This window comes from Aeromonas sp. QDB17, from assembly GCF_027705305.1.
Lineage (GTDB): Bacteria > Pseudomonadota > Gammaproteobacteria > Enterobacterales > Aeromonadaceae > Aeromonas > Aeromonas caviae.
This window is the reverse complement of sequence record NZ_JAPDBP010000005.1, coordinates 94,031-150,576: the sequence shown is the minus strand read 5'-3', so window position 1 is coordinate 150,576 and position 56,546 is coordinate 94,031. Positions and strand designations below refer to the sequence as shown.

Sequence of the window (56,546 nt, the reverse complement as noted above, 5' to 3'; positions counted from 1 at the left end):
CGTCTTATCTCCTTGTTTCGTAGTGTTTGTCGGCCTGAGCGGGTGAGTGATGACTCGCATTTTTGTCGCGCCTGATTGATTGGCGACAGTTTGAGCGCTTGCCCATTGGGGTGGGCATTGGTAAAGTTAGCCGGTTTTCTGCACCTCCAAATTCTTAGGATTTCCCGTAGCCATGTTCAAAAAGCTCAGAGGCGTCTTTTCCAACGATCTGTCGATCGACTTGGGAACTGCCAACACCCTGATCTATGTAAAAGATCAAGGGATCGTCCTTAACGAACCCTCAGTTGTCGCCATTCGCCAAGAGCGCGGGAACGCCAAATCGGTCGCTGCTGTCGGTCATGCCGCCAAGCAGATGCTGGGTCGTACCCCGGGTAACATCTCCGCCATTCGCCCGATGAAAGACGGCGTGATCGCCGATTTCTACGTGACCGAGAAGATGCTGCAGCACTTCATCAAACAGGTTCACGACAACAACTATTTCCGCCCCAGCCCGCGCGTGCTGGTGTGCGTGCCCTGCGGCTCCACCCAGGTGGAACGTCGCGCCATCAAGGAATCCGCTCTGGGCGCCGGCGCCCGCGAGGTTTACCTGATCGATGAACCCATGGCTGCCGCCATCGGTGCCGGCCTGCCGGTCTCCGAAGCGACCGGTTCCATGGTGGTGGACATCGGTGGCGGTACCACCGAAGTGGCCATCATCTCCCTGAACGGCGTGGTCTACTCCCAGTCCGTCCGTATCGGTGGCGACAAGTTCGACGAAGCCATCATCAGCTACGTCCGTCGCAACTACGGCAGCCTGATCGGGGAAGCCACCGCCGAGCGCATCAAGCACGAGATCGGCTCCGCCTATCCGGGCGAAGAGGTGCGCGAGATCGAAGTGCGCGGTCGCAACCTGGCCGAGGGTGTGCCCCGCAGCTTCACCCTGAACTCCAACGAGATCCTGGAAGCGCTGCAAGAGCCGCTCTCCGGCATCGTCTCCGCCGTCATGGTGGCCCTGGAGCAATCCCCGCCCGAGCTGGCGTCCGATATCTCCGAGCGCGGCATGGTGCTGACCGGTGGTGGTGCTCTGCTCAAAGACATCGACCGTCTGCTGATGGAAGAGACCGGCATCCCGGTCGTCGTGGCTGAAGATCCCCTCACCTGTGTCGCCCGTGGCGGTGGCAAGGCGCTGGAGCTGATCGATATGCACGGTGGCGATCTGTTCCACTACGAATAAGACCCAAAGCCGGCCGAGCGCCGGCTCTTTTTTGACGACTCATGAAACCCATCTTCGGTAGAGGCCCTTCGCTTCAGTTACGGTTGTTTCTCGCCGTCATCATCTCCGTCGCTGCCATCGTCGCGGATTCCCGCTTCGGTGTGTTCAGCCATGTCCGCGTTTATCTGAGCTCCCTGGTGAGCCCGCTGCAATACATCGCCAACGCCCCCGGCACCCTGCTCGACACCATGTCGACCCAGGTGCAGACCCGCGCCGATCTCATCGAGCAGACCAAGCAGCAGGAGCAGCAACTGTTCACCCTGCGCTCGCGTCTGCTCAAGATGGATCAGCTGGAGCACGAGAACCAGCGTCTGCGCGAGCTGCTGGGGTCGCCGGTACACAAGGAGTCCCGCAAGATGGTGGCCGAGCTGCTGTCGGTGGATTCCGACCCCTTCAGCCATCAGGTGCTGATCAACAAGGGGGCGCTGGATGGCGTCTACAACGGCCAGCCGGTGATCAACGATCAGGGGGTGGTCGGTCAGGTGCTCCACGTGGGCTCCACCACCAGTCGCGTCCTGCTCATCACCGACTCTAGCCACGGTATCCCGGTGCGGGTGCTGCGCAACGACTTGCGCGCCATCGCCTCCGGCAGCGGCGAGCTGGACAAGCTGGAGCTGCGCAACCTGCCCCGCAACACCGACGTCCAGGTCGGCGATCTGCTGGTCACCTCGGGCCTGGGCGGCCGCTTCCCGGAAGGTTATCCGGTGGCGACCGTGACCCGCTCCGACTACGTGGAGGGCAAGCCCTTCGCCCAGATCGAGGCCAAGCCGCTGGTGGCGCTGGACCGTCTGCGCTACCTGCTGCTGCTGTGGACCGACAAGAAACCGGAAGTACACGACAAGGATGCCCTTGAGCCTGCGGCGAGCGCCTCGGCGGCCACGGCAACCTCGGCGGCGGGGGCGACGCGCTGATGCTGCAACCCGCCAGCGGCAGGATCTGGATCTGGTGTTCGATCCTGCTGGCCCTGTGCCTCTCCATCCTGCCGCTTCCCTTTCAATTCGAACCCTTCCGTCCGGACTGGCTCGCCATGGTGCTCATCTACTGGGCGCTGGCGCTGCCGCACCGGACCAACGTCGGCACCGCCTGGGTGGCGGGCCTGCTGCTGGACGTGCTGCTCGGCAGCACCCTCGGCGTGCGGGCCATGGCCATGGCCATCACCACCTACCTGGCGGCCTTCCAGTTCCAGAAGATCCGCAACTTCTCCCTCTGGCAGCAGGCGCTGATCATCGGTCTGCTCTCCCTGGTGGGGAAGATCACCGTGTTCTGGGCGGAGCATCTGTTCAGCCGGGCCAGCCTCAACTTCGCCTACTTTTGGTCGACGTTGACGACGATGTTAATATGGCCCTGGATTTTTATGGTCTTGCGCAAGGTGCGGCGTCGCTTCAATATCAAGTGAATGTGAATAAAAACAACGCATTGTAACTGCGCATCGTCTCATTGAGTGAAGTATGAACAAGCACAACGAACTGCAACTCTATCTCGCCTCGGGCTCCCCCCGCCGGCACGAGCTTCTGACCCGCCTGGGCTACCGTTTCGAGGTCCTCAAGCTGGATGTGCCGGAGCTGCGCAACGACGGTGAGAAGCCCCAGGATTACGTCTGCCGGCTGGCCCGCGACAAGGCCATGGCCGGTGTGGCCGCGGCGCCCACGGCGCTGCCTGTGCTGGGGGCCGACACCATAGTGGTGCTGGGGGAGCGGGTGCTGGAGAAACCCTCCGACCTGCTGGACGCCAAGGACATGCTGGAAGCCCTCTCCGGGCGGGTACACCAGGTGATGACGGCGGTGGCCCTGGCCACCCCGGAGCGGTGCGATGTGCGACTGGTCACCACCAACGTGGCGTTTCGCAAGCTGGACGAGGCCGAGATCGAAGCCTACTGGCGCACCGGCGAGCCGTGCGACAAGGCGGGCGCCTATGCCATCCAGGGCATTGCCGGCAAATTCGTCAGCCGCCTCGAGGGGAGCTACAGTGCCGTGGTCGGCCTGCCCCTGCTGGAGACGGACCTGTTGATCAAGCAGCACCTCGAGCAGACCCGGTAATCCTCTCGTCAGCAGTGCGCTGCTGAGTTACCCGTTGTTCGTCGTGCCAGAATTCAAAACTAGAAAGGCAAGGTAACTTATGTCGGTAGAACTGCTGGTAAACGTCACCCCCTCCGAAACCCGGGTCGCCCTGGTCGAGAACGGTCTGCTGCAGGAAGTGCATGTGGAGCGTCAGGCCAAGCGCGGCATCGTGGGCAACATCTACAAGGGCAAGATCAGCCGCGTGCTGCCCGGCATGCAGGCCGCCTTCGTCGACATCGGCATGGACAAGGCCGCCTTCCTGCACGCCTCCGACATCGTCCCCCATACCGAGTGCGTGGCGATCAAGGAGAAGGAGCAGTTCCAGGCCGGCAACATCGCCGAACTGGTGCGCCAGGGGCAGGACATCATGGTACAGGTGGTCAAAGACCCGCTCGGTACCAAGGGGGCTCGCCTCACCACCGACATCACCCTGCCATCCCGTTATCTGGTCTTCATGCCGGGCAGTGCCCACGTGGGGGTCTCCCAGCGCATCGAATCCGAGGCGGAGCGCGAGCGCCTCAAGCGCACCGTGGCCGGCTATGTGGACGAACTGGGCGGCTACATCATCCGCACCGCCGCCGAAGGGGTGGGGGAGCAGGAGCTGGAGCAGGACGCCGCCTTCTTGAAGCGCCTGTGGCGCAAGATCCTCGAGCGCAAGCAGAAGTATCCCCCCTGCAAGATCCTCTACGAGGATCCCAGCTTGGCGTTCAGGGTGGTGCGTGACTTCGTCGGTGCCGAGCTCGACAAGATCCGGGTCGACTCGCGCCAGAGCTTCGATCAGCTCAAGCGCTTCACCGAGGAGTACGTGCCCGAGCTGGCCAACAAGCTGGAGTACTACACCGGCGAGTCGCCGATCTTCGATCTCTACGACGTGGAGAACGAGATCCAGCGGGCGCTGGAGCGCAAGGTGGAGCTGAAATCCGGCGGCTACCTCATCATCGACCAGACCGAAGCCATGACCACGGTGGACATCAACACCGGGGCCTTCGTCGGCCATCGCAATCTGGAAGAGACCATCTTCAACACCAACGTCGAGGCCACTGCCGCCATCGCCCGTCACCTGCGGCTGCGCAACCTCGGCGGCATCATCATCATCGACTTCATCGACATGCAGTCCGAGGATCACCGTCGCCGGGTGCTGCACAGCCTGGAGCTGGCGCTGGCCAAAGACAGGGCCAAGACCAATGTCAACGGTTTCTCCCAGCTCGGGCTGGTGGAGATGACCCGCAAGCGCACCCGGGAGAGCCTGGAGCACGTGCTCTGCGCCGAGTGCCCCGAGTGCAAGGGGCGCGGCCGGGTCAAGACGGTGGAGTCGGTCTGCTTCGAGATCCTGCGGGAGATCATCCGGGTCAACCGCGCCTACGACGCGGATCAGTTCACCGTCTATGCGGCCCCCTCGGTGGCCGATTACCTGCGGGGGGAAGAGTCCCACAGTCTGGCGGAGCTGGAAGTCTTCATCGGCAAGCAGGTCAGGGTGGTCTCCGAGCCGCTCTGTGGGCAGGAACAGTTCGATGTGGTGATGATGTAATTGGTCTATCGCTGGCTGAGTCGGGGCTGGTTGGCCCTCGGAGTCTTCTTCGTGCTGCTGGCCGTTCTGGTCAGCGTGGTACGACTGGGCGGCCCTTTGCTCAACCAGCACCGGGCGGCCGTGATAGGGACCCTGCTCGGGGAGAGTCAGCTCGAGGTGAGCGTGGATCACGTCGGGCTGGAGTGGACTCCCCGCGGCCCGGCCATCGGGCTGGAAGGACTGGCCATCGCCCCCGATTCGGGGCGTTTCTCCCTGCGCCTTGGCAAGGTGTGGGCCCACCTCGACTTCTGGCGCTCCCTCAACGAACTCAGACCGGTGTTTGGCCAGTTGATCCTGAGCGACGGCAACATCGCGCTGGACATGACCCAGCCCGCCACCCCCGTCAGCGGGAAGAGCGCGAACCAGCAGGAGGCCCTGCTGCGCTTCCTGCTGACCCAGCTCTCCACCTTCGACATTCACGACACACGCCTGAGCCTCACCACGGCACTGGGGGAGGTGCGCGCCCTCGACATCGCCCAGTTGCGCTGGCAGAACCGCGGCAAGCGGCATCAGGGGGTCGGCAAGGCCTATCTCATCAACGGGGTGGGGGAGAGCACCCTGGACCTCATCATCGATGTGGATGCCCCCGAAGTGCGGCTCGACCGCCTCAAGGGCCAGCTCTATCTGGGGGCCAGCGAGCTGGACATCAGCCCCATGCTGGCCCGGATCCACGCCGGCGCGCCGCCGGTGAGCGGCCAGCTCGACTTCCAGCTCTGGAGCGAGTTCGAGAAGGGCAGGCTCGGCAACTCCCTGCTGGCCTTTGGCAACAACCACCTGATCTGGAAGGACGAGATCAAGGGGGAGTCGCATCGCCTCGACCTGCAGGGGGGCAAGATCCAGCTGCGTCGGGACGGCGAGGCGTGGCAACTCGCCAGCCACGACGTCATCTTCAAGCTCGATGGCGCCACCTGGCTGCACAGCCGCCTGCAGCTCGAGCGCATCGGCTCGCGCATCCAGGGCTATGTGCCCGCCATCGATCTCGACCAGATTGCCAACCTGAGCCAGCTGGTCTCCGGCCTCTATCCCGAGCTGACCGAGACCCTCAAGCGCACCCGGCCAAGGGGCCAGTTGCAGGAGCTGGTCCTGCAGGCCGACGGGGATTGGCAGGGGCTCTCTTTGCAGGGGCAACTGCGCGGCTTCGAGACCCGGGCCTGGCACGATGTGCCCGGTCTGCAAAAGCTGGACGGCGACTTCTGGCTGACCCCGAACGGGGGACGCGCCCGCCTGACCCTGGGCAAAGGCAAGGTGGATCCGGCCCGCCACTTCAAGGAACCCATCCCGGTGGACAGCCTGAGTGCGGCCCTCGACTGGTGGCGGGCGCCGCAAGGCTGGGTGCTCTATGGTCAGGACATTGCCCTGGACAACCCGGATCTGCGCCTCGCCAGCCGGTTTCGCCTCGAGCTGTTCGAGCACCCCTTCCTCGCCCTGACCGGGCGCATCGACGTCAAGAACGCGGCCCATGCGGATCGCTACTACCCCCTGGCGGTGATGGATGAGGGGCTGGTGAGCTACCTGAGCGGCGCCATCAAGGGGGGCAAGGCCAAGGGGGCCGACCTGCTCTGGTACGGCGAATTCCGTGACTTCCCCTACGACAACGGCAAGGGCGTCTTCCAGGTGGCGGTGCCGCTGCAACAGGCCACCTACGAGTTTTTCCCGGGCTGGCAGCCGCTGACCGACCTGCAGATCGATCTGCTGTTCCAGAACGCCAGCCTCGACATGAACAGCCGCGCCACCCAGCTCGGCAAGGCCAGCTCCGACTCGGTGCACGCCTGGATCCCGGACCTCTATCCGGGGGCTCACCTCTACGTGGATGCCAAGGTTGAGGGCGAGGGCAAGGCCATCAGCGACTATTTGCAGGACTCACCGCTGGGGGGATCCGTCGGTCAGGCGCTGCGGGAGGTGGAGATCCGCGGCCCCATGAAGGGCACGGTGAAGCTTGACATACCGCTGGATGGCGAGGGGGAGGTCAAGGCCAGCGGGGAAGCCAGCTTCAAGGACAACAAGGTGAGGATCGCCTCCCTGGATCTGCCCCTCGACGGGGTCGCAGGGACGCTCGAGTATGACAACGAGCAGACTCGCATTCACAACCTCAAGGCCAGCCTGTGGAACCAGCCGCTGACCCTGGATTATCAGGGGCGGCAACTGCCCCACGGCTATCAGGCCGACCTCAAGTTCCAGGGGCAGTGGGACAGCCGCCGCCAGCGCCGGGACATACCGGCCCTCGAGATGCTCCAGGGGCGCAGCAACTGGTCCGGTACCCTGGGGCTGACCCTGCCCGAGAACAAGGCGTTCAGCTTCCAGCTGGCGCTGGACTCCAACCTGCAGGGCATGGGGCTGGATCTGCCCGTGCCCCTGACCAAGGCGGCGGGTACCCGGCTACCCCTCAAGGTGACGGCCCGTGGGCGGGATGGCAGCGCCGACATCCGCGCCGTGCTGGGGGCGGACATCGACATGCAGAGCCGCCTGGTGTACGGCGACGGCGTGCCCTATCTCAGCCGGGTGCGGGTCAATATCGGCCAGCCCGGGGCGCGGGTGATGCAGGACAAGCCCATGCTGCTCGCCATCAACCAGCAGCAGGCGGACGTAGCCGGCTGGCTGGCACGTCTCAAGCAGTGGCTGCCTGCTGGCACGGCGCCGAGTGACAATGCGGTGGTGGGTCCCGCTTTCTTGCCCCAGGAGTGGTGGGTAGATGGCCAACTGGCCCGTGCCGACATCGGCAGCGCCAGCCTCAAGGCGGTGCACTTCACCCTGGGGCCGGTGAACCAGGCCACCGAGGTGATGATCGACAGCCCCGACGTGATGGGGGTGGTGCGGGTGCCGGTGGCCGACGGACGCCCCATCGATGCCAAGTTTGCCCGCATCTACTGGTCCGGCAAGGGGACCGATCTCAGCCCGGATCCCGATGAGCGCCAGGACAGGGCCATCATGAATGCCATTCCCTGGCTCACCTTCAGCTGCGTGGATTGCCGCTTCGGCGAGCTGCCCCTGGGTGAGGTGAAAGGGGAACTGCTGCCCGGGGCCAACCGGCTGGATCTCAAGGGACTGGAGATGCGCCTGGCGGGCAGCACCCTGCGCGGCAGCGCCGAGTGGCTGACCCGTGGCAGCCAGATGCAGACCCGTGCCAGGGTGAACCTCGAGACCCGCAACAGCGAGCTGCTGCTCAAGCGGCTCGGCTACACCTCACCCATCGGGGATGCCCCGGGCAAGCTGGCGCTGGATCTGAACTGGCGTGACGTGCCCTACCGCCTGAGCCTGCCGACTCTGGCGGGCAGCGCCGACTACCAGTTGGAGGGAGGCACCCTGCGGGAGGTCAACGACAAGGGGGCCCGGCTGCTCTCCCTGCTGAGCCTCGACTCCCTGATGCGCAAGCTGCGCCTCGATTTTCGCGATGTATTCGACAAGGGCTTCTATTTCGAGTCCATGTCCGCCTCCGCCAAGGTCAATCAGGGGGTGGTGGAGAACAACGACTTCTACATGAAAGGGGCGGCGGGCAACCTGCGGGGCAAGGGCATCGCGGATCTGGTGCGCTGGCGGCTCGACTTTGATCTGAGCTTCTCCCCCAACCTGGGGGGCACCCTGCCCGTGGTGGCGGCCTTCTCCCTGACCCCCATCACCGGGCTCTATGTGCTGGCCCTCTCCAAGCTGCTGGAGCCCGTGGTGGACGTGGTGACCCGCATCGATTTTCGGGTCTCCGGCCCGCTGGACGCCCCCAGGCTGGTGGAGGCGGGGCGGGATCGCGCCCGCATCAAGCTCAACCAGCACCAGAAGGAGGCGGTGGATGCGGTGGCGCCCGGCCTGCCCGCCAAGGAGGTCACCCCCTTCCTGCTCAATCCCAAGCATCAGGGCTCGGGTCAGCGCTGAGGGCCAGCGCCGGGCTGGGGGACTTTCCCCCGGCCGCCAAACCCCTCATAGTGCAGATATTGCCCCGCGAGCCGAGAAGGCCTTCTGTCACCGGTCACCGGCTTGCCCAACAGAAGAGTGCGGATATTGCCCTGCGAGCCGAGGAGGCCTTCTGCCACCAGCTCGCCCAACAGAAGAGTGCGGATATTGCCCTGCGAGCCGAGAAGGCCTTGTGCCACCGGCTCGCCCAACAGAAGGAGCGCGTCATGTGGCTAGCCGCCATGCAGTTGATTTCGGGTCGTACCTGGCAGGATAACCGGGAGCGGATCGCCGCCGAGCTGGCGAGTCTGCCCGGGGAGCGCCCCTTGCTGGTGCTGCTGCCGGAAAACTTCGCCCTCTTTGGCGAGCGGCAGGGGTATCTGGACGGGGCAGAGCCATTGGGAAATGGCCCAATCCAGCAGCAACTCTCTGATTGGGCCAAATCCCACGGCATCTGGCTGGTGGCCGGGGCCATGCCCACCGCCATCGCCGGTGCCGACCACATCCACACCAGCACCCTGGTGTTCAATCCCGACGGCGAGCTCAAGGGGCATTACCACAAGATCCACCTGTTCGACGTGGACGTGGCGGACAATCACGGCCGCTACCGGGAGTCGGAGACCTTCAGCCCGGGTGATCAGCCTGTGCTGGTGGACTCCCCCTTTGGTCCCCTCGGCCTCTCTATCTGTTATGATCTGCGCTTTCCCGAGCTGTACCGCCAGTTGGCCCGGGCCGGTGCCCGGGTGCTGCTGGTGCCTGCCGCCTTCACCGCCGTCACCGGCGAGGCGCACTGGGAGCCCCTGCTGCGGGCCCGTGCCATCGAGAACCAGTGCTACGTGGTGGCCGCCAACCAGGGGGGCACCCACGAGACGGGGCGCCAGACCTGGGGCCACAGCATGGTGATAGACCCCTGGGGCCGGTTGCTGGCCTGTCGGGCGTCGGGGCAGGGCACTGTGCTGGCGCCGCTGGATGGGGCCCTGATCGATGAATTGAAACGCACCATGCCGGTGCTGCAACACGCCCGCCTGCTGTGAGCCCGCGGCCGTGGATTTAACCGTTACGACATCTCGCATGAGAGTGGAGAGAAAGATTTGAGTCTATTGAGCCAGGTTAGTGCCTCCCTGTTGGCCCCGAACGATCTCGACGAAGGGCGGCTGCAACAGCTGCTCGGCAGCCTGATGAGCCATCAGGTGGAGTTCGGCGACCTCTATTTCCAGCGCAGCTGGCACGAGTCCTGGATGCTGGAGGACGGCATCGTCAAGGATGGCAGCTACAACATCGATCAGGGGGTGGGGGTGCGCGCCGTCAGCGGCGAGAAGACCGGTTTCGCCTACTCGGACGAGCTGAGCCTGCTGGCGCTGCAACAGTCGGTGACTGCCGCTCGCGGCATCGCCGCCGCCGGTGCGCAGGGCAAGGTGAAGGCGTGGGCTCGCACCGAAGCAAACCTGCTCTACCCGGCGCTGGATCCCCTGCAGACCCTCGACAAGCAGCAGAAAATTGCCCTGCTGGAGCAGATGGACAAGTTCGCCAGAAGCCTGGATCCCGCCATCAATCAGGTGATGGCCTCCATCAGCGGGGTCTATGAAGAGATCCTGGTGGCCGCCACCGATGGCACCCTGGCCGCCGACGTGCGTCCGCTGGTGCGCCTCTCGGTGACCGTCATCGCCGAGAAGGGGGATCGCCGTGAGCGCGGCAGCGCGGGGGGCGGTGGCCGCTTCGGTTACGACCATTTCCTCGAGCTGGACGGGCTCGAGAGCCGGGCGTTTGGCTATGTGCGCGAAGCGGTACGCCAGGCCCTGGTCAACCTGGAGGCCATCGACGCCCCGGCCGGCACCATGCCGGTGGTGCTCGGTGCCGGCTGGCCCGGTGTGCTGCTGCACGAGGCGGTGGGTCACGGTCTGGAGGGGGACTTCAACCGCAAGGGCTCATCCGCCTTTGCCGGGCGCATCGGCGAGCAGGTGGCTTCCAAACACTGCACCATCGTCGATGACGGCACCCTGCCGGGTCGGCGCGGCTCCGTCTCCATCGACGACGAGGGGACGCCGGGGGGTTACAACGTGCTGATCGAGAACGGCATTCTCAAGGGTTACCTGCAGGACAAGCAGAACGCCCGTCTGATGGGGGTGTCGCTCACCGGCAATGGCCGCCGCGAATCCTACGCCGCCCTGCCGATGCCGCGCATGACCAACACCTACATGCTGGCGGGTCAGTACGATCCGGCGGAGATCATCGCCTCGGTGCAGAAGGGGATCTATGCCCCCAACTTCGGCGGCGGCCAGGTGGACATCACCTCCGGCAAGTTCGTCTTCTCCGCCTCCGAGGCCTACCTCATCGAGGATGGCAGGATCACCGCGCCCATCAAGGGAGCGACCCTGATCGGCAACGGCCCCGAGGCGATGAGCCAGGTTTCCATGGTGGGCCGTGATCTCGCGCTGGATCGCGGGGTCGGGGTCTGCGGCAAGGAGGGGCAGAGCGTGCCGGTCGGTGTCGGCCAGCCCACCCTCAAGCTGGATCAGCTCACCGTGGGCGGTACCCAGTAAGGGGCCGCAGAACAAGCAGCAGAGAGAATCCATGCTTACCCTGTCAAAAATTTCCAATATCCGCAGTCAGCTCTCCCCCAGCGAGCTCAAGATCGCCGATTACATCCTGGCGTGCCCGGAGCAGGTGACCCACTTCTCCTCCCAGGAGCTGGCCCAGCAGGCTGATGTCAGCCAGTCGAGCATCGTGAAGTTCACCCAGAAGATCGGGTTCAAGGGCTTCACCGCCTTCAAGCTGGCGGTGAGCGAGGATCTGGGGCGCAAGCACGCCATCAAGACCGACAACGTGGGGGATCTCTACAACGGCATCGGCCGGGACGACGATCTGGAGACCATGGCCAAGAAGCTGGCTCAGGAGAAGATCAACTCCATCGTAGAGACCACCCAGGCCCTCGACAACGCCACCCTGGCGCAGGTGCTGGATGCCATCAACCAGGCTGGCCGGGTCCAGCTGGTGGGGATCGGCGGCTCGGCGCTGACCGCCAAGGATCTCTGGTACAAGCTGCTCAAGATCGGGGTCACCACCCTGTTCGCCCAGGACAGCCACGTACAGATCTCTATCGCCCAGACTCTGGGGCCGGGGGATGTCCAGCTGGTGGTCTCCTATTCCGGCGCCAGCCGGGATGTGCTGGCGGCGGCCGAGCTGGCCAAGCGCAACGGCGCCACCCTGATCGCGGTCACCTCGTTTCGCAACACCCCTCTGCGGCAGATGGCCGACATGGTGCTGGACACGGTGGCCGACGAGAACGAGCTGCGCATCTCCTCCATCTCGTCGCGTACCGCCCAGAACACCATCACCGACATCCTGTTCCTCGGTCTGGTGCAGCGCCGTGACGAGCAGGCCTGGGCCCTCATCGATGGCACGCGGGACGCCATCGACCGTCTCAACAAGGAGTGACGCGGGCCCGGCTGCAACAGACGCCGAGACTTGCCGAAAGAGAAAACCACCCGCCTGCGGGTGGTTTTTTTATGGGCCAGTGCCGGCTCAGAGGGCGAGAGCCCAGCGCAGGAAGGCCTTGCGCTGGGCCTCGTCGGCGGCGAGGTAGCGCCGTTGCAGTTCAGGGTCGACGGGCACGGCGCCCGGGGTGGCTGCGGGCTGGGTGAGGGTGGCGGGCGGCGGAGTGATGGCCGCGCGAGCCGGTGCGTCGTAGCGGGCCAGCAGCGCCTGATAATCCGTCATCAGACTGTCCTGGTTGCGGGGGAGGGTGGTTGCCGACAGGGGGTGGCTACCCTCGGGGGTCTCAAGCCGCAGGCTGGGGTGGGTGGCAAAGTGGCGAATGGCCCGGGAGTCGGCCAGCGGCGGAGTGGTCAGTTTCAGGGTGCCGCTGGCGGGCAGGGTCAGGGTCAGCAGCAGCGGGGCGGAGCGGACGCGCCCCTGGCTCTCGTTGGTGGAGCCGGGGTCGAGGGGGCTGTCGAAACGTACCAGCAGCCGGGTGTCGCCAGCGGGCAGGGTGAGCGCTCGCTCGAAGGGGGAGACCTGGCCCCGGGATGAGGCCAGCAGGACGAGGGTGTCTGCCAGCTCCAGCCGGGCGGCCTGGACCGACAGGGTCATGGGCAGCAGCAGGATGAAGAGGAACAGGAGGCGGATCATGGGGAGCTCCAGCAGAAAGAAAATGCCGGCCAGAGGCCGGCAGGGGATCAGAACTCGTAGCGCAGGCCGAGGTGGTAGAAGCTCTCGCTGTTGCTGCTGCCGCCAAAGCTGGTGACGGTGTTGTCAGCCAGGCCATCCTCGCCATCACGGAACACGTAGGCGCTGTAGAGGGAGGATCGCGGGGTGAGCTTGTACTGCAGCTCCAGGGTGGTATCCCGCAGACTCATGCCGTCCCCCCCGTCGTTGTCGAGGTGACGATAGCCTGCGCGGGCTGCCCACTTCTGGCTGATGTCGTAGACAGCGGTCAGTTCCCATACCTTGTCCTCACTTTCTGCCCGGCCGTTGCGATAGCTCACCTGATCCTTCGCGTAGAGGGCGCCCAGCATCAGCGAACCCAGGGTGTAGCGGGCGCCGATGCCGCTGAAGCGGTACTGGTCGGCGTCGGGATCCACCTTGCTGGCATCGGTCTGGGCCGCCTTGCTCTGCTGGTAGGCGATGACCGGTGCCAGCTTGCCCGCCGCGCCGAGGTCGAAGGTGTAACGCAGGGCGCCGTTGTAGCCGTAGTCGAGATCCGAGGTGCCGTTGCCGAGGATGTAGGCTAGCGATACATCCAGATTGCCGAGAGTGTTCTGGTATTGCAGGGTACCGTCCTGGCGGAACACCTGGACCGCAGTGGAGTCCACTTTGCTGGCCTGGCGCGCCATGGAGACATCGGAGGCGGCAAACACGTCGCCGATGTCGGTGAACATGATGAGGCCGGAAGAGACCCGGCCACCGGTCACCTTGCCCCACTCGCCGCCATCGATCCCGGCCCAGACGTAACGGGCGGTGAGGTCGCTGCTGTTCTTCTGCACGTTGTTGGCGTATTCGGCGGCATTGACCTGGTACTGGGCCATGCCGATCACGGCCACCTGGTCGTTGACAGTCTGGCGGGCGGTAAAGCCGATGCGACCGTCGAAGTCCCCCTGGCTGTTGCCGTTCTTCTTGTCCGAGACGTTGAAGCCGAGGCGACCGTAGAGATCGACGTTGGAGCCGTCATCGGCCTGGTAGATGACGGCGGCCTGCGCCGCACCGACGGCAAACAGGGCAGGAATGGCCAGGGCAAGCATGGACTGTTTCATTGTTGTCTTTCCTGTGTGGGCTCTTGTGCCAGAGCCGGGGTGAGTGAAGCCGTGACCCCGATTGCTCGGGGCCAGATAGCCAGCTGGATAGAGGAGAGAGGGTTAGCTCAGATCGACGTTCTTGCAGCCGAAGAGCAGGGTGAAGAGGTAACCGCCGAAGTAGGCAACCGCCAGACCGAGGCCATAGACCATCATGCCGGGGAAGATCCCCTGGGCCGAGGTCATCAGCGGCAGCGCGACGATGCCGGAGGGGCCGAACACGGTGTTGAGACCGACCGGCAGGCCCATCCAGGAGATGAGACCGACCACGAACCCCCCCAGCGATCCGCCGCAGCAGGCGGTGATGAAGGGTTTGACCCTCGGCAGGGTGACGCCGTAGATGAGCGGCTCACCGACCCCGAGCAGGCCGGGGATGATGGTGCCCTTGACCTGGGTGCGCAGCAGGGAGTCCTTGGCTGCGCGACTGTAAAGCGCCAGGGCGGCGCCGACCTGGCCGGCCCCTGCCAGCGCGAGGATGGGGAACAGGGAGTTGAAGCCCTGGGCATCCATCAGTGCGAAGTAAACGGGCACGAACCCCTGGTGAATGCCGAACATCACCGAGATGAGGAACAGACCGGCCAGGATGGCGGTACCGAACGGGTTGCCGTTGAGGTGGATGAAGAGCCAGGACATGCCGTTGTAGAGCTGCACCCCCAGGGGCATGATCAGGACGAAGGTGACGGCCCCCATGATCAGCAGGGTGATGCAGGAGGTCAGTATCATGTCGAGGCTGTCCGGCATGAAGCGACGCACCTGGCGTTCCACCGAGGCGCCGATGATGCAGGCGATCAGCACCCCGATGATGTTGCCACGGGGATCAATGTGGTGGCCGAAGAAATCGGTGATACCTGAGTAGATGCCGCTGGTGGCTTGGGGGTCATAGCCCATCACAAACAGGGAGGCCAGAATGGCACCGTTAACCCCGGAGCCGCCGAACGCTTTCTGGGCGTTGTAGCCGATGAGAATGCTGAGGAAGCTGAACAATCCCTTGCTGAACAGTTTCATGTAGCCGACCAGCTCCACCAGCTTACCGCCGGTGGCTGCGCCGTCCTGCAGCAGGGTCTGTTCGATCAGGGTGGCAAAGCCGAGCAGCAGCCCCGCGGCGATAAAGCCGGGGATCAGTGGTGTAAAAATGGTGGCAAACTTGGCCAGAAAGCGGTGGGCCGCACTGCTCTGTTTCTGCTTGAGTGCCTGCTTGTTGGCGGCGGCGATGTCGCCAAGCTCGGTGGGGGCCGCAGCCGGAGCCTCCAGCGCCCCCAGTCCTGCGCTCAGCATGCCGTTCATCAGCTCGCAGGCGGTCTGAGCCTTGCCCGGCCCCAGCACGATCTGGAACTGGTTGTCGCTCTCAATCACCCCCATGACGCCGGCGATGCCCTTGATGGTATCCCGGTCGGCATGCAGGCTGTCCGCCAGGCTCAGTCGCAATCGGGTCATGCAGTGGCCGCAGTGGGTGATGTTGTCCCGGCCGCCGATGGCCTGGATGATCTGGCCGATCATGGTGTCAGTTATTTTTGCCATAAAGAACCCAGTCAGTCTGTGGTGTCAGCAGGGTGCCTGGCACCCCGTTCTCGTTATGTGATGGCCATCCCTGGCCTGGCCAATGTGCGGTTGGCCGATCAGTGGGTGCACTGGCTGATGAAGCCGTTGCTGCTTTGCAGGCGGTGGCGGGCTTCGTCGGCCGTGAGTCCAGCCAGGATCATCACGATGGCGGTCTTGCAGTGGTTGTCCGCCTGCGCCAGCGCCCGCTCCGCCACGGCGCGCTCGCAGTCGGTGGCCTCCATCACGATGCGTTTTTGCCGCTCCACCAGCTTGGCGTTGGTGGCTTCCACGTCCACCATCAGGTTGCCGTAGACCTTGCCGGTGCGGATCATGGCGCCGGTGGAGAGCATGTTGAGGATGAGCTTCTGCGCCGTGCCCGCCTTCATGCGGGAGGAGCCGGTGACGATCTCGGGGCCGACCACCGCCACCATGCTGATGTCGGCGGCCCGGGCCAGCGGGCTGCCGGGGTTGCAGCTGATGCTGCAGACCGTGGCACCCACCGCGCTGGCGTGGGCCATGGCGCCCAGTACGTAGGGGGTTCTGCCGCTGGCGGCGATGCCCACCAGCACATCGTTGGCGCAGAACTGGATGTTCTTCAGATCCTGGGCTCCGAGCTCTGCGTCATCCTCGGCGTTCTCGACCGCCTGCAAGATGGCCTTGTGGCCGCCAGCAATCAGGCCTATCACTTGCTCGGCAGAGACGCCATAGGTGGGCGGGCATTCGCTGGCATCCAGGATGCCGAGCCGGCCCGAGGTGCCGGCGCCGATATAGACCAGGCGCCCACCCTTGCCAAAGGCTGCCGCGATGGCATCGACCGCCCGGGCGATTTCGGGCAGCAGTTGGCCCACCGCCAGCGCCACCTGCTGATCCTCCTGGTTGATGACGCGCAGCATCTCCAGGGTCGACAGCTGGTCGATTTCGACGCTGGCCGGGTTGCGGGTCTCGGTAATCATGCTTGATAGGTCAATGGTCATCGTTTCCTCTGCTTAAGGTCATCGCCACTCCCGGCGTAAAACATCCCTCTCGATGATGAACATGATCATCGATTTTTGATTTCGATGATGAGATCAATGTCGCATAATTAATTATTCCATTTATTTCTGATTATAAGTTCTGATAATTCCTGCACGGAGAGGGTTGGGTGGGATCGGGGTGATGCCGATGGCACTAGAGGGGGAAGAGGTTGAAGGAGAGCCAATAAAAAGCCCCGGCAGGCGCCGGGGCTGGGAAAGGGGTCGGGTCAGTTGACCGAAATGGCGCGGGCGTCGATGAAGAAGCGGGCGTGGCCGTGGTCATCCACCCTTATCTGGGCGAGCAGGCGATCCTTTCGCTTGAACTCCCATCCTGTCTTGATCCGGGTCAGCGCGGGGCTGGCGGCACCGACCACGTTCAGATACTCATGAAACAGGCTGTAGCTTCCAATCTCGGTCAGCATCTTTTCCATTTGCATATCTCCTCAAGTGATGGGGTCAGCACATGCCACGCTAGCGGCAACCTTCTGAACCCTGCCTGTACAAAAACCAGACTACCCCATCAAGATGAAGGCAATACGATCAGGCGCAAGATCAGGAGGGATTTGCACGAAAAATGATACCGTTTTCAATCAGGGCTGGCGCGGCACGGCGAGATGTTCGAAGGCGGTGGATCCGGCATGGGACGGCAAGGCGGCAGCGGGTTGTTCCATCACCTGGCCATGGAAGACGGGATCCTGCGCCACCTCCTTGACGCCGTTGATGCAGAACTGCATACCCATGCACACCAGCAGGAAACCCATGATGCGGGTCATGGCGTCGATGCCGGTGGCCCCCAGGATCTTGCACACGGGATCTGCCAGCTTGAGCACACCCCAGCTGATCAGGCTCATCAGGGCGAAGGCGGTGACCATGGCGGCATAGATGACGACGCGATCGGCCTCGGCCGGTAGCTCGGCGATCTGGGCCGCGCCGCTGATCACCAGCGCCATGGTGCCGGGTCCGCACATGCTGGGCATGGTGAGGGGCACGAAGGCGATATTCTGGTTGGCCTCGACCCCGGCAGACTGGTTTGGCGAGGGGAACAGCATGCGAAAGCCGATGAAGGCGATGATGAGGCCACCGGCCAGGCGCAGGCCGGGAATGGAGATCCCGAACAGATCCAGGATGGAGGATCCGATGAAGAAGCTGACGCACAGGGTGGCGAACAGATAGAGGGCGGCCATGTTGATCTGGCGGCGAATGTGCTCGCGGGACATGCCCTTGCTCAGTCCCAGCAGCAGGGTGGCCGTGGTGGGCGGGTTGACCATGGGCAGCAGGGCCAGCAAGGCGAGAAAGACGACCTGGAAGAACATAGTGGACCTCGGGCAGGTGGACGGATTGGGGTGAGCTGGCGGGTCCGCAGCGGACCGCCACCCGGTCGATGATATCCGCAAAGAAGAAGCCCCGACAGTGCGGGGCTTGCTTGGGAAGGATCAGGCGGCCTGCGGGGTGGCCTGGCGTTGGCCGCGCTGGCGCAGCCAGAGCCAGATGCCGAGCACGAAACCGAGGGCGGCCAGGCTGACCACATAGTGGGAGGGGGCCAGCACGTCCTCCTTCATCCAGAGGGTGACCAGCATGGGGGTGAGGCCACCGAAAATGGCGTAGGCCACGTTGTAGGAGAACGACAGCCCGGAGAAGCGCACCACCGGCGGGAAGGCATTGACCATGACGTAGGGCACGGCGCCGACGATCCCCACCGCAAAGCCCGCCAGCATGTAGAGGGGCACCAGCTGATCCGTGCCCGCCGCCAGGCTGTGGTAGAAGGTATAAGTCGCGCCGGCCAGCAGCAGGGAGCCCAGGATGAAGGTAGGGCCGCTGCCGATGGCATCGATCAGGCGGCCATAGACGATGCAGCCCAGGGTGAGGGCGACGATGGCCAGGGAGTTGGCGGTCAGGGCATCGGCCGGACTGATGCCGTGGACCTTCTGCAGATAGGTCGGGGTCATCAGGATCACCACCACGATGCCGGCGGAGAGCAGCCAGGTCAGCAGCATGGAGACGACGACGCTGCCCTTGTGCTCACGCAGCACCGTCTTGAGGGGCAGCTCCTCGGCCAGGGACTTGTTGGCCTGCATCTCTGCGAAGACCGGAGTCTCGTGCAGCCAGCGGCGCAGGTACATGGCGACGATGCCGAACACGCCGCCGAGCACGAAGGCCAGACGCCAGCCCCAGTCGCTCACATCGCCCGGGCTCATGCCACGGTTGATGGCGGTGGCCACCAGGGAGCCGAGCAGGATGCCGGCGGTCAGCCCTGCGGTGAGGGTACCGCAGGCGACACCGACCCGGCGGGCGGGCACGTGTTCGGCCACGAAGACCCAGGCTCCGGGGACTTCCCCGCCGATGGCGGCCCCTTGCAGGATCCGCAGCAGCAGCAACAGCAGGGGGGCGGCGATGCCGAGCACGGCGTAGGTGGGCAGCAGGCCGATCAGCAGGGTCGGCAAGGCCATCAGGATGATGCTGAGGGTGAACATCCGCTTGCGGCCGATGAGATCGCCAAAGTGGGCCATGATGATGCCCCCCAGGGGGCGGGCCAGGTAGCCGGCGGCGAAGATGCCGAAGGTCTGGAACTGGCGCAGCCACTCGGGAATGTCGGCCGGGAAGAAGAGCTCGCCGATGACCACGGCGAAGAAGACGAAGATGATGAAGTCGTAGAATTCGAGGGCGCCGCCCAGCGCCGCCAGGCTCAGGGTCTTGTAATCCTGTCGACTGAGGGGGCGACCGTGGTCGTGCGATGTGCTGACTTTACTCATATCCTTATGTTTCCCATCGTTTTTTTAGTTATTCTCCCCGGTGTGCTGCGGGGATACGCTCACCCACGAGGGTATGCTTTTGTGTCCCGCAATGTAAATCGCACAATTCGCAACACTGTCTTGCAGCACGGTGCGGCAAGTAGCTGGAGAGGTCATGACGAAGAAAAAAGTACTGCTCTCCTGGAGCAGCGGAAAAGACAGCGCCTGGGCCTTGCATCGCCTGCGCCAGGATCCGGCCATCGAGGTGGTGGGGCTGTTCACCACCCTCAACCAGGCGTTCGAGCGGGTGGCCATGCACGGGGTGCGCAAGCAGTTGTTGTTGGCACAGGCTGAGTGCGTGGGCTTGCCGCTGATCACCATCGACCTGCCCTGGCCCTGCTGCAACGAGGAGTATGGGCGCATCATGACGGGCTTCATCGCCGATGTGCAGGCCAAGGACATTCACCACATGGCGTTCGGGGATCTCTTTCTTGAGGATGTGCGTGCCTATCGGGAGCGACAACTGGCGGGGACCGGCATCACGCCGCTTTTCCCGCTCTGGGGCAGCGACACGACCGAGCTGGCGCAGGCGATGATCGACGCCGGGCTCAAGGCCAGGGTCTGCACCCTGGATCCGGGCAAGCTGGACGCCGGGTTAGGTGGTCATGAGTTCGGTCCGGCCTTGCTGGCTGCCCTGCCCGCCGGGGTAGATCCCTGCGGCGAGAATGGGGAGTTTCATACCCTGGCCTGGGACGGCCCCATGTTCCTGCATCCCCTGCCCATCCGGGTGGGGGAAACGGTGCTGCGGGACGGCTTCGTCTTCACCGATCTGCTGGCGGAGGATCCCGAATGAGGGAAGACCCCCTCGGGTGAGAAAGGAAAGGGGCCGGCTCCGTGAGGAATCGGCCCCTTTGCGTTTGCCCCCTTCAGCGGGCGGCGAAGGTGTCGCAACTGGCGGGCTTGCCGCTGTCAAAACCGCGTTTGAACCAGGTGAGGCGCTGGGCCGAGGTGCCGTGGGTGAAGCTGTCGGGAACGACCCGGCCCTGACCCTGCTGCTGCAACCTGTCGTCGCCGATGGCCTGGGCGGCGTTGAGCGCCTCTTCCAGATCGCCGCGCTCCAGCACCTGCTCTTTTTCCATGTAGTGGCCCCAGACCCCGGCGAAGCAGTCCGCCTGGAGTTCGAGCTTGATCGACAACCGGTTCTGGGCGACCTGGCTCAGCCCCTGTTGCTGCTGGCGCACCTTGGTGGAGATGCCGAGCAGGTTCTGCACGTGGTGGCCCACCTCGTGGGCGATCACATAGCCCTGGGCGAAGTCGCCGTCGGCCCCCAGCTTGTCGCGCATGTCCTGATAGAAGGAGAGATCGATGTAGACGGTGCTGTCGGCCGGACAGTAGAAGGGCCCCATCACCGACTGCCCCTGGCCGCAGCCGGTGCGGGTCGCACCGCGATAGAGCACCAGCCTGGGAGCCTGATAGTGGTTGCCGCTTTGCTGGAACATCTCGCCCCAGGCGTCCTCCGTGGAGGCGAGCATCACCGAGGTGAAGCGGGGGAGGGGATCGTTGGCAGCCTGGGACGAGTTCTGACGCTGGGGCTGGCTCTGCGGGGCCGGATCCTGCAGCAGGGGGCCGAGGTCCACGCCGTAGTACCCCGCCACCATGACCACCAGCAGCAGGATAAGGCGCCCCTTGCCACCGATGGGCAGGCCGCCGCCCCCGTTGCCGCCGCCTTGCTGGCGCCGGTCTTCCACATTGTTGCTCTCACGGCGATCTTGCCAGCGCATATCCCCATACTCCCGTCATTGGTGGTGGCAGTAATGATAATGGCTGGCGCCGGGGCTTGCCTAATCGGCCCGGGTCATTCGGCCCAGGGCATCTCGGGCAGGCTGTCGAGAAACTCGCCGTAACGGACGAGGTTGAAGGGGCCCTGTTCGGCTTCCATGGCCATGAGTTCTGCGCCCAGGGCGCAGGCGATGTATTGCAGCGCCTCTTCCCGCGGGGTGCCCTTCATCACCAGGCGCATCAGGGTGGCTTTCACCTGGAGGGGGTGGCCCTCGGCGAGCTGGTTCTCCACCATCTCCAGCAGTGTCTCTTCATCAAAAAATTCGGGGGTATCGGTCATGGCCGTTCTCCTGCCTGTTCCATGGGGTGGGCAGTATAGCGGGGACGCGGCTCCCGGGGCGAAAATATCCTCCGGGTCTTGCCAAGGAAGCGGGGCGGGAGCAGTCTTGGACACTCTCTACTGCCGAACGAGCCCATGTCATGATCCTCTCCGAGCGCCTGGAACTGCGCGAACTGACCATTGTCGATGCCCCCTTCATTCTCGAACTGCTCAACGATGGTGATTTTCACCGCTACATCGGCGATCGCGGGGTGCGTACCCTGGCGGATGCCGAAAACTACATCCAGCAGGGGCCTGCGGTCAGTTATGCCCGCCACGGTCACGGACTCTATCTGGTGGTGCGGCGGGAAGACGGGGCCAGGCTCGGCATCTGTGGTCTGATCAAGCGCGATACCCAGCCCTGTGAAGACATCGGCTATGCCTTCCTGCCCGCCTGGCGCGGCCAGGGCTATGCCATCGAGGCCGCGCGGGCGGCCATGGCAGATGGCCGTGAACGGCTCGGCATCGAGCGGGTGGTCGCCATCGTCACCCCGGGCAATGAGCGCTCGGTCCGGCTACTCGCCAAGCTGGGGCTGAGTCAGGGCAAACGGGTCAGGCTGGGAGCCGGCGAGGAGGAGTGCCTGCTGCTGGAGGCGCCGGACAAGGAGACTTGCGGGGTCTAGCCACCGCTCTGGGAGCGGGGCCATGCAGACTATGACGTCAGGCAAGGAGGCCGCCGTGAGTTGCGGCCTGTCTGCATCGGGCGCTGCCGGTGGGCAGGCAAAGTCAGTTGAGCTCTTCGATGGAGAACTCGCCGGCGATACCATCACAGGAGATGGCGAAGCCGCCGCTGAAGCGGGTGCTGAACTGGATCAGGAACGCATCGTCGTCGTGCTCTTGCACGGGCAGGTTGATGGGTTTGCTGCGACGCAGGGGTTTGCGGATCTGTACGTGTTTCATCATGGTATTTCTCTATATAAATTAAGTGTTTGCTCCTTGTATTGGCAAATGTCAGGTCAATGGGCGCGGTCAGCACGATGGCGGACGAGCGCGCAGGAATACCCAGCCCGGTTCAGGGGCGTCTGCACTTTCAAGGAAGGCGCCAAGGACCATGCGGATGCATGATGCTACTTGGGAGTGGGCAGATCGGGTCTGCACCGTGAGAGCCGGGCAACGCAGGCAGACAGCCTGAACGGTTCTCAAGGCGAGTAAATCAGAAGAAGGTTATGCGGGTACTGGCAGGATTCATCGTGAGGTGAAGCATTGCGAACATAATCAGGGCTGATTAACTAGCCGGCGCGCATTCTCTCCTCGAAATGTGTAAAAAGCAAACACTAATTGTGCGTTCACCCAGTCATTCCCTGTTTTTCACGGCCACGGGGACGGCAAAAGGGCTCCCGAGGGAGCCCTTTTCATTGCCGGTCAGGGACGGGCTCAGGCGTCGCCGCAGGCCTTCTTGGCGGCGGTGATCATGGGGGTAATGGTCATGCCCTGTACCACGATGGAGAACATCACCACCGAGTAGGTCATCACCAGGATCACCTGGCGAAGATCGACGTTGTGCTCCGGGATCATCATGACACCGGATGGCAGTGCCAGGGCCATGGCCATGGCCAGACCGCCACGCAGGCCGCCCCAGGTGAGGATGCGCACCGAGAAGGTGTTGTAGCTGCGGAACTTGCGGAACGTCACATAGGGCAGGGAGACGCTGATGAAGCGGGCAGCCAGGCAGAGCGGCACCGCGATGACCAGCAGGATCCAGTCGCGCCAGTCGAGGTCCAGCAGCACCAGTGCCAGACCGATCAGCAGGAACAGCAGGGCGTTGAGGAACTGATCCATCAACTCCCAGAAGTGATCCAGGTGGTGCTGGCTCTGCTCGGAGAAGCCGGAATGACGGGTCCAGTTGCCGATCATGATGCCGGTCACCACCATGGCCAGGGCGCCGGAGACGCCGATCATGTTGGCGAAGGCGAAGCCCGCGGTCGGGATGCAGAGGGTCAGCAGCAGCTCCAGGGAGCCGTCGTCGGTGGCGCTGATCATCACGTGGGCGATGAGACCCAGCACGGCCCCGAACAGGATGCCGCCGAGAGCCTCATGCAGGAACAGACCGGCCACGCTGCCGAAGGTGGGCTCCACGCCGCCAAAGGCCACGGCAAACACGGTGGCGAAGATGACCAGACCGACACCGTCGTTGAACAGGGATTCCCCCTCGATCTGGATGGCGATCTGGGGTGGCGCCTTCATCTTCTTGACGATGGCCAGTACGGCGATGGGGTCGGTGGGGGAGATCAGGGCACCGAACAACATGCAGTAGACCAGCGGCACATCCCAGCCCAGCAGCTTGGCGATGAACCAGAAGCCGTAGCCGATGAGGAAGGTGGAGAGCAGGGTGGCGGCTATGGCCAGAATGGTGATTTCCCACTTCTGGCTACGCAACGCCTTGAGGTTGATGCCAAGGCCGCCGGCGAACAGCAGGAAGCCCAGGATCCCCTTCAACAGGAAGTTCTGGAAGTCGATGCTCTCCATGGTCTTGATGGCGAGAGGCTCCAGATTGAACCAACCCAGTTTGCCAAACAGCACCAGCAGCGCGGAGATCAGCATGGAGCCCGCAGTGATGGCGATGGTGGTCTGGATCTTCACAACATACTGGTTGGCAAAGGCGATGAAGATCGCCAACGCTGCCAGGAAGCAGAGTGTGTAGTAGACGCTCATAGTTATTTTTCTCTTTGGTAAACAGCAAGCACGTATCCCTCTTGAGGACGGGCATAGGGTACTCCCGGGTTAGATCATGCTCATTACCTATTTATGGTTATATTTAATCGCTGTCATGGACAGATAGACGGCTAGATTTCCATTTAATTTGATTGCTGCTAGGATGGGCATCACGCAGTTGCATGGATGTAAGGGGTACGAGCGGTGTCGAGCAGAGAGTCGAACAAGAAAGCGGATGTCACAACCAGGCTGGAAGCCTGTCTCAAGGAGCGGATCCTGATCATCGACGGGGCCATGGGCACCATGATCCAGGGTTACAAACTCGGTGAGGCGGACTATCGGGGGGAGCGGTTTGCCGACTGGCATACCGACATCAAGGGCAACAACGACCTGCTGGTGTTGAGCCGTCCCGCCGTCATTCGCGAGATCCACGACCAGTATTGTGCCGCCGGGGCCGACATCCTCGAGACCAACACCTTCAACGCCACCCGCATCGCCATGGCGGACTACGAGATGGAAGCGCTCTCGGCCGAGATAAACCGGGAGGCGGCCCGCCTGGCACGCGCCGTGGCGGACGAGTGGACCGCCAAGGACCCGACGAAACCGCGCTTTGTGGCAGGGGTACTGGGCCCCACCAACCGTACCGCCTCCATCTCGCCAGACGTGAACGATCCGGGCAAGCGCAACGTCACCTATGACGAGCTGGTGGCCGCCTACACCGAATCGACCCACGCCCTGATCGAGGGCGGTGCCGACATCATCCTGATCGAGACCATCTTCGACACCCTCAACGCCAAGGCGGCCGCCTTCGCGGTGGACCTGGTGTTCGAGGAGCTGGGTTACAGCCTGCCGGTGATGATCTCCGGCACCATCACGGACGCCTCCGGTCGTACCCTCTCGGGCCAGACCACCGAGGCCTTCTATCACTCCCTTCGCCACGTCAAACCGGTCTCCTTCGGCCTCAACTGTGCGCTGGGGCCGGACGAGCTGCGCCAGTACGTGGAGGAGCTCTCCCGCATCAGCGAGACCCATGTCAGCGCCCACCCCAATGCCGGTCTACCCAATGCGTTTGGCGAGTACGATCTGGACGCGGTCGAGATGGCGGAGCATATCCGCGAGTGGGCCCAAAGCGGCTTCCTCAACCTGGTGGGCGGCTGCTGCGGCACCACCCCGACCCACATCCGCGCCATGGCGGACGCCGTGGCGGGCATCAAGCCCCGCGCCCTGCCGGATCTGCCGGTAGCCTGCCGGTTGTCGGGCCTGGAGCCTCTCATCATCACGGCGGACTCCATGTTCGTGAACGTGGGTGAGCGGACCAACGTCACCGGCTCGGCCAAGTTCAAGCGCTTGATAAAAGAGGGGCTCTACGACGAGGCCCTGGATGTGGCCAAGCAGCAGGTGGAAAACGGCGCCCAGATCATCGACATCAACATGGATGAGGGGATGCTGGATGCCGAGGCGGCCATGGTGCGCTTCCTGAACCTCATCGCCGGGGAACCGGACATCGCCCGGGTGCCGGTGATGATCGACTCCTCCAAGTGGGAGGTGCTGGAGGCGGGCCTCAAGTGCGTGCAGGGCAAGCCGGTGGTCAACTCCATCTCCATGAAGGAGGGGGAGGACAAATTCATCGAGCAGGCGAAACTGCTGCGCCGCTACGGCGCCGCCGTCATCGTCATGGCGTTTGACGAGGTGGGCCAGGCCGATACCCGGGCCCGCAAGTTCGAGATCTGCCAGCGCGCCTACCGCATTCTGGTGGACCGCGTCGGCTTCCCGCCGGAAGACATCATCTTCGACCCCAACATCTTCGCGGTGGCGACCGGCATCGACGAGCACAACAACTACGCGGTGGACTTCATCGAAGCGGTGAAGGACATCAAAACGCACCTGCCCCACGCCATGATCTCCGGCGGCGTCTCCAACGTCTCCTTCTCCTTCCGTGGCAACGAGCCGGTGCGCGAAGCCATCCACGCTGTCTTCCTCTACCACGCCATCAGGAACGGCATGGACATGGGGATCGTCAACGCGGGCCAGCTTGCCATCTACGAAGACATCCCGAGCGATCTGAAAGAGAAGGTCGAGGCGGTAGTGCTGAACCTCAACGACAACGCCACCGAGGCGCTGCTGGCCATCGCCGAGAAGTATCGCGGCGCGGGTGCCCAGGCGGAGGATCCGCGGGATCAGGAGTGGCGCAGCTGGCCGGTGGGCAAGCGGCTCGAACACGCCCTGGTCAAGGGGATCACCGACTTTATCGAGGAGGACACCGAGGAGGCGCGCGCCCAGGCCGAGAAGCCGCTGCACGTCATCGAGGGGCCGCTGATGGATGGCATGAACGTGGTGGGCGATCTGTTCGGCGCCGGCAAGATGTTCCTGCCCCAGGTGGTGAAGTCGGCCCGGGTGATGAAGCGGGCGGTGGCCTACCTGCAACCCTACATCGAGGCGGAGAAGTCCGGCGGCTCCAGCAACGGCAAAATCGTGCTGGCCACCGTCAAGGGCGACGTGCACGACATCGGCAAGAACATCGTCGGGGTGGTGCTCCAGTGCAACAACTTCGAGATCGTGGATCTCGGGGTCATGGTCTCCTGCGAGACCATCCTCAAGACGGCCCGGGAAGTGAACGCCGACATCATCGGCCTGTCGGGCCTCATCACTCCGTCCCTGGACGAGATGGTGCACGTAGCAAAAGAGATGGAGCGTCAGGGGTTCAAGCTGCCGCTGCTCATCGGCGGTGCCACCACTTCCAAGGCCCACACCGCGGTGAAGATAGAGCAGAACTACTCCGAGCCCGTTGTCTATGTCTCCAACGCCTCCCGCGCCGTGGGGGTGGCCCAGAGCCTGCTGAGCCCGGAGCTCAAGCCCGCCTTCGTGGCCCGCATCGACAAGGAGTACGAGATTGCCCGGGATCAGCACGCCCGCAAGCAGCCGCGCTCCAAGCCGGTTTCCCTGGCCCATGCCCGGGCCAACCGCCATCAGCTGGACTGGGTGGGCTATGAGCCCCCGGCGCCCCGGGAGCCCGGCGTGCAGACCTTCGAAAACGTGCCCATCTCTGTGCTGCGCCCCTATATCGACTGGACGCCGTTTTTCCTGAGCTGGGAGCTGGCGGGCAAGTTCCCCCGCATTCTGGAGGATGAAGTCGTGGGGGAGGAGGCGACGCGCCTCTACGCCGACGCCAACGCCATGCTGGATCAGCTGGAGAAGGATCAGAGCGTGCGTTGCGCCGGTATCATAGGCCTGTTCCCCGCCAACGCCGTGGGGGACAGCATCGAGGTTTACACCGACGAGACCCGCACCCAGGTGCGCAAGGTGCTGCACCACCTACGCCAGCAGAGCGAGAAGCAGGGCTTCCCCAACTACTGTCTGGCGGACTATGTGGCGCCGAAAGAGAGCGGCAAGCCCGACTGGATCGGCGCCTTCGCGGTGACCGGCGGCATCGGCGAGGAGGCCATCGCCAAGGCCTACAAGGCGGACCACGACGACTACAACGCCATCCTCATCCAGGCGGTGTGCGATCGCCTCGCCGAGGCCTTTGCCGAATACCTCCACGAGCAGGTGCGCAAAGTGCACTGGGGCTATGCCCCGGACGAGGCGCTCAGCAACGAGGAACTGATTCGCGAAAATTACCAGGGGATACGTCCGGCGCCGGGCTACCCGGCCTGCCCGGAGCACACCGAGAAGGGGAGCATCTGGGAGCTGCTGGACGTGGAGCAGGCCATCGGCATGCAGCTTACCGAGTCCTACGCCATGTGGCCGGGGGCGGCGGTATCCGGCTGGTACTTCTCCCACCCCGAGAGCAAATACTTCGCCGTGGCCCAGATCCAGCAGGATCAGGTGGAAGACTACGCCCAGCGCAAGGGGATGACCCTGGCAGAGGCCGAACGCTGGCTGGGACCCAACCTGCATTGATCCCCGTCTGCCCCGCTTCACGCGGTGCGGGGCAGGCGCCGGGTACGCACGCCATATCGAGGTTGCCATGAAGATTGGATTTGTCGGTCTGGGGGCCGTGGTGCAGACAGCCTATCTGCCTGCACTTGCCGCACTGGCGGAAAATACCGAGATATGGGGTTTTGATCCCGCCATCACCCTGCCCGGCGTCATGTCCGCCCCGACCCTGGAAGCCCTGCTGGCCGAACCCCTGGATCGGCTGGTGATCGCCACCCCTTCCCTGCTGCATCTGCCCGTGCTGGAACAGGCACTGGCCAGCGCCATTCCCCTCATCCTGGTGGAGAAACCCGTGGTGGCCACCCTGGCCCAGCACGATCGCCTGCGCGCCCTGCTGGCGGACCCCGAGGTCGCAGCCAGGGTGCTGGCGCTGGATCACTGGATGGCCCGCAATGCCGTCCAGCAGTTGCTGCTGAGCGGCAAACTGGATGAAGGTTGGCAGCCTCGGGAATCTGACGGCGCCGGGGGCGGGCTGGCCACCCTTGCCGATATCAGCGCGGTGGAGGGCTTTTTGCTGGAACCCTGCGGCCTGGACGAGGCGGGGGAGCCCTATGCCCTCAACTTCGCCACCGGGGAGCCGGATCGGCGGGTCCTGCGCCATCCAGACGGGGTGATCCTCGACATTGGTACCCATCTGCTGGCGATGATCCGGGAACTGCTGGTGGCCCTGGGTGGGGACGACCGCCTGCACCTGATCGCGGAGGGCGTCTGCGACCGGCTGGGGCAGCCCATCCGGCGCGGGGATCTGGAGACCGCCGAGGGGCGGGCCTGCCTGCGCGGCGAGGCGGCAGGGGTGCCCCTGACCCTCTGGCTCGACAAGTATGCCGGTCCCGGGGTGGAGAAGAAGGGGCTTTGCCTGCACTTCAAAGACGGGCGGCGCATCGAGCTGCTTCGCCGCGGCAACCTGGAGTGGCTGCACCATCACGACGTCGACGGGATGCGGGGCTGGCAACATGAGGGGCCCCTCTATCGCCACTGCATCGCCCAGACCCTGCTGGCCCCCGTGCCTTTGGGAGGCTGGGCCGGCACCACGGCGCGCCGTTTGCAGGAGGTCGCCCTGCTGCTTGAGTTGCAACAAGGGCTGCGCGGCCCCCATTGACGTCGTTGGCGTCATCGGGCATGAGGGCTGGTGGCTGGCGCCGTCTTGCAGAACGGTCCCTGGCTTTGGTCCGTTCTTGAGTGCGGCACTCTCGGTTTTTGCCTGTTCTTGCAGAACCGCGCATGGTGAGGGGAAAGGATTGGCGTTGCCAGTCGTTCATGGCACCTTATACTCTCCAGTCCGATTATCAGGTCTGCCATTTCCATGAATATTGCCATTTTATCCCGTGAGCCCAACAACTACTCCACCCGCCGTCTGGTCGAGGTGGCCCGGGCCCGTGGGCATCAGGTCGAGGTGCTCGACACCCTGCGCTGCTACATGAACATCGCCTCCCACAGCCCCTCCATCCATTACGAAGGACGGGAGCTGGAGAGCTATGACGCCGTGATCCCGCGCATCGGTGCCAGCATCACCTTCTATGGCACCGCCGTGCTGCGCCAGTTCGAGATGATGAGCACCATGGCTCTCAACAGCTCGGTGGCCATCTCCCGCTCCCGGGACAAGCTGCGCGCCATGCAGCTGCTCTCCCGTCACGGCATCGGCCTGCCGGTGACCGGCTATGCCCACAGCACCCACGACGTACCGGATCTCATCACCATGGTGGGGGGCGCCCCCCTGGTGGTGAAACTGCTGGAGGGCACCCAGGGGATTGGCGTGGTGCTGTGCGAAACCCAGAAGGCCGCGGAGAGCGTCATCGAGGCCTTTATCCAGACCAACAACAACATCCTGGTGCAGGAGTACATCCGCGAGGCTAACGGCGCCGATATCCGCTGCCTGGTGGTCAACGGCAAGGTGGTGGCCGCCATGCGCCGCCAGGCCCAGCCGGGGGAGTTTCGCTCCAACCTGCACCGGGGCGGCACCGCCGAAGCCATCAAGATCACGCCGGAAGAGCGTGCCACCGCCGTGCAGGCCGCCAAGATCATGGGGCTGGACGTGGCCGGGGTGGATATTCTGCGTAGCGCCCGCGGCCCGCTGGTGCTGGAGGTGAATTCCTCCCCCGGTCTGCAGGGGGTGGAGGCCGCCTCCGGCAAGGACGTGGCGGGCAAGATCATCGAGTTCCTCGAGCTCAAGGCGAGCCGCAAGCACAAGCCGGCGGAATGAGCCCCAAACGAGTGTCAGACAGGTAAACACAGGGCGCCCTCGGGCGCCTTGTTGCTATCTGGCGGGTGGGCTGGAAGGCAGCGGGCTTGCCGGGAAGTGTCTCCCTTCTCCCGCTGTGTTGAACAGCCGGGGAGAAGGGCCGGGGATGAGGGGGTTATACCGCCCCGGGGGCGCCGGGGATCATCACCAGCCGGGCGCTGAAGACCCCATCCACCAGGTGGGTCTCAATCTGCCAGCCCAGCTTCTCGCAGATGCGCTGGATGATGGTGAGACCGCAGCCGTAGCCGAGGATCTGATCCGGCGCGGCGGCGGTGGGGTTGCTGATGGTGAGCACCTGCTCGTGCAGGGTGATCTCGATGTGCCCCTCGGCGTAGCTCAGGGCGTTTTTCAAGAGGTTGCCGAGGGCGATGGCGAGCAGGGAGAGGGGGGCCTGCACCTCGCTCTCCTCGTCCAGTTGCAGGCGAATGTCCAGCGTCTCCCGTTGCAGCAGGGGAGCGAGGCGGGTCAGCTCCCGGCGAATGAGCGGCGCCACCTGCTGGGGCGGGCGCTCCACGGCCTCCTTGCGTCCCAGCAGCAGGAAGGTTTCGGTGAGCAGGGCCATCTCGTCGGCGGCGGCGCGGATGCGGCTGACGGCGCGGGCTGCCGGGGCGGGCAGGTCATTCACCTTGCCGAGCAGGGCCGCGGATCCCTGGATCACCATGTTGGGGGTGCGCAGCTCGTGGCTGGCAAAGCGGCTGAACTCCTGTTCACGGGCAAACACGGCGGCTACCTCGTGCTTGCCCGCCAGCAGCGCCTGCTCTATCTCTCGCAGCTCCTGCCAGGGGGCATCGGGCACGAAGTCCCCCTGATCCGGGGTGAGGTGGGCGACCCGCTGGCGCAGCCGCTCCAGCGGCCTGGTGATGTGACGCACCAGCCAGATGCCGAAGGCGAGGCTCCCCAGCAGCAGGGCCAGGCCGATGAGGCGGGTCACCAGATGCAGCTTGGCTTCGTAAGGGTCCAGGTAGTCGTCCGCATCGTCGTTGAACACCAGATAGAGCAGCCCCTGACCCGAGGGGTGGGCGCGTACCAGGAAGTGCTTGTCCTCCCGGCCCAGCTGATGCTCGAAGAAGCCTGGGTTCTGGTAGGCCTTGAGCCAGGCGGGCAGGCGGCCCGCCTCGGTCCAGTAGCTGGAGAACTGACGCGGGCTGGGGGCGGGGGCCGCCATTCCGAGGCGCAACCAGTCGTCGTCATAGCGGGTTGCCTCCGCCTCCAGCCAGTGGCGCAGGCTCAGCTCCTCCATCTTGTTCTCGGCCACCACCATCAGCAGGCTCAGGATCACCAGCAGCAGCAGACCGGCCCCCCCCAGCGCCAGCACCAGGCGCCGGCGCAGGCTCGGCAGACCGGAGGCAAGGGGCTGCGTCGGGTTCGTCATGGGGTCACCAGCCGGTAGCCCTGGCCGTGCAGGGTCTCCAGCATGGGGGTGGGGAAGGGCTTGTCGAGGGCGCTGCGCAGGGCATAGATGTGGCTGCGCAGGGCGTCGGAGTCGGGCTCCTCGTCGCCCCAGACGGTGTCGAGCACCTCCTGGCGCGTCACCAGCTGGGGCGCGCGCTTCACCAGCAGGGTGAGGATCTGGAACGGGATCTTGCCGAGCTTGAGCTCCACCCCGGCGCGGGTGGCGCGGCCGCTGGCGGGATCCACCGTCAGATCGCCAAAGCAGAGCACGCCCATGTCCCCTCTGGGGCCACGCAGGCTGAGGGCCTCCAGGCGCACCTCCAGCTCCTCCATGGCGAACGGCTTGACCAGATAGTCGTCGCCCCCCGCCCGAAAGCCTGCCAGCTTGTCCTCCAGGCTGTCACGGGCGGTGAGAAAGAGCACCGGGGTCGCGATGCCGTCCGCACGCAGCCGCTCCACGGTACGCAGGCCGTCTAGGCGCGGCATCATGACGTCCATGATGATGACGTCGAAGCGCTCCTGGGCCAGCAGTTGCAGGGCGGCCTGGCCGTGATAGGCGCAGTCCACCCTGTGCCCGGCCAGCGCCAGATAGTCCATGATGGTCTCCGCCACCTGGGGACTGTCTTCCACCACCAGTATTTTCATGCTCTGATCTCCTGGTCTGTGCCGCTATTTCACGGCCATTTCACACCGGATGGGTCATCCTGTGTGCCAGTGTAACCCCGAGGATCCCCGATGAAGAAGTCTCTCCGCGCCTTCTGGTTATTGACTCTATTGCCTTTTGGTCTGGTGCAGGCGGCCGAGTTCAAGCTCACGGGCCGCACCACCTGGCAGCTTGGCCAGTTGATGGTCAACGGCATTCCCTTCGTGATCGATGAGCGCACCCGCTTCAAGGATGGCCTGGATGAGGACGATCTCGGCGGGACCTGGGTCGATCTGGAAGGGGTCGTGCAGGAGACGGCGGCAGGGGCGCGGCGGCTCGTTCGCGAGGTGGAGGCGCTGGAAGAGGAGGACGAGATGGAACTGGAAGGGCCGGTGGAAGGGGGACGGATCTGGGGTTATGTCACCTCGGATGGGAGCCTCTCCCCATTTGAGGGACGCTGGCTGGAGCTGGAGTGCAAGTTTGACGGCATGCGCCTGAGCCAGTGCCGGGAGGATGACTGACCGGTCAGGGCGGACCGGGAAAAATTGCTCGTCCGGGGCCATAGTTAAACCTCACCCCGTGACCCCGGACCGCCTGCCATGACCCGAACCGCACTCTGCCTGCTGCTGTTGCCCTTCTGCACCCTTGCCGACGACGCCGAGCTCTGGCTGGTGGAGCTGGAGCACAACGACGGGGTGCGCCTGCAATTCCAGGGGGCTGAGCTGGAGCTCGGCAGTGCCGAACTGCACGGCGTGGCGCAGCCGGACGGGCTCGTGCCCGGCATGCACCTCGCGATCCAGAGCCGCTACGGCGTCGCCGAGACGATCCGGGTGCTCGACGGGGCGCCGGATCCGGCGCTCGGGGCCAGCTGGCGGCGGGCGGAGGATCGACTGCTCACCCATAATCAGCAGGCATTGCTGCTACAGGATCTCGGCGTGCTGGTGTTTGATGCTGACACTCGCTGGATCAACGGCAGCGCCGCCGATCTGCAACCGGGTCGCCGCCTGGTGCTGAGCCGGGATGAAGAGGGCCGCCTCACCGACATCCTCATTCCTGACCCCGAGGATCCCCTCGACGCCGAAGAGTGAGACCTCTCTCCCTTTCCCCTTGTTAATGGCTTGTACTTTAAATTTCCCCACTTATACTGGCGCACATCTTGTCGGAGTGCTGACCGTCGAACGACGCTAAGCTGAGACCGTTAATTCGGGATCCGTGGAACCTGATCAGGTTAAGACCTGCGAAGGGAAACAAGGGTAACTTGCGGGTTACCGCGCCGGGGAAGGCACACCTTCCCGCCAGCTGGAGGCAGACCGCCTCTGGCTGGCACAGGCGCACAGGGGGAGGTTGTCCCGTCCGGTTGTCCTTAGGGCGCCGGGTTTCCAGACTAGGGAAACACCGGGACGGCAGAGCAGGGAAGATCCATGCCCGGCTCACTCCCCCGAGCACACCCCGCCGCAAGTTCATCTTCTCCTCGAACTCCAGACAAGCAAACACCCATAACTTCAACCAGTTAATGTGAGTTTTGCTATGTCTACCAATGTTTCTGATACCACCAAATCCAGCCGCCGCGAGCAGCGCTCCAGCGCCCAGACCTTTATCGACAACCTCAAGGGGATGGCGCACCCTAACTCCCGCCGCATCTTTATCCAGGGTTCTCGCCCTGACATCCGGGTGCCCCTGCGGGAGATCCAGTTGGCCGACACCTTCGTCGGCGGCACCAAGGACGCTCCCCAGTTCGAGCCCAACGAGCCGGTGCCGGTTTACGATACCTCGGGCCCCTATGGGGAAGAGGCCGCCCCCATCGACGTGCGCCGCGGTCTGCCGCGCCTGCGGGAGAATTGGGTGCTGGAGCGCGATGACACCGACGCGCTGGACGGGCTGAGCTCCACCTTCACTCAGGAGCGCCTGGCGGACGAGGGGCTGGATCACCTGCGCTTCGAACATCTGCACTCTTCGCAACATAAGGCCCGCCGTGCCAAGCCGGGCCGCCGGGTCACCCAGCTGCACTATGCCCGCCAAGGCATCGTCACCCCCGAGATGGAATTTATCGCCCTGCGCGAGAACATGGGCCGCGAGCGGGTGCGCTCCGAGCTCCTGCGCACCCAGCACCCGGGTCAGGGCTTTGGCGCCAGACTGCCCCAGAACATCACCCCCGAGTTCGTGCGCGATGAGGTGGCCGCCGGTCGCGCCATCATCCCCAGCAACATCAACCACCCGGAAGCGGAGCCCATGATCATCGGCCGCAACTTCCTGGTGAAGATCAACGCCAACATCGGCAACTCGGCGGTCACTTCCAGCATCGAAGAGGAAGTGGAGAAGCTGGTGTGGTCCACCCGCTGGGGCGCCGATACCGTGATGGATCTCTCCACCGGCCGCTATATCCACGAGACCCGCGAGTGGATCCTGCGCAACAGCCCGGTGCCCATCGGCACCGTGCCCATCTATCAGGCGCTGGAGAAGACCAACGGCATCGCCGAAGACCTCACCTGGGAGCTGTTCCGCGACACCCTGCTGGAGCAGGCCGAGCAGGGGGTGGACTACTTCACCATCCACGCCGGCGTCTTGCTGCGCTTCGTGCCGATGACTGCCAAGCGCCTCACCGGCATCGTCTCCCGTGGTGGCAGCATCATGGCCAAGTGGTGCCTGTCGCATCACAAGGAGAACTTCCTCTACGAACACTTCCGCGAGATCTGCGAGATCTGCGCCGCCTACGACGTCAGTCTGTCGCTGGGGGACGGTCTGCGTCCGGGCTCCGTCTATGACGCCAACGACGAGGCCCAGTTCGCCGAGCTGCGCACCCTGGGCGAGCTCACCAAAATTGCCTGGGAATACGACGTGCAGGTGATGATCGAGGGCCCCGGCCACGTACCCATGCACATGATCGAGCGCAACATGACCGAGCAGCTGGAGCACTGCCACGAGGCGCCCTTCTATACCCTGGGCCCGCTCACCACCGACATTGCCCCGGGGTACGATCACTTCACCTCCGGCATCGGCGCCGCGCTCATCGGCTGGTACGGCTGCGCCATGCTCTGCTACGTGACCCCCAAGGAACACCTGGGCCTGCCCAACAAGGAGGATGTGAAGCAGGGGCTCATTACCTACAAGATCGCCGCCCACGCAGCGGATCTGGCCAAGGGTCACCCGGGCGCCCAGATCCGCGACAACGCCATGTCCAAGGCGCGCTTCGAGTTCCGCTGGGAGGATCAGTTCAACCTGGCCCTGGATCCCGACACCGCCCGCGCCTACCACGACGAGACCCTGCCCCAGGAGTCCGGCAAGGTGGCCCACTTCTGCTCCATGTGCGGGCCCAAGTTCTGCTCCATGAAGATCACCCAGGACGTGCGCGACTATGCCGCCAAGCTGGAAGCCGTAGAGATAAAGCTGGTCGGCATGGACGGTCAGCAGGAGCGGGTGGTGGCCGAGGTGGAGAGCGGCATGGCCCGCATGGCAGAAACCTTCAAGGAGACCGGCGGCGAGATCTACCATCAGGCGGCGACCCTGAAGCAGGCCGCAGGGGAGGAGGCGTGAGCAGCGAGCGCGGGGCTGTCAGCCCCGCCGACCTGTCCGCCGTGACGCAGGCCCGCCCCGTGGTCTGGACCATCGCCGGGTCCGACTCCGGCGGCGGGGCCGGCATTCAGGCCGACTTGCACACGATGCATGACCTCGGCGTGCACGGCTGCTCCGTCATCTCCGCCATCACGGCCCAGAACTCGGTGGCGGTGAAGATGGTCGACCCCGTGCTGATGCAGACCTTCGCCGCCCAGATCGATGCCCTGGGGCTGGATCTGCCACCCGCTGCCATCAAGATAGGCCTGCTGCCGACCCGGCTGCACGTGGAGGTGCTGGCACGCAGGTTGTCGACCGTCGAGGCTCCCTTCGTGGTCTACGACCCGGTGGCCATCGCCAGCACCGGCACCCCCATGGCGGAGCCCGGCATGCTGGTGGCGGTGCGCGAGCACCTGCTGCCACGTCTGTCGCTCATCACCCCCAACGGTCCCGAGCTGGAAGCCCTGACCGGCCTGCCCGCCACCAGTCCCGAGCTGGTGCGCCTCGCCGCCCGGCGGCTGCGCGAACTCGGCGCTCGCGCCGTGCTGGTCAAGGGGGGCCACCTTGAATGGGGCGGGGATCTCTGCCTCGACTACTACCAGGATGAGACCCGCGAATTCTGGCTCGCCGCGCCGCGCCTCGATACCCGCCACGGTCACGGCACCGGTTGCGCTTACGCCAGCGCCATCGCCGCCGTGGTGGCGCAGGACTATCCGGTGGAGGACGCCATCACCCTGGCGCGCGCCTACCTGCAACAGGGCTTGGCGGCGGCGCAGGGGGTGGGGGCAGGCCCGGGGCCCATCGCCCATCTCGGCTGGCCTGCCGATCTTGCCCACTTCCCCCGTGCCGTGCTGGCGGGCTCACCGCTCGATCGCCGCTTTGGATTGTATGAAGCGAGCAGCGCCCGTCTGCCGCAGGGCCCCTTTGCGCCGACCGAACACAACCTCGGTCTCTATCCGGTGGTGGACTCGGTCAAGTGGCTCAAACGCCTGCTGGGGGCCGGGGTCAAGACCATCCAGCTGCGGATCAAGAATCTGCCCGCCACAGAGGTGGCGCCGGCCATTCGTGATGCGGTAGCGCTCGGTCGCCGCCATGGGGCGCGGCTCTTTATCAACGACTACTGGCAGCAGGCCATCGAGGCGGGCGCCTGGGGCGTACATCTGGGGCAGGAGGATATGGAGACCGCCGATCTCGCCGCCATTGAGGCGGCGGGGCTGCGCCTTGGCATCTCCACCCACGGCTACTTCGAGCTGATGCGGGCCCGCGAGCTTGCCCCCTCCTATATCGCGCTGGGCCATATCTTCCCGACCAACACCAAGGCGATGCCTTCGCGCCCCCAGGGGCTGGCGCGGCTGCACCACTACCGCGCCCTGATGGCGCAGTGGCCCACGGTGGCCATCGGTGGCATCAGCGAGGAGCGGGTGGCGGCGGTCAAGGCAAGCGGGGTCGGCAGCATTGCGCTGGTCTCGGCCATCACGGCGAGCGATGACTGGCAGGGGGCGACCGAGCGGCTGCTCGCTGCCGTGGGGGCGGGGGATGAACCGCGCTCGGCCACTGTTATACGGGAGGCAGAACATGCGCTCTGATGCGGCTTCTCTTAGTGACAAAGAGTATCTGAGATACGGCCGCCAGCTGATGCTGGCGGAAGTGGGGGAAGCCGGTCAGGCGCGGCTGAAAGATAAGTCCGTGCTGATCGTGGGCCTCGGCGGGCTCGGCTCGCCGCTGGCCCTCTATCTGGCGGGGGCCGGGGTGGGCACCTTGTGGCTGGCCGATGGCGACACGGTGGATTCCAGCAACCTGCCGCGCCAGATCCTGTTCGATAGCGAGGCGGTCAACCACTCCAAGGCGGAGCTGGCCCGCGAGCGCTTGGCCGCCCACAACCCGCTGGTGGAGCTGATTGCCATCAATCAGCGACTCGATGCCGCCAGCCTGCCGGAGTTTGTGGCCGAGGTGGATCTGGTGATCGACTGCTGCGACAACCTCGCCACCCGCCAGGCCATCAACGCCGCCTGCGTGGCCCAGGGCAAGCCCTGGGTCTGTGCCGCAGCAGTGGGCTGGCAGGGGCAGCTGATGGTGCGCACCAGCAGCGATCACGCCTGCTACGCCTGCCTCTATCCGCTGGATACCGAGATCAGGGAAAGCTGCGAGACCAGCGGCGTCACCGGCCCGCTGGTCGGGGTGATGGGCTCTTTGCAGGCGCTGGAGGCACTGAAACTGCTGCTCGGGATGCCGAGCCCGGTGGCGGGCACATTGCGCCGGTTCGATGCGTTGACGCATCAGTGGCAGACCCTCACGCTGGCCCCCGATCCCGATTGTCCGGTTTGCGGCAGCACCCACCCGGCTCAGGAGAATTAACCATGAAGATCCGATTGAACGATATCGAGCTGACGCTGCCCACCGGCCAGCGCCTGACTGAGCTGCTGGCGGTGCAGGAGATTCCCCCTCAGGGGGTAGCGGTGGCCCTTAACGGCGCCGTGCTGCCCCGTGGCCGCTGGGCCGAGACCCGTCTCAATGACGGGGATGAACTTCACCTCTTCACCGCCATTGCGGGAGGCTGACCCATGATGCTCGCAGTCCCATCTTCGCGCGCCCTGCCTTGCGGCGGGGCCTCATCTCTTCTTATCGCAGTGGCCGGAGGCTGACATGCTCAAGATTGCCGATCACACCTTCTCTTCGCGCCTCTTCACCGGCACCGGCAAGTTTGCCCGCCCGGAACTGATGGCCGCCGCCATCGAGGCGAGTGGCTCCCAGCTGGTCACCATGGCCATCAAGCGGCTCGAACCGGGCAAGGCCCACGACGATATCCTCACGCCCCTTCGGCAACTCGGGATCAAGCTGCTGCCCAACACCTCGGGGGCCAAGACCGCCGCCGAGGCGGTGTTTGCCGCCCACCTGGCCCGCGAGGCGCTGGGAACGAACTGGCTCAAGCTCGAGATCCACCCCGACCCGCGCTACCTGCTGCCAGACCCCATCGAGACGCTCAAAGCCGCAGAGCAGCTGGTGAAAGAGGGCTTTGTGGTGCTGCCCTACTGCGGTGCCGACCCCGTGCTGTGCAAGCGGCTCGAAGAGGTGGGTTGCGCCGCCGTGATGCCGCTGGGTGCGCCCATCGGTTCCAATCAGGGGCTGGTGACCCGGGAGTTTCTCTCCATCATCGTCGAGCAGGCCAATGTGCCCGTGGTGGTGGATGCGGGCATAGGGGCGCCGAGCCATGCGGCCGCCGCCTTTGAGCTGGGGGCCGATGCCGTGCTGGTCAACACCGCCATCGCGGTGAGCGGCGACCCGGTCGCCATGGGCCGCGCCTTTGCGCTGGCCTGCACTGCCGGGCGCAGCGCCTATGAGGCGGGCCTCGGCGCCCGCGCCCTGCAGGCGCAAGCCTCCAGCCCGCTCACCGATTTTCTGGGGGCGTTATGAGTCAGCATGCCAATGACCCCACCCCGACCCTCCCCTTGCCAGGGGAGGGAGTGTCGACTTCGCCCTCTTGTGAAGTAGGAGATCGGGGGGGCGGATTAACACCTCCCCCTTGTGAAGGGGGAGGCCGGGAGGGGGTTGAGAGAAAGTCGGAGAGTTTTCTCGATAGATGGCAGGAGCTGGAGTGGGACGATATCGGCATGCAGATCCGCGCCAAGACCGCCGCCGATGTAGAGCGGGCGCTGACTACCTCCCGCCGCACCCTGGCCGATTTTATGGCGCTGATCTCCCCGGCCGCCGAGGCGTATCTGCCGCAGATGGCGGCCGAGGCCGAGCGGCTCACTCGCCAGCGTTTTGGCAACACCATCGGCTTCTATGTGCCCCTCTATCTGTCGAACCTGTGCGCCAACGACTGCACCTACTGCGGCTTCTCCATGAGCAACCGCCTCAAGCGCAAGACCTTGAATAGCGAGGAGATTGAGCGCGAGTGTCTGGCCATCAAGGCGCGCGGTTTTGACAGCGTGCTGCTGGTGACCGGTGAGCACGAGCACAAGGTGGGGCTCGCCTATTTTCGGCAGGTGATGCCCATCATCCGCCGCCACTTCAGCACGGTGGGGATGGAGGTGCAGCCCCTCTCGCAAGCCGAATACGCCGAGCTGAAAACCCTCGGCCTCGATTCGGTCATGGTCTATCAGGAGACCTACCACGCCCCCACCTACGCCCGCCATCACCTGCGCGGCAACAAGCGGGACATCGCATGGCGCCTCGCCACGCCGGATCGGCTCGGCCGTGCCGGTATCGACAAGATCGGGCTGGGGGCGCTCATCGGTCTCTCCTCGGACTGGCGCGCTGACAGCTACTTTGTCGCCGAGCACCTCGCCTGGCTTGAGCGCCACCACTGGCAGAGCCGCTACTCGCTCTCCTTCCCGCGCCTGCGCCCCTGCACCGGCGGGCTGGAGCCTGCCGTGGTCATGTCGGATCGCCAACTGGCCCAGCTTATCTGCGCATGGCGTCTCTTCTCGCCCACGCTGGATTTGTCCCTCTCCACCCGCGAGTCGGCCGCCTTTCGTAACGGCGCGGTGCGCCTTGGCATCACCCAGATGTCGGCCGAGTCGCGCACCCAGCCGGGGGGCTATGCCGAGGGGGATGTCGAGGAGCTGGAGCAGTTCGCCATCCACGACGACCGCCCGGTAGGGGAAGTGGCCGCCGCCGTGCGGCAGGCAGGGTTGCAGCCGGTGTTCAAGGACTGGGAACCCTTCCTGGGCCGATAGGGGCGGCCACGCCCCCCTTTGCCGGTGGCATCCGGCATGGTTGGGCGGTGTTCGGCCACACACCTTGCTGGTGGCGACGCTTTGGCTCCCTCCCCTGCAAAGGGGAGGGCTGGGGAGGGGTCTTGATGCGATATTTCATTGCCATCGTAGGGTCGATGAGCCGTCAGGCGTAATCGTCCGTTCCAAGGCATGGTGTTGGCGGAAGGAGCCGTTGTGTGGTGGCACGGCTTTGCCGTGCAGGACGCGAGGCCGCTGGCCTCGAAGGGTTTTCGCCCGCCCTTCGGGCTTGGGCGAGTGACTTTGGAAAGACCCGCTCTTTTCAAAAAATGCACCGAAGGTCTTCTCCCCCGCCAATCCGACCGCTACGCGGTTTCCCTCGGGTCAGGAACAAGGTCGGACGGACCGCCGCAGACGGCACTTTGGCCTTCGTCATCCCTGGCTTCGGCCAAAGTCCGCTTCGAACATCCCTGTTCTCGCGCCAAATCGGGTCGAGCTGCGCTCGCCCTCTCCCGATTTAGCCCCTGTGCCGGCTGCGTCTGCGCCACCCATCCCTGATGGCGATCCCGACCTTGCCCCTTCTCCTCGACGCATTGGAGGGGGAACTAATACAGTGCGCCTGCCTTTAATTGAGGAGATGATCTTCTAATCAAGGTACAGGACACACTGATGTCAATAAGGATGGCTTTATCATGTTATATTATGGGATTAACGATATTTGACGTCTTGGCTCTAGAATCTTATTTTCAAATCCAGGTGTATTTGAACCAATACAAGCAGTGCCATAAAACACTTCAGTAGACAGATATCTCCTATGTTTACTAATTGCGTCAAGGACAAACCTGAAACTAAGTTGTCTTTCAATGTCGGTTAAACTATTTTTCATCATGTCTATAGTCGGCATCCAGTCATATAAATACCTACATTCATCTAGTATGATCATGTCCATATACATTGGTGTGTCTTTTGCAATGTATTGCCATCGTTTAGTTGCTTCTACATTTACGTGATAAGGTACCGCCAATTGTCTAAGCAAAACTTCTTTCACTTGATGAAATGAAAAAATATCACAGAATTGATAATAACTTCCCCACCAGTTAATCTCGGAAAGATTTTTCATTGATTCGCTATGAAAAGGCTCTTGTCCATTACCTTCTGAAAGAAGAAAGGATAATTTACAAATGTTGTCAACAAAATTTTTTTCGTCTCCAGATGAACTGAGTTGATTTATAAATTGCTGAGAATAAGTTCTAAAATTAGGATCCTTATGTATTTCGTTAGGAAAAAAGCTATCTTTTTTATTTATGACTTGACTCAGACTTCCCAAAGTCCATAGCAAGGAATGGCTGTTGGGTTCACATATAACCTCTCCCGCATAAACCCCATCTTCATCTTCATCTTCATCTTCATCTTCATCTTCATCTTCATCTTCATCTTCATCTTCATCTTCATCTTCATCTTCATCATCCAATAAAGCTGATTTATCAGCAGCTAAATCTTCAATGGTGGAGTCAAAGTTTAAGTTTTCACCAAAGCAGATATTTTCATCAATTTCAAGGGATTCTTCTTTTGATATATTGTACTTAAAGAGCCTATCAATACATTCTTGTAAATTTTCTTTGTCTGAGATATCAAAGAGATTTTTAAATAATATATGGTTGTTAGGGAAGTTATCATATGGTGCGATCACTAAAATCATGTCAATAAGTAATCTGGTTATATATTCATTGTAGTATTTATCCAAGTCACCCTTGACAATGTTCAACCAATCTTCAAAAGAATGTCCATGGGGAATGGCTCCCTCCATAATATTATTTTCATTCTCATCACATTCGATAAATGACTTTGGATAGAGATATAAAGCGACTAGCTTTGATAATAAATCCCTAGTATCAGGGTCCTGCTCGTTAGTGGGCAAACATACATTAGTGATTAGAACTCCTGGGGAATTTAGTGAATGATAGGAAAGTATGTTTGAGATGGTTTTCAGAGTTTTGTTTTTTTTGTTTTTACTCGGTAATGGGCCACAAAAATCAAGATATATAAGATCAAATTTTTGAGGGGATGCTTGGAAAAAATCTCCTATTCCTGCTTTAATTAACTTGATGAAGGGAAACTCTGAGGATAATGCCGATATTACCGCATCATTATAAGTCTTTGCATCACTTTCAAATGCCCAAATATTCTCAGGTAAAACGCCGTGCTTAGTCAGTTCCCGAAGGTCGTTTTCTGGGTTGGGGCCAGATAGATATGCGATTTTTAAGTTATGTGGATTTTTAGATTGGATGATAGAATCATAAAATTCTTCCCAGCGATTAATAGTCACGTCACTTAAATTTTCTGCAACTAGCTGATCCATTCCTTCGCGAGATATTAATGTATCTCTAACCTTTCTCATGTGATCTCTGCTTGCTAAAGTGCTCTTTGAACGTTGGCTGCAAAGTGCATTAATTGCTGTTTCAAAAAGTTCACTTCGGGCTAATTTTTTCTCATTCTCTTGGTACATATATCACCATGTAGATGTTTACTGAGCAATTACTTCGAGTTTCATTGTTGATTTTATGAATCATTTTATCGTTGGTTAGGACTTTAGGGGGAAAGAGGCTGGTGTGACCCTTTCTCGTTACTTTTAGGCTGTTCGATCTCATCTGACAGAATCTTATAGTTCTCAAACTCTGAAATCCCCCCACTGCTAATCAACTTCAAGTGTTGGCTGATCCGCTCCACCGGCCAGTCCCACCAGGCGAGGGCGTTGAGACGGGCGATGGTGTCGTCGTCGAAGCGGTAGCGGATCACCTTGGCGGGGTTGCCGCCGACCACGGCGTAGTCGGGCACGTCCGTGGTGACCACGGAGCGGGCGGCGATGATGGCGCCGTTGCCGACTTTGACTCCCGGCATAAGCAGGGCCTCATAGCCAATCCAGACATCGTTGCCGATGACGGTATCCCCCTTGTAGGGGAGGCTGCCCGGGGCGGGGGCGGCGCTCTCCCAGCCGTTGCCGAAGATAAAGAAGGGGTAGGTGGAGAAGCCGGAGGTCTGGTGGTTGGCACCGTTCATGATGAACTTGACCCCGCGGGCGATGGCGCAGAACTTGCCGATGATGAGCTTGTCGCCGATGAAGGGGAAGTGGTAGAGGACGTTGCGCTCGAAGCCCGCCGCATCCTCCGGGTCGTCGTAATAGGTGTAGTCACCCACCTCGATATTGGGTCCCTTGATGGTGTTCTTGATAAAGCACACCTGGGGGAAGCCGTTCATGGGGTGGGGGTTGGCGGGATCGGGTCCGTGCATGGGGGGCTCCTCTGGGGTCCGGGCTCTGGCTACCCTAACGGAATCGGGTGGAGCCTTGCCACCCTTTTGTGCCCTCCGCTTCGCCAGTCTCTGTCGCCCCCTGCCCATGTGTGCATCGACCCGGGGCGGGTTTGTCTCTAGCATGGAGGGGCGGCGGAGTCTGGCTCCGTCAAAATGGATGATGGACGAAGTGCGCCTTGCACACTTCTGGCGGAGAGAAAAGATGAAGCTGCGTTCCTTGTTGATGGTGGGTGCCCTGCTGCTGGGCGGATGTGCGGTCAATCCCTATGGGGGGACGCCTGCGCCGGTCGGCGAGCCGGACAAGCCGGTGACCAAACCAGAGAAACCCGTGGCCGAGCCTGACAAGGCCGAGCCGGTGCCTGCTCCCAAACCCGTGGCACCGACGGGGCTGGCGGTCGCCCTGGCCGATGACTTCCTCAAGGCCGCCGATGTGCAGGCACTGGCGGGCAGCAGCCCGGTACTGCTGCTGATGGCGCCCCAGAACGGTACAGGTGAGCCCTTCAGCACCCAGCCCCTGGCGGTGGCCATGATCCAGCGCATTCAGGCCAATAGCGGCTTTCGTTTCGCAGACCCGGGCCAGGTGGCGGCCATCACGGGTCAGCTCGAATACCAGCAGGGGGGCATGAACCCCGCCTCACTGGTGCGTCTGGGTCGCCAGACCGGGGCGGGTTACATGCTCTACGGGGATCTCCTCTCTGAAGGGGGCCGCTACCGGCTCGCCATGAGCCTGATGGATCTCAAGAGCGGCGAACTGCTCTGGAACGCCAGTCGATCCGCTGCCCGCTGATGCCGGCTCGCCGGATCCCTCTTGACCGGGATCCGGCCTTGCCCCCCTTGTCCGGGGGCGGGAATACCCCTGTGGTTCCCCTGGCGTCATATGCGTTGGCATGTCGCACTGCCTGAGGGCCAAAAACCTTCCTGACTGTCTGACAATTCTGGTTCTGACAGCATCCCCGATTGCTACCATTCACTTTGCCGGAGGCTTGTCCGGTGAACACGTCACCGACCGCATCCTTCCCGCCCGGCAGGCAGCTTTCTGCCCCTGTGCGATACTCCATGAGTCTTGTATAACAGGAGTACAGGGACCCACTCCCATGGATAGCAAGGAGCTCGGATGGCGCTCTCAGTGGCACAACTCTACGAAGTGATGGCCCAGTTGCCGGATCCCGTTTTCATCCTCAGCGAAGATGGCTACTACATCGAGTACATCGGCGGGATGGAGCAGCAGTCCTACCAGAACGGCAACCCGCTGATCGGCAGACAACTGCTGGACGTGCTGCCCGAGGACAAGGCGCAGTGGGTGATGGCGCAGGTGGCTCAGGCCCTCGCCAGCGGCCAGGTGCAGGTGGTGGAGTATGACCTTTCCCCCGCCGAGGTGGACGGCATCGACGCCGACGCCGGGCCCCAGGGAATGCAGCGTTTCGAGGGCAAGATAGCGCCCTTGCCCTCTTTATATGAGGGGAAGCGGGCGGTGGCCTGGATGACCCGCAGCATCACCCGCCAGCACGAGCTGCAACAGCGGCTCAAGCGGCTCGGGGAGACGGATCAGCTCACCGGCCTCTACAACCGCCACTTCTTCTTCGACCAGTATCACCACAGGGTGCAGGGTCAGCATCTCACCGGCCTCATCATGCTGGATCTCGATCACTTCAAGCAGATCAACGATCGCTTCGGCCACCAGACCGGTGACAAGGTCTTGTGCCGGGTCTGCGAGTGCGTCTCCGCCCAGTTGCGGGGGGAGGATCTCTTCGTGCGCAGCGGTGGCGAGGAGTTTCTGATCCTGCTGCCGCAGATAGACGAGGGGATATTGCTGAAGGTGGCGGAGCGGATCCGCGCCGCAGTGGCGGCCATGGCGCCGGATCCCGCCCCCGTGACCGTGAGTCTGGGCACCACCCTGATCCGGCCGGGAGAGGATCTTGGCACCGTGCTGGCCCGGGCGGACGAGTGGCTCTATCGGGCCAAGCGGGGCGGGCGCAACCGGGTGGCCCACGATGGGGCGCCCTGAGGGGCGCAGTGAACAGGAAAGAGGGCGACCCTGGGTCGCCCTCTTTCATTTGGCCGGGCCAGATCAGCCGAACAGGGTCGAGACATTCTGCCCCGCCATCAGCAGGCCGATGGCCAGGGCGCTGAACCAGACCAGGGTAGCGGCGACCAGGGCATAGCCGAGGGCGACGAAGAGACCGTCCCGCTGCAACATGCCGATGGCCAGCAGCAGGATAGCCCAGGCGGGCATGGCGTTGGTGAAGGGAATGGCGCCGAGCGGCAGCATCAGCAGCAGAGCGGCCAGCATGATGAGCAGGCCGTTGCAGCGGTTGATGGTCACGCTGCCGGTCAGGATGAGCAGGCGCGGGCGGATGAAGCGGTCGATGCGGGCCAGCAGATCCGCCCCCTTGTGCAGGGTCGGCTTGAGGTGCTCGGCGGCGAAGCGGCGCTCCATCAGGAAGGCGGGCAGCCAGGGCACCCGGTTGAGGGTGATGCCGATGCCGATGAAGAGGATCAGCAGGCCAAAGGGGGTGCTGACGCCGGGAATGGAGACCGGCAGCAGGAAGGGAACCGTGAGCAGCACGCAAAACAGCAGCATGCCCTGTTCGCCCACCAGAGCCAGCATCTGGCGCAGGCTGATGTGGCTCTCCTCGATGGCGTGGGCGGTGGCCCTCAGGGTATCGGAGAGCGTGCTTTGGGGGTCGTTGAGTTGCGCGGCAACCATTCCTGAGATCCTCGTCTGTTGATGCCACCGCTGTGGCGCCGTCAGCTTACGGGGGCGAGGTTAATCCCGGATGAATAACCCCGGGGATCACAGATTTTTCCATCGGGAGCGGGGCAACGGGGCTGGTACAGCCCCCGTCCAGTGTGGGAGACGGGCGCTCTGATATGCTTTGCGCAGGTCTTTTCACCAAAGGATGAGCACATGAGAGGAGCGATGGGGATGGTGCCGGGGTTGCTGCTGCCCCTGGCGGGCTGGGCAGCCGAGCCCCCGGCGACGGGCTGGCAGCTGACTCCCTTTGCGGGATACAGCTCGGCCATCGACTTTCGGGCCATGGACGAGCCGGCCCCCACGCCGCACGGGAGCGACATCGACACCCTGCAAGGGGAGCGCTCCGGCAGCTGGGGGCTCTTCATCAGCAGGGAGGTGGATGACCCCGGCATGGTGGAGCTGCTCTACAGCCACCAGTCGACCCGGGTGTCCCCCGAACTGCCCGACAGGCTGACGGTGGACACCCTGCAGTTTGCCGGGGCCCTGACCCTCTCTGACCACCTGATGGCCCCCTATATCGGTGCCGGGATCGGGGTCACCCGCTTCGATGCCTACGACAGCGAGACGGCCCCTTCCATGTCCCTGGCCCTCGGGGTGCAGCCGCGCCTGACCGAACATCTGGCCGTGCGGGCCGAGGTGCGCGGTTATGGTGCCCTGGTCAACGACGACAGCCAGTTTCTCTGCAACCCCGAGATCTGCGCCTTTCGGGTGCGAGGGGAGCTGATCACCCAGTGGCAGGCCAATATCGGCTTGACCCTGAGGTTCTGAGCCCCGCTCGGGCTAGGCGATGCCCTTGGTGAGGCGACTCAGGGGCTCGTTGACGTCGAACACCTTGTACTGCACCGCGCTGGCGCCCATGGCGAGCACCCGCTGCTCGTGCATGGTGGCGTAGGCGAGTGCACTCCCCTCATCCTCGAACAGATAGATGCCGCCCGCCTCGCCGGTGCGCGGGTTCTCGGTCCAGATCTTGGAGATGAAGCCCGGCTCCCGGGTGATGGAGTCGGCCAGCGGCATGGCCGCAGCAGTGAGGGCCGGTCCCATCATCTCGGCGGGGAAGTTGAAATGGATCTGCAGCAGGCTGGGCATGATAAACCTCTCGTGGGCGTTGATTGACGGAATCCGCATCATAGGAAGCCGGCATCTTGGCTGCAAGAAGGCACATTTTCGTGGCATAGTTACCGCAAAGTAACCACTCGCGAGCCATACCGTGCCCTCACTGCCCTGTCCCGCCTATCAGGTATTGCGCCTGCTGACCGGCAAATGGAAGCCGGCCATTCTGTTTCATCTGCGCGAACAGACCCTGCGCTTTGGCGACTTGCGCCGCTGCCTGCCCGAGGTGAGCCAGAAGGTGCTCACCGCCCAGCTCAAGGAGCTGGAGAGCGACGGTGTCATCATTCGCACCCTCTACCCCGACGTACCGCCCAGGGTGGAGTACAGCCTGAGCCCGCTTGGCGTCGCCCTGATCCCCCTGCTTCAGCAGATGCACGATTTTGCGCTGAACCACGTTGATCTGCTGGCTGGTCAGGGTCCTGTTTCTAGCGAGCCCGCAGCAACCAGCGGCTGAGGGCGGTGGCCGCCAGCAGTCGGTAGCCGAGCAGAGTGAGCGCCAGCAGCGCGGGTACCTTGAGGAGTTCCCACCACACCTGTTTGCCCTGGGGGCCGAAGATCATCAGCCACACCACCAGCATCATGTGCAGACAGTAGAGGCCGAGCACCTTGGGGGCCTGGCGCTCCAGCCAGCTGCCTTTGCCCCATGCGGGGTTGGCCAGCAGCAGGCCGAACAGCCCCAGCGCCCAGGGGAGTGAACCCAGCAGGAAATCATGACGAGCGAGGGGGACGGCGGCAACGCGCAGCAGACCTGCGGCCTCCAGGGCATAAAGCCCCATCCCCGTCATCATCATCAGGGCGCAGCGCCTGGCGTCCGGCTGCCAGGCACGCAGGCGCAGCTCGGCGCCGAGTGCCACGAACAGCAAGGAGAAGAAGGGGCCGTTACGGGTCAGCAGGGCCCACTCGCCCCCCAGCAGCAGCGGGCCATAGGAGCCGCCTATCAGGGCCAGGCCGTAAAGCAGGGCCCCCAGCAGCAGGGCCAGCCTTGGCAGGCGGGCCTGCTGGCAGAGCCCCAGGATCAGCACCGCCACCATCAGGGCGGGCAGGAACCAGAGGTGGATCATGCCGCCCACCCACCAGACGTTGAGATGATCCCCGAGCTGCATCTGCCACTGGCCTGCCATGGCGGGCAGGTAGCCCTCGCTCACCGCCGCGAGCGGGTTGAAGGGTATCAGCACGTAGAGCAGGCTCCACGCCAGCCAGAGCCCCAGCAGGGGTCGGCAGTAGCGCAGTGCGACCGTCAGCGGGTGGCCCGCGGCGAGGGCGGGTTGCAAGAAGTAACCGGCGCACAGGAAGAACAGCGGCACCGCGAAGCGGCAGAGCTGGTTGATGACGGCCCCGACCAGAGGGTAGGGCGTGCCGTCCCACAGGGCGGGGTCGAAGGGGTTGCTGAAAGGGGAGAGATGGATGGTCATCACGGCCAGGATGGCCACCACTCGCCCGCATTCGATGCTGGAGATGCGCATGATTCCTCGCGGCGTTCGGGAGTTGGGCGCACCCTATCAGCCGCAGGCGTTCCCTATCCAGCCGCCTGGTCGCCAACTGTGACCCCCATCGGCGGCCGGTTACCCTTTGTTACCCGAGGTGCGGGCAAGGTTACCGCCGCCGGGAGCGGGATCCCGTTTTGGTGTCGGTAAAAGGGCTAGAGCAGGGCCACCAGCACGGTGACCAGGGCGCCCAGCAGCAGCAGGGTGATGCCGCGACCGGCGGGGCCGTGCAGCTTGTTCCACATCAGCAGGCTGGTGAGGGCCAGCAGCAGCATGGCCAGGGCCGCCAGATCTCCCACCAGTTGCCAGGGCAGGCCGGTGCCCATGCCACGGTGCAGCCGGTTGAGGCTGGCAGCGAAGTTGGCCTGCTGCAGCTCGGTGCGCACCAGCAGAGTGCCTTCCACATAGCTGGCGGTCACGCTCTGGCTGAGGGTGACGCCGCGCAGCTCCCAGCGGGCCGGCAGGGTGAGGGCGCCGGATGGTGTGGGCAGGGTCTGGGGCGGGGTGATCTGGGGTCGCCCCTCCTCGAACATGTCTGCATAACGCTGTTGCAGCAGGGCTTTCAGTTCATCCGGGCTGGCCAGCGGCGTGCTCAGTACTATCTCTTCGCTCGATTTGGCGGTGTGGGGACCGGGCAGGGGCAGCACGGCCCTGTGTTGCAGCCAGAGGCCGGTGAGGCCGTAGAGCAGCATCAGGGTGAGGGTGGCAAAGCCTGCCCAGGCGTGGATGCGGCGCACCCACTTGTTGTTGTGCAGGGGGAGTTTTCTGCGTGTCATCGTTCGGTGCTTCATAACAATCTGGCCAGCGAACGCTGGCCAGAGGGGGCGGTAAACAGGGAGGATCAGAAGCGGTAGGCGGCGGTCAGGTGCAGCTGACGGGGCGTGCCCGGCATGATCTGGGCCGCGCTGGTGGCGCTGACGAAGTAGTCGTGATCGGTCAGGTTCTCCACGCTCAGCTGGGCTTCCCACTGGGGCCAGCGGTAGCCGGCACGGGCGTCGAAGCGGGCGTAACCGGGCAAGGCGGTGGTGTTGGCGTTGTCGGCGAAGCGATCCCCCACCGCCGTCATCCCGGTCTCGCCGAACCAGCCCTGCTTGCCGCTCTGGTAGCCGGCGAACAGCTGGCCGTTCTGGCGGGAGACGTTCATCGGTCGCTTGCCTTGCAGGTCCGCGTCTGCCTTGACCTGCTCGGCATCCTGGATGGCGACGCCGCCGCGCAGATAGATCTCGTCGGTCAGCTGGGCACGGGCGCTCAGCTCGATGCCGTCGGTGCGCTGCAGACCGGTGAGGATCACCCGGGTGGGATCCAGCGGATCCTTGCTGCGCTTGTTGTACATCTCCAGCCGGTAGAGGGAGAGGGTGGTGGCGAGGCGGCCGTTCAGCCAGTCGCTCTTCACGCCCCCTTCATAGAGCCGGGTGTGCTGGGGATCCAGGTTGTTGTTCTTGTCCCCCGGGGTGATGCCGATAAGCTCACCGCCCACCGGGGTGAAGGTCTTGCTGTAGGAGGTGTAGAAGGCATGCTCCTCGATGGGGTTCCACACCAGGCCCAGGCGCGGACTCAGGCTGGTGACCGAGAGGGTCTCTTCCTTGTCGAGGTCGTTGCGGCGGCTGGTGACGGTGAAGTCGTCGCGGCGCAGGCCTGCCAGCAGGTGCCAGTCGCCCAGACTGAGCTGATCCTGCACATAGAGGCCGACACCGCGTACCCTGTGATGGGCATCGCTGGAGAGTTTCATGGCGCCGTCGTAGGTGGGCAGGGAGCCCGGATCATAGAGGTTGCCTGCCGGGATCGGGTTGGCGTTCTGGTAGAGCTTGGGGGTGCGATCCTGCCAGCCCTGCTCCAGGCCCACCAGCAGACGATGGGCGATGGGGCCGGTTTGCAGCTGGCCTTCCGCCTCGGTGTTGCTGGTGAGGCTGCTGGCCTTGAGATCCTGCTGCCAGCGGGCGCGGGTCACCTTGTCACCCTTGACGCTGGTGACATAGGTATTGTCGAACTGGCTGTCGAGGGTGGTGTAGCCGAGCTGCTGGCGCAGTTGCCACTGATCGTTGATGTCCCAGGTGAAGCGGGAGCGGGTGGACTGGGCCACATCGTCGATGAAGTCGCGGCGTGTGTCGCTGTAGACGCTCTCGATGGGGACATCCGCCGGGCGACCATCGACGCCGGGAATGCCGCGATCCGGGGTGCGATCGTGCTCGTTGCGCTCGTATTGCACCAGCCAGTTCAGGGTGTCGGTGATCTCCCAGTTGACGGAGGGGGCCAGCAGGGTGCGCTTGCTGGTCACGTCGTCGCGAAAGCTGTCTTTGTCTTCCTGGGCCAGGTTCAGGCGCACCTGTACCCGCTCTCCTGCCTCGCCGTTGAGGTCGGCGGCGAAGCGTCGGCTGTCGAAGCTGCCTACCTGGGCGCTGACGCTGGAGGCCTGCCCCTTCTGGGGAACCTTGCTGACCCGGTTGACGATGCCGCCCGTGCTGCCACGGCCGTAGAGCACGGCGGCGGGGCCCTTGAGCACTTCGACCCGTTCGATGTTGCCAAGGTCGCGGGTGTATTGCATGTCGTCGCGCAGGCCGTCGAGGTAGAAGTCGTTGCTGGCGCTGAAACCGCGGATGGTGACGCCGTCAAAACGGGTGTCGCCGCTGGCGTTGACGCCAGGGATGCCGGTCAGGGCTTCACTCAGGGTGGGCTGGCCGAAGGCGGTCAGCTCGCTTGCCTTGACGCTCTCGATGCTCTGGGGCACCAGCTTGGCCGGGGTGGCGGTACGGGTCGCGGTGGCGACCTCTTCATGTTGGCTGCGTTTGCCGACCACGGTCAGGGTTTCGTCTTCGGCACGGGGGCTGGTGCAAACCGCCAGCAAGGCGACGCCCAGCAAGGCGCGCGGGGAGTTGGAATGGTTCATCTGGGTGTGACTCTTTGTCGACCAATCGGCCTGAACTTGTTGATTTAATTGTAATTATTGATTTCTCTCATCGCGAGAGGTTGCTAATGATATTGATTTTCATTTGCCTTGCAAGGAGAAGATGCAAGAAAAAGAGATCATTGGCGGGCAGGCACTGAGGGGGCTGGAACCTCGGGGAAAAGGCCGGGGGAACCTTGGTTCGGTTCGGAGGGGACGCTACCATGGTGGCCTCGCGCCTTGGCGCACCATCCGGAACACACAGGGAGAGAAACATGGTTGAGATCATCAGGGCGGATCTGCACAACCCTCGCCACGGCGAGGCGCTGATCGCGATGCTGGACGAATACGCCAGGGACGAGATGGGGGGCGGCAGTGCACTGGCGGACGAGGTGAAGGCGAATCTGGCCGAAGCCCTGGCCGCGCGACCCGGTGCTCATGTGCTGCTGGCCTGGGTCGATGGGGAGCCCGCTGGCGTTGCCACCTGCTTCGAGGGTTTTTCGACCTTCGCCTGTCAGCCGCTGCTCAATATCCACGACGTGGCGGTGCACCCTGCCCATCGCGGCCAGGGCATCGGCAAGCAGCTGTTGGCGGAGGCGGAGCGGCTCGCCCGGGAGCTCGGTTGCTGCAAGCTGACCCTGGAGGTGCTGGAGGGGAACAAGGTGGCCCAGGCTGTCTATCGCGCCAGCGGCTTTGTGGGTTATGAGCTCGATCCCGAGGTGGGCCGGGCTATGTTCTGGCAGAAGAAGCTGGGGTGAGAGGGTCGGCAAACATGATCTGCCGGGCTTGCCTCTGAGACTCCTGTCCCCTAGAGTGGCACCAGATTTTTCAATGTGTTGATGGAACCGGCCCGGCCGGGTGAGTGACATGACCCTTTATGCTTCGGATCAGCGAGTGACCCGAATGAACTCCGTACAGATGCGCACGATGAAGCATTGTCCGGAGCCGGTGGAGGCCCAGACCTCCCATCCATTCATCGTGCAGTGACGACCGGATCTCGCTACCTCGCGGGAGCCGTGACCTTGCCGCACGACTGAACCAAGGCCATAGACGTTGCCTCGTCTATGGCCTTTTTTGTTGTCCCGCAGCCAGGCTGCGGGTGCGAGACAGAGCAGAGGCCCGCCCGGGTCTCTGCTTTTTTTATGGTCTGTCATGACCGACGGGTATGCTTGGCAAGGGCCGGGTCGTCGGCCAGAGAGGCTGACCATCTTCAAGAGGAAACAGTGCAATGTCACAAAATATCTATGACGAACCAGGGTTTTTTGAGGGCTATGCCCAACTGCCACGCTCCCTCCACGGGCTGGCGGGGGCGCCGGAGTGGCCGGCGCTGCACGCCATGCTGCCGGATCTTGCCGGCAAGCGGGTGCTGGATCTGGGCTGCGGTTATGGCTGGTTCTGCCGGGCAGCCAGAGATCTCGGGGCTGCCGATGTGGTCGGTATCGATCTCTCCGCGAAGATGCTGGCCCGTGCCGCCGAGCTGACCCGGGATGAGGCCATCCGCTATCGGCAGGGGGATCTGGACGGTCTTGCGCTGTCCGATGAGCCTTTCGATCTCATTTACAGCTCCTTGGCGCTGCACTACCTGCCCGAGGTGGCGCCGCTGTTTGCGGAGATCCACCGTGCGCTGGTGGCTGGCGGCAGCCTGGTGTTCTCGGTGGAGCACCCCATCTTCACCTGCCCGCAGCCGCAGGGCTGGCTGGTGGATGCAGAGGGACGCCGCTCCTGGCCCATCAACGGCTATCAGGCGGAGGGCAAGCGGGTCAGCAACTGGCTGGCGGAGGGGGTGATCAAGTATCACCGCACCCTGGGCACCTACCTCAATGCCCTTGTCGCCGCCGGGTTCCAGATCCGCCGCGTGGAGGAGTGGGGGCCGACGGCGGCGCAGATTGCGGCCAACCCGGCCCTGGCGGAGGAGGCGGAGCGCCCCATGCTGTTGCTGGTGTCGGCGTACAAACCCCTGGCCTGACGCAATAAAAAACGGCGCGCAGAGTGCTCTGCGCGCCGTGTCGTCAGGTGGTTGCCGACTTAGAAGTCGTAGCGGGCCGCCAGCTGGAAGTCATCCTTGGTGTTGAGCTTGCCGCTGTCATTGCTGTCGAGGTTGTTGATGCGGTACTCGCCGATGACGCGCAGGTTCTTGTTGAACTTGTACTGGGCACCCAGGGTGTAGTAGTCGATGGAGTCGTAGTCAGACTTGCCAGCCTGCTCCACCTTCTGCTTGTTCCACAGGGCCATCAGGCCGAAGCCGCTCTCGAAGTTGTAACCCAGCGCCCCTTCCCAGCCGGTGTGATCCTTGCCGGTGGCCAGGAAGTCGCTGCCGTCGGCATAGCTCAGGGCGGCGTAGAGGGCCTTGTTGTCGTACTTGGCGGAGAGCAGCCACAGCTTGGCATCCTCTTCACCGCTCTTGTCGCGGATGCCCACGTTGTAGGCGGTCCCCAGGGAGAGGTTGAACGGGAAGGTGTAGGCCACGGCGGCACCGTAGGCGGCATCGCTGTCCTTGCTGGAGGTCTCTTCGGTGTCACCGCCATCGAACTTGTAGCTGGTATCTACCTGGAAACCGTTGAACAGGCCGGAGTACTTCAGCACGGAGCCGGCGCGGTTGGTGGCGAAGGTGTCGGTCTTGGCGCCCAGTGCCTCGTTGCCGTAACCGTCGGAGAGGGAGACATCAGTCCAGTCCGCCAGGAAGCCAGGGGCCCCCTTCTGGCGACCGAAGGTGACGGTTCCCCAGTTGGCGCCGACACCGGCGAACGCCAGACGGGTACGCAGGTTGTCGGAGTTCTCGCTGACGGTCTTCTCGCTGTCGTTGATGTACATCTGCAGTTCGTACTGGGCCAGCGCCTTGAGACCCGGGTTGATCTCGCTCTCTACCTTGGCGCCCAGACGGACAAACTGGTTGGCCCCCTGCTTGTCGCTGTATTCGTTCTTGATGTCACCGTTGGCGTCCAGCTCTTTCTTCTCGCCGAAGAACTGGCCGGCGTAGATGCGGCCGTAGAGGTCGAGCAGGGTGCTCTCGTTTTTGTACACTTCGACGGCTTGAGCCTGGAAGGCGGCGGTAAGAGCCAATGCTACTACTGTCAGCTTTTTCATCATGATCCCTTGTGTTGCAAGCTTTTGTTTTAAAAGACGGGGCCATGCTAGAAGTGACAGATGACAGTCGGGTGACCGTGCAATGAACAAACCGTGTCGGTTCCATGTCAGCGGGATGAAAACCGGGATTTATGTGGCTGGTCGCCACTTTTACGCGCAAAGGTTTGCCCTTGTGGTAGAATGCCGCCCGTTTTCGAGCTCCTAAGGTTGGATATGCGATGAGACGTGAACTGGCAATCGAATTTTCCCGAGTGACGGAAGCGGCTGCACTGGCTGGCTACAAGTGGCTCGGACGTGGTGACAAGAATATCGCCGATGGCGCGGCCGTGGCGGCCATGCGTCACATCCTCAATCAGATCCAGATCGATGGCGAGATTGTGATCGGCGAAGGGGAGATCGACGAAGCCCCCATGCTCTACATCGGCGAGAAGGTGGGCACGGGTCAGGGCGACGCCGTGGACATCGCGGTCGACCCCATCGAGGGGACCCGCATGACTGCCATGGGTCAGGCCAATGCTCTGGCCGTGCTGGCGGTGGGCGACAAGGGATCCTTCCTCAAGGCCCCCGACATGTACATGGAAAAGCTGATCGTGGGCCCCAAGGCGAGAGGCGCCATCGATCTCGATCAGGCCCTGGAGCTGAACCTCAAGGCCGTGGCCAAGGCGCTCGGCAAGCCCCTCTCCCGTCTGACCGTCATCACCCTGGCCAAGCCGCGTCATGACAAGGCGATCAAGGAGATGCAGGGCCTGGGGGTGCGGGTGTTCGCCATTCCCGACGGTGACGTGGCCGCCTCCATCCTCACCTGTCTGCCGGACAGCGAAGTGGACATGCTCTACGGCATCGGTGGCGCGCCGGAAGGGGTGATCTCCGCCGCGGTGATCCGCGCCCTGGACGGCGACATGCAGGCTCGCCTGATCCCCCGCCACCAGGTCAAGGGTGACAGCCCCGAGGTTCGCGCCCTGGGTGAACAGGAGATCGCGCGCTGCGAGGAGCTGGGCATCGACGTGAGCAAGGTGCTCAAGCTCGAAGATCTGGCCAAGAATGACAACGTCATCTTCTCGGCCACCGGCATCACCAAGGGTGATCTGCTGGAAGGGATCACCAGCGACGGCGTCATGGCGACCACCGAGACCCTGCTGATCCGCGGTAAATCGCGCACCATCCGCCGTATCAAGTCGATCCACTTCCTGGATCGCAAGGACAGCGTGGTACGCGACATCATCCTGTAAGCAGGAGGATGGCGGTGGCGGCAAGTCGCGAACTCTCATGCCGTCGCATCAAGTCGATCCACTTCCTGGATCGCAAGGACAGCGTGGTACGCGACATCATCCTGTAAGCAGGAGGATGGCGGTGG

The 56,546-nt window shown here is 63.5% G+C and carries 50 protein-coding genes and 1 riboswitch; of the genes, 29 read left to right on the top strand and 21 right to left on the bottom strand.

Going from position 1 to position 56,546, the window contains the following annotated elements; genetic code table 11:
• The first annotated feature begins 172 nt into the window (after positions 1-172).
• The 9 genes from OKC41_RS06575 (at position 173) to OKC41_RS06535 (ending at position 12,190) form a co-directional block, all read left to right on the top strand.
• The gene (locus OKC41_RS06575; protein ID WP_005308111.1) at positions 173-1,213 is read left to right on the top strand and encodes a rod shape-determining protein; all 1,041 of its coding nucleotides are present in this window, start codon (positions 173-175) and stop codon (positions 1,211-1,213) included.
• Positions 1,214-1,254: 41 nt separating this feature from the next.
• Positions 1,255-2,163, top strand: coding sequence for a rod shape-determining protein MreC (gene mreC, locus OKC41_RS06570; RefSeq protein ID WP_029313545.1), 909 nt, complete (start codon positions 1,255-1,257; stop codon positions 2,161-2,163).
• A complete protein-coding gene (gene mreD / locus OKC41_RS06565; protein WP_010672635.1) occupies positions 2,163-2,648 on the top strand; it encodes a rod shape-determining protein MreD in 486 nt (161 codons plus the stop codon). Before mreC ends, mreD begins: the two co-directional genes overlap by 1 nt.
• Before the next feature lie 52 nt (positions 2,649-2,700).
• On the top strand, positions 2,701-3,288 hold the full coding sequence (locus OKC41_RS06560) for a nucleoside triphosphate pyrophosphatase (protein ID WP_010672636.1): 588 nt from the start codon (positions 2,701-2,703) through the stop codon (positions 3,286-3,288).
• A 79-nt stretch (positions 3,289-3,367) separates the two neighbouring features.
• Complete coding sequence (gene rng, locus OKC41_RS06555; protein WP_010672637.1) at positions 3,368-4,837, top strand: ribonuclease G; 1,470 nt, start codon at positions 3,368-3,370, stop codon at positions 4,835-4,837.
• The gene (locus tag OKC41_RS06550; protein WP_270671809.1) at positions 4,838-8,737 is read left to right on the top strand and encodes a YhdP family protein; all 3,900 of its coding nucleotides are present in this window, start codon (positions 4,838-4,840) and stop codon (positions 8,735-8,737) included.
• 245 nt (positions 8,738-8,982) lie between these two features.
• Entirely contained in the window at positions 8,983-9,789 is an 807-nt protein-coding gene (locus OKC41_RS06545) for a carbon-nitrogen hydrolase family protein (RefSeq protein WP_270671808.1), read from the top strand.
• A 57-nt stretch (positions 9,790-9,846) separates the two neighbouring features.
• Positions 9,847-11,295, top strand: coding sequence for a metalloprotease TldD (tldD, locus tag OKC41_RS06540; protein ID WP_270671807.1), 1,449 nt, complete (start codon positions 9,847-9,849; stop codon positions 11,293-11,295).
• 31 nt (positions 11,296-11,326) lie between these two features.
• The gene (locus OKC41_RS06535; protein ID WP_128297056.1) at positions 11,327-12,190 is read left to right on the top strand and encodes an SIS domain-containing protein; all 864 of its coding nucleotides are present in this window, start codon (positions 11,327-11,329) and stop codon (positions 12,188-12,190) included.
• A gap of 87 nt (positions 12,191-12,277) precedes the next feature.
• Here the strand turns inward: OKC41_RS06535 and OKC41_RS06530 are convergent, their stop codons facing one another.
• The 7 genes from OKC41_RS06530 to OKC41_RS06500 all read right to left on the bottom strand — a co-directional run bounded on the left by OKC41_RS06530 (position 12,278) and on the right by OKC41_RS06500 (position 19,345).
• Complete coding sequence (locus OKC41_RS06530; protein ID WP_270671806.1) at positions 12,278-12,883, bottom strand: DUF2057 family protein; 606 nt, start codon at positions 12,881-12,883, stop codon at positions 12,278-12,280.
• A 47-nt stretch (positions 12,884-12,930) separates the two neighbouring features.
• Positions 12,931-14,004, bottom strand: coding sequence for a porin (locus tag OKC41_RS06525; RefSeq protein WP_270671805.1), 1,074 nt, complete (start codon positions 14,002-14,004; stop codon positions 12,931-12,933).
• Positions 14,005-14,106: 102 nt separating this feature from the next.
• Positions 14,107-15,561, bottom strand: a complete 1,455-nt coding sequence (gene murP / locus OKC41_RS06520; protein WP_202044517.1) for a PTS N-acetylmuramic acid transporter subunit IIBC — start codon at positions 15,559-15,561, stop codon at positions 14,107-14,109.
• 98 nt (positions 15,562-15,659) lie between these two features.
• Positions 15,660-16,556 carry an N-acetylmuramic acid 6-phosphate etherase gene (murQ, locus tag OKC41_RS06515; protein ID WP_029313551.1) on the bottom strand — a complete coding sequence of 299 codons (897 nt, stop codon included), beginning with the start codon at positions 16,554-16,556 and terminating at the stop codon, positions 15,660-15,662.
• 266 nt (positions 16,557-16,822) lie between these two features.
• Entirely contained in the window at positions 16,823-17,026 is a 204-nt protein-coding gene (locus tag OKC41_RS06510; RefSeq protein ID WP_041212219.1) for a hypothetical protein, read from the bottom strand.
• Between the two features lie 159 nt (positions 17,027-17,185).
• Positions 17,186-17,908, bottom strand: a complete 723-nt coding sequence (locus OKC41_RS06505; RefSeq protein WP_010672647.1) for a MarC family NAAT transporter — start codon at positions 17,906-17,908, stop codon at positions 17,186-17,188.
• A gap of 120 nt (positions 17,909-18,028) precedes the next feature.
• The gene (locus OKC41_RS06500; RefSeq protein ID WP_010672648.1) at positions 18,029-19,345 is read right to left on the bottom strand and encodes an MFS transporter; all 1,317 of its coding nucleotides are present in this window, start codon (positions 19,343-19,345) and stop codon (positions 18,029-18,031) included.
• 154 nt (positions 19,346-19,499) lie between these two features.
• Between OKC41_RS06500 and OKC41_RS06495 the strand changes: the two genes are divergently transcribed.
• Positions 19,500-20,177 carry an ATPase gene (locus tag OKC41_RS06495; protein WP_010672649.1) on the top strand — a complete coding sequence of 226 codons (678 nt, stop codon included), beginning with the start codon at positions 19,500-19,502 and terminating at the stop codon, positions 20,175-20,177.
• Positions 20,178-20,250: 73 nt separating this feature from the next.
• Here the strand turns inward: OKC41_RS06495 and OKC41_RS06490 are convergent, their stop codons facing one another.
• Both OKC41_RS06490 and OKC41_RS06485 read right to left on the bottom strand, forming a co-directional pair.
• Positions 20,251-21,105, bottom strand: coding sequence for a neutral zinc metallopeptidase (locus OKC41_RS06490; RefSeq protein ID WP_201894947.1), 855 nt, complete (start codon positions 21,103-21,105; stop codon positions 20,251-20,253).
• Positions 21,106-21,179: 74 nt separating this feature from the next.
• Positions 21,180-21,443: a hypothetical protein gene (locus OKC41_RS06485; RefSeq protein WP_104455135.1), complete on the bottom strand. Its 264-nt coding sequence runs from the start codon at positions 21,441-21,443 to the stop codon at positions 21,180-21,182.
• Between the two features lie 140 nt (positions 21,444-21,583).
• Here OKC41_RS06485 and OKC41_RS06480 point away from each other — a divergent pair, with 140 nt between their 5' ends.
• Complete coding sequence (locus OKC41_RS06480) at positions 21,584-22,105, top strand: GNAT family N-acetyltransferase (RefSeq protein WP_270671804.1); 522 nt, start codon at positions 21,584-21,586, stop codon at positions 22,103-22,105.
• A gap of 103 nt (positions 22,106-22,208) precedes the next feature.
• Here the strand turns inward: OKC41_RS06480 and OKC41_RS06475 are convergent, their stop codons facing one another.
• Together OKC41_RS06475 and OKC41_RS06470 are read right to left on the bottom strand one after the other, a co-directional pair.
• A complete protein-coding gene (locus tag OKC41_RS06475; RefSeq protein WP_010672653.1) occupies positions 22,209-22,385 on the bottom strand; it encodes a hypothetical protein in 177 nt (58 codons plus the stop codon).
• 471 nt (positions 22,386-22,856) lie between these two features.
• Positions 22,857-24,134 (bottom strand): sodium:proton antiporter, encoded by a 1,278-nt coding sequence (locus tag OKC41_RS06470; RefSeq protein WP_041214319.1) that lies wholly within the window; start codon positions 24,132-24,134, stop codon positions 22,857-22,859.
• A 204-nt stretch (positions 24,135-24,338) separates the two neighbouring features.
• Between OKC41_RS06470 and metH the strand changes: the two genes are divergently transcribed.
• The 3 genes from metH (at position 24,339) to rimK (ending at position 30,270) form a co-directional block, all read left to right on the top strand.
• A complete protein-coding gene (gene metH, locus OKC41_RS06465) occupies positions 24,339-28,034 on the top strand; it encodes a methionine synthase (protein ID WP_270671803.1) in 3,696 nt (1,231 codons plus the stop codon).
• A 67-nt stretch (positions 28,035-28,101) separates the two neighbouring features.
• Positions 28,102-29,169 carry a Gfo/Idh/MocA family oxidoreductase gene (locus OKC41_RS06460; RefSeq protein WP_270671802.1) on the top strand — a complete coding sequence of 356 codons (1,068 nt, stop codon included), beginning with the start codon at positions 28,102-28,104 and terminating at the stop codon, positions 29,167-29,169.
• Positions 29,170-29,373: 204 nt separating this feature from the next.
• On the top strand, positions 29,374-30,270 hold the full coding sequence (gene rimK, locus OKC41_RS06455; RefSeq protein ID WP_010672657.1) for a 30S ribosomal protein S6--L-glutamate ligase: 897 nt from the start codon (positions 29,374-29,376) through the stop codon (positions 30,268-30,270).
• A gap of 154 nt (positions 30,271-30,424) precedes the next feature.
• Here rimK and OKC41_RS06450 read toward each other — a convergent pair whose 3' ends face one another.
• Together OKC41_RS06450 and OKC41_RS06445 are read right to left on the bottom strand one after the other, a co-directional pair.
• Positions 30,425-31,681: a HAMP domain-containing sensor histidine kinase gene (locus tag OKC41_RS06450; RefSeq protein ID WP_270671801.1), complete on the bottom strand. Its 1,257-nt coding sequence runs from the start codon at positions 31,679-31,681 to the stop codon at positions 30,425-30,427.
• Positions 31,678-32,346: a response regulator transcription factor gene (locus OKC41_RS06445; protein ID WP_010672659.1), complete on the bottom strand. Its 669-nt coding sequence runs from the start codon at positions 32,344-32,346 to the stop codon at positions 31,678-31,680. The genes OKC41_RS06450 and OKC41_RS06445 overlap by 4 nt, the downstream gene beginning before the upstream one ends.
• A 90-nt stretch (positions 32,347-32,436) precedes the next feature.
• On the opposite strand from OKC41_RS06445, the gene OKC41_RS06440 reads away from it, so the two are divergent.
• From OKC41_RS06440 to thiH, 8 genes are all read left to right on the top strand, one after another.
• Positions 32,437-32,865: a hypothetical protein gene (locus OKC41_RS06440; RefSeq protein ID WP_201894951.1), complete on the top strand. Its 429-nt coding sequence runs from the start codon at positions 32,437-32,439 to the stop codon at positions 32,863-32,865.
• Positions 32,866-32,943: 78 nt separating this feature from the next.
• Positions 32,944-33,432, top strand: coding sequence for a hypothetical protein (locus OKC41_RS06435; protein WP_039040448.1), 489 nt, complete (start codon positions 32,944-32,946; stop codon positions 33,430-33,432).
• Between the two features lie 62 nt (positions 33,433-33,494).
• A riboswitch (TPP riboswitch) is annotated at positions 33,495-33,608 on the top strand.
• Between the two features lie 263 nt (positions 33,609-33,871).
• The gene (gene thiC / locus OKC41_RS06430; RefSeq protein ID WP_270671800.1) at positions 33,872-35,875 is read left to right on the top strand and encodes a phosphomethylpyrimidine synthase ThiC; all 2,004 of its coding nucleotides are present in this window, start codon (positions 33,872-33,874) and stop codon (positions 35,873-35,875) included.
• Positions 35,872-37,479 (top strand): thiamine phosphate synthase, encoded by a 1,608-nt coding sequence (gene thiE, locus OKC41_RS06425; RefSeq protein ID WP_201894952.1) that lies wholly within the window; start codon positions 35,872-35,874, stop codon positions 37,477-37,479. Before thiC ends, thiE begins: the two co-directional genes overlap by 4 nt.
• Complete coding sequence (locus tag OKC41_RS06420; RefSeq protein ID WP_201894953.1) at positions 37,469-38,248, top strand: HesA/MoeB/ThiF family protein; 780 nt, start codon at positions 37,469-37,471, stop codon at positions 38,246-38,248. The genes thiE and OKC41_RS06420 overlap by 11 nt, the downstream gene beginning before the upstream one ends.
• Positions 38,249-38,250: 2 nt before the next feature.
• Positions 38,251-38,451 carry a sulfur carrier protein ThiS gene (gene thiS / locus OKC41_RS06415; protein ID WP_039040452.1) on the top strand — a complete coding sequence of 67 codons (201 nt, stop codon included), beginning with the start codon at positions 38,251-38,253 and terminating at the stop codon, positions 38,449-38,451.
• Positions 38,452-38,536: 85 nt separating this feature from the next.
• Entirely contained in the window at positions 38,537-39,304 is a 768-nt protein-coding gene (locus tag OKC41_RS06410) for a thiazole synthase (RefSeq protein ID WP_201890443.1), read from the top strand.
• Positions 39,301-40,572, top strand: a complete 1,272-nt coding sequence (gene thiH, locus OKC41_RS06405) for a 2-iminoacetate synthase ThiH (protein ID WP_201894955.1) — start codon at positions 39,301-39,303, stop codon at positions 40,570-40,572. The genes OKC41_RS06410 and thiH overlap by 4 nt, the downstream gene beginning before the upstream one ends.
• Positions 40,573-41,269: 697 nt before the next feature.
• Here thiH and OKC41_RS06400 read toward each other — a convergent pair.
• Positions 41,270-43,075: a hypothetical protein gene (locus OKC41_RS06400; protein ID WP_270671799.1), complete on the bottom strand. Its 1,806-nt coding sequence runs from the start codon at positions 43,073-43,075 to the stop codon at positions 41,270-41,272.
• A gap of 83 nt (positions 43,076-43,158) precedes the next feature.
• The gene (locus tag OKC41_RS06395) at positions 43,159-43,857 is read right to left on the bottom strand and encodes a Vat family streptogramin A O-acetyltransferase (RefSeq protein WP_234922313.1); all 699 of its coding nucleotides are present in this window, start codon (positions 43,855-43,857) and stop codon (positions 43,159-43,161) included.
• A 223-nt stretch (positions 43,858-44,080) separates the two neighbouring features.
• Here OKC41_RS06395 and OKC41_RS06390 point away from each other — a divergent pair, with 223 nt between their 5' ends.
• Both OKC41_RS06390 and OKC41_RS06385 read left to right on the top strand, forming a co-directional pair.
• The gene (locus OKC41_RS06390) at positions 44,081-44,665 is read left to right on the top strand and encodes a hypothetical protein (RefSeq protein ID WP_010672673.1); all 585 of its coding nucleotides are present in this window, start codon (positions 44,081-44,083) and stop codon (positions 44,663-44,665) included.
• Between the two features lie 327 nt (positions 44,666-44,992).
• A complete protein-coding gene (locus OKC41_RS06385; RefSeq protein WP_042015352.1) occupies positions 44,993-45,883 on the top strand; it encodes a sensor domain-containing diguanylate cyclase in 891 nt (296 codons plus the stop codon).
• A gap of 63 nt (positions 45,884-45,946) precedes the next feature.
• On the opposite strand, the gene OKC41_RS06380 is transcribed toward OKC41_RS06385, so the two are convergent.
• The gene (locus tag OKC41_RS06380; RefSeq protein WP_201894957.1) at positions 45,947-46,585 is read right to left on the bottom strand and encodes an exopolysaccharide biosynthesis protein; all 639 of its coding nucleotides are present in this window, start codon (positions 46,583-46,585) and stop codon (positions 45,947-45,949) included.
• Positions 46,586-46,786: 201 nt separating this feature from the next.
• Here OKC41_RS06380 and OKC41_RS06375 point away from each other — a divergent pair, with 201 nt between their 5' ends.
• On the top strand, positions 46,787-47,401 hold the full coding sequence (locus OKC41_RS06375; protein WP_039040459.1) for an outer membrane beta-barrel protein: 615 nt from the start codon (positions 46,787-46,789) through the stop codon (positions 47,399-47,401).
• A 12-nt stretch (positions 47,402-47,413) separates the two neighbouring features.
• Here OKC41_RS06375 and OKC41_RS06370 read toward each other — a convergent pair whose 3' ends face one another.
• Positions 47,414-47,719: a monooxygenase gene (locus tag OKC41_RS06370; protein ID WP_052814439.1), complete on the bottom strand. Its 306-nt coding sequence runs from the start codon at positions 47,717-47,719 to the stop codon at positions 47,414-47,416.
• Positions 47,720-47,840: 121 nt separating this feature from the next.
• Here OKC41_RS06370 and OKC41_RS06365 point away from each other — a divergent pair, with 121 nt between their 5' ends.
• Positions 47,841-48,197 carry a helix-turn-helix domain-containing protein gene (locus OKC41_RS06365; protein ID WP_042015355.1) on the top strand — a complete coding sequence of 119 codons (357 nt, stop codon included), beginning with the start codon at positions 47,841-47,843 and terminating at the stop codon, positions 48,195-48,197.
• Here OKC41_RS06365 and OKC41_RS06360 read toward each other — a convergent pair.
• The 3 genes from OKC41_RS06360 to OKC41_RS06350 form a co-directional block, all read right to left on the bottom strand.
• The gene (locus OKC41_RS06360; protein WP_270671798.1) at positions 48,169-49,206 is read right to left on the bottom strand and encodes an acyltransferase; all 1,038 of its coding nucleotides are present in this window, start codon (positions 49,204-49,206) and stop codon (positions 48,169-48,171) included. The two genes, OKC41_RS06365 and OKC41_RS06360, sit on opposite strands and share 29 nt — an antisense overlap.
• A gap of 176 nt (positions 49,207-49,382) precedes the next feature.
• The gene (locus tag OKC41_RS06355) at positions 49,383-50,003 is read right to left on the bottom strand and encodes a PepSY-associated TM helix domain-containing protein (RefSeq protein WP_270671797.1); all 621 of its coding nucleotides are present in this window, start codon (positions 50,001-50,003) and stop codon (positions 49,383-49,385) included.
• A gap of 65 nt (positions 50,004-50,068) precedes the next feature.
• Positions 50,069-52,111, bottom strand: a complete 2,043-nt coding sequence (locus tag OKC41_RS06350) for a TonB-dependent siderophore receptor (RefSeq protein WP_270671796.1) — start codon at positions 52,109-52,111, stop codon at positions 50,069-50,071.
• A gap of 272 nt (positions 52,112-52,383) precedes the next feature.
• Between OKC41_RS06350 and OKC41_RS06345 the strand changes: the two genes are divergently transcribed.
• Positions 52,384-52,866, top strand: a complete 483-nt coding sequence (locus OKC41_RS06345; protein ID WP_270671795.1) for a GNAT family N-acetyltransferase — start codon at positions 52,384-52,386, stop codon at positions 52,864-52,866.
• Between the two features lie 470 nt (positions 52,867-53,336).
• Entirely contained in the window at positions 53,337-54,074 is a 738-nt protein-coding gene (locus OKC41_RS06340) for a bifunctional 2-polyprenyl-6-hydroxyphenol methylase/3-demethylubiquinol 3-O-methyltransferase UbiG (protein WP_048208937.1), read from the top strand.
• Positions 54,075-54,133: 59 nt separating this feature from the next.
• On the opposite strand, the gene OKC41_RS06335 is transcribed toward OKC41_RS06340, so the two are convergent.
• Entirely contained in the window at positions 54,134-55,192 is a 1,059-nt protein-coding gene (locus tag OKC41_RS06335; protein WP_201894961.1) for a porin, read from the bottom strand.
• Positions 55,193-55,410: 218 nt separating this feature from the next.
• Between OKC41_RS06335 and glpX the strand changes: the two genes are divergently transcribed.
• On the top strand, positions 55,411-56,421 hold the full coding sequence (glpX, locus tag OKC41_RS06330; RefSeq protein ID WP_039040467.1) for a class II fructose-bisphosphatase: 1,011 nt from the start codon (positions 55,411-55,413) through the stop codon (positions 56,419-56,421).
• Positions 56,422-56,546 lie beyond the last annotated feature (125 nt).

Excerpts from the sequence above, each read along its gene's own strand:
- OKC41_RS06575 (WP_005308111.1), top strand. The coding sequence starts at position 173 with ATGTTCAAAAAGCTCAGAGGCGTCTTTTCCAACGATCTGTCGATCGAC.
- mreC (WP_029313545.1), top strand. The coding sequence starts at position 1,255 with ATGAAACCCATCTTCGGTAGAGGCCCTTCGCTTCAGTTACGGTTGTTT.
- mreD (WP_010672635.1), top strand. The coding sequence starts at position 2,163 with ATGCTGCAACCCGCCAGCGGCAGGATCTGGATCTGGTGTTCGATCCTG.
- OKC41_RS06560 (WP_010672636.1), top strand. The coding sequence starts at position 2,701 with ATGAACAAGCACAACGAACTGCAACTCTATCTCGCCTCGGGCTCCCCC.
- rng (WP_010672637.1), top strand. The coding sequence starts at position 3,368 with ATGTCGGTAGAACTGCTGGTAAACGTCACCCCCTCCGAAACCCGGGTC.
- OKC41_RS06545 (WP_270671808.1), top strand. The coding sequence starts at position 8,983 with ATGTGGCTAGCCGCCATGCAGTTGATTTCGGGTCGTACCTGGCAGGAT.
- OKC41_RS06535 (WP_128297056.1), top strand. The coding sequence starts at position 11,327 with ATGCTTACCCTGTCAAAAATTTCCAATATCCGCAGTCAGCTCTCCCCC.
- OKC41_RS06530 (WP_270671806.1), bottom strand. The coding sequence starts at position 12,883 with ATGATCCGCCTCCTGTTCCTCTTCATCCTGCTGCTGCCCATGACCCTG.
- OKC41_RS06525 (WP_270671805.1), bottom strand. The coding sequence starts at position 14,004 with ATGAAACAGTCCATGCTTGCCCTGGCCATTCCTGCCCTGTTTGCCGTC.
- murP (WP_202044517.1), bottom strand. The coding sequence starts at position 15,561 with ATGGCAAAAATAACTGACACCATGATCGGCCAGATCATCCAGGCCATC.
- murQ (WP_029313551.1), bottom strand. The coding sequence starts at position 16,556 with ATGACCATTGACCTATCAAGCATGATTACCGAGACCCGCAACCCGGCC.
- OKC41_RS06510 (WP_041212219.1), bottom strand. The coding sequence starts at position 17,026 with ATGGAAAAGATGCTGACCGAGATTGGAAGCTACAGCCTGTTTCATGAG.
- OKC41_RS06505 (WP_010672647.1), bottom strand. The coding sequence starts at position 17,908 with ATGTTCTTCCAGGTCGTCTTTCTCGCCTTGCTGGCCCTGCTGCCCATG.
- OKC41_RS06500 (WP_010672648.1), bottom strand. The coding sequence starts at position 19,345 with ATGAGTAAAGTCAGCACATCGCACGACCACGGTCGCCCCCTCAGTCGA.
- OKC41_RS06495 (WP_010672649.1), top strand. The coding sequence starts at position 19,500 with ATGACGAAGAAAAAAGTACTGCTCTCCTGGAGCAGCGGAAAAGACAGC.
- OKC41_RS06490 (WP_201894947.1), bottom strand. The coding sequence starts at position 21,105 with ATGCGCTGGCAAGATCGCCGTGAGAGCAACAATGTGGAAGACCGGCGC.
- OKC41_RS06485 (WP_104455135.1), bottom strand. The coding sequence starts at position 21,443 with ATGACCGATACCCCCGAATTTTTTGATGAAGAGACACTGCTGGAGATG.
- OKC41_RS06480 (WP_270671804.1), top strand. The coding sequence starts at position 21,584 with ATGATCCTCTCCGAGCGCCTGGAACTGCGCGAACTGACCATTGTCGAT.
- OKC41_RS06475 (WP_010672653.1), bottom strand. The coding sequence starts at position 22,385 with ATGATGAAACACGTACAGATCCGCAAACCCCTGCGTCGCAGCAAACCC.
- OKC41_RS06470 (WP_041214319.1), bottom strand. The coding sequence starts at position 24,134 with ATGAGCGTCTACTACACACTCTGCTTCCTGGCAGCGTTGGCGATCTTC.
- OKC41_RS06460 (WP_270671802.1), top strand. The coding sequence starts at position 28,102 with ATGAAGATTGGATTTGTCGGTCTGGGGGCCGTGGTGCAGACAGCCTAT.
- rimK (WP_010672657.1), top strand. The coding sequence starts at position 29,374 with ATGAATATTGCCATTTTATCCCGTGAGCCCAACAACTACTCCACCCGC.
- OKC41_RS06450 (WP_270671801.1), bottom strand. The coding sequence starts at position 31,681 with ATGACGAACCCGACGCAGCCCCTTGCCTCCGGTCTGCCGAGCCTGCGC.
- OKC41_RS06445 (WP_010672659.1), bottom strand. The coding sequence starts at position 32,346 with ATGAAAATACTGGTGGTGGAAGACAGTCCCCAGGTGGCGGAGACCATC.
- OKC41_RS06440 (WP_201894951.1), top strand. The coding sequence starts at position 32,437 with ATGAAGAAGTCTCTCCGCGCCTTCTGGTTATTGACTCTATTGCCTTTT.
- OKC41_RS06435 (WP_039040448.1), top strand. The coding sequence starts at position 32,944 with ATGACCCGAACCGCACTCTGCCTGCTGCTGTTGCCCTTCTGCACCCTT.
- thiC (WP_270671800.1), top strand. The coding sequence starts at position 33,872 with ATGTCTACCAATGTTTCTGATACCACCAAATCCAGCCGCCGCGAGCAG.
- OKC41_RS06420 (WP_201894953.1), top strand. The coding sequence starts at position 37,469 with ATGCGCTCTGATGCGGCTTCTCTTAGTGACAAAGAGTATCTGAGATAC.
- thiS (WP_039040452.1), top strand. The coding sequence starts at position 38,251 with ATGAAGATCCGATTGAACGATATCGAGCTGACGCTGCCCACCGGCCAG.
- OKC41_RS06410 (WP_201890443.1), top strand. The coding sequence starts at position 38,537 with ATGCTCAAGATTGCCGATCACACCTTCTCTTCGCGCCTCTTCACCGGC.
- thiH (WP_201894955.1), top strand. The coding sequence starts at position 39,301 with ATGAGTCAGCATGCCAATGACCCCACCCCGACCCTCCCCTTGCCAGGG.
- OKC41_RS06400 (WP_270671799.1), bottom strand. The coding sequence starts at position 43,075 with ATGTACCAAGAGAATGAGAAAAAATTAGCCCGAAGTGAACTTTTTGAA.
- OKC41_RS06395 (WP_234922313.1), bottom strand. The coding sequence starts at position 43,857 with ATGCACGGACCCGATCCCGCCAACCCCCACCCCATGAACGGCTTCCCC.
- OKC41_RS06390 (WP_010672673.1), top strand. The coding sequence starts at position 44,081 with ATGAAGCTGCGTTCCTTGTTGATGGTGGGTGCCCTGCTGCTGGGCGGA.
- OKC41_RS06385 (WP_042015352.1), top strand. The coding sequence starts at position 44,993 with ATGGCGCTCTCAGTGGCACAACTCTACGAAGTGATGGCCCAGTTGCCG.
- OKC41_RS06380 (WP_201894957.1), bottom strand. The coding sequence starts at position 46,585 with ATGGTTGCCGCGCAACTCAACGACCCCCAAAGCACGCTCTCCGATACC.
- OKC41_RS06375 (WP_039040459.1), top strand. The coding sequence starts at position 46,787 with ATGAGAGGAGCGATGGGGATGGTGCCGGGGTTGCTGCTGCCCCTGGCG.
- OKC41_RS06370 (WP_052814439.1), bottom strand. The coding sequence starts at position 47,719 with ATGCCCAGCCTGCTGCAGATCCATTTCAACTTCCCCGCCGAGATGATG.
- OKC41_RS06360 (WP_270671798.1), bottom strand. The coding sequence starts at position 49,206 with ATGCGCATCTCCAGCATCGAATGCGGGCGAGTGGTGGCCATCCTGGCC.
- OKC41_RS06355 (WP_270671797.1), bottom strand. The coding sequence starts at position 50,003 with ATGACACGCAGAAAACTCCCCCTGCACAACAACAAGTGGGTGCGCCGC.
- OKC41_RS06350 (WP_270671796.1), bottom strand. The coding sequence starts at position 52,111 with ATGAACCATTCCAACTCCCCGCGCGCCTTGCTGGGCGTCGCCTTGCTG.
- OKC41_RS06345 (WP_270671795.1), top strand. The coding sequence starts at position 52,384 with ATGGTTGAGATCATCAGGGCGGATCTGCACAACCCTCGCCACGGCGAG.
- OKC41_RS06340 (WP_048208937.1), top strand. The coding sequence starts at position 53,337 with ATGTCACAAAATATCTATGACGAACCAGGGTTTTTTGAGGGCTATGCC.
- OKC41_RS06335 (WP_201894961.1), bottom strand. The coding sequence starts at position 55,192 with ATGAAAAAGCTGACAGTAGTAGCATTGGCTCTTACCGCCGCCTTCCAG.
- glpX (WP_039040467.1), top strand. The coding sequence starts at position 55,411 with ATGAGACGTGAACTGGCAATCGAATTTTCCCGAGTGACGGAAGCGGCT.